At 71.2% G+C, this 45,454-nt stretch carries 39 protein-coding genes and 2 pseudogenes (1 of these 41 running past the window's edge); 25 read left to right on the forward strand and 16 right to left on the reverse strand.

Translation table 11 applies throughout. The features are described 5' to 3' along the window. Positions 1–194: the 3' portion of an alkene reductase gene (locus tag ACIQMX_RS12585; protein ID WP_402477149.1), read on the forward strand. It extends 922 nt beyond the left edge of the window; only the last 194 of its 1,116 coding nucleotides appear in the window; the start codon falls outside the window, past its left edge; its stop codon occupies positions 192–194. Positions 195–429: 235 nt separating this feature from the next. Here ACIQMX_RS12585 and ACIQMX_RS12590 read toward each other — a convergent pair whose 3' ends face one another. Beyond that, positions 430–2,007 carry a penicillin-binding transpeptidase domain-containing protein gene (locus ACIQMX_RS12590; protein ID WP_402477151.1) on the reverse strand — a complete coding sequence of 526 codons (1,578 nt, stop codon included), beginning with the start codon at positions 2,005–2,007 and terminating at the stop codon, positions 430–432. A 278-nt stretch (positions 2,008–2,285) separates the two neighbouring features. On the opposite strand from ACIQMX_RS12590, the gene ACIQMX_RS12595 reads away from it, so the two are divergent. Then, complete coding sequence (locus ACIQMX_RS12595; protein WP_363069376.1) at positions 2,286–3,173, forward strand: LysR family transcriptional regulator; 888 nt, start codon at positions 2,286–2,288, stop codon at positions 3,171–3,173. Then, positions 3,170–4,084: a serine hydrolase gene (locus tag ACIQMX_RS12600; protein WP_402477154.1), complete on the forward strand. Its 915-nt coding sequence runs from the start codon at positions 3,170–3,172 to the stop codon at positions 4,082–4,084. Before ACIQMX_RS12595 ends, ACIQMX_RS12600 begins: the two co-directional genes overlap by 4 nt. 73 nt (positions 4,085–4,157) lie before the next feature. On the opposite strand, the gene ACIQMX_RS12605 is transcribed toward ACIQMX_RS12600, so the two are convergent. After that, the gene (locus tag ACIQMX_RS12605; protein WP_363069380.1) at positions 4,158–4,865 is read right to left on the reverse strand and encodes a DUF2470 domain-containing protein; all 708 of its coding nucleotides are present in this window, start codon (positions 4,863–4,865) and stop codon (positions 4,158–4,160) included. 309 nt (positions 4,866–5,174) lie between these two features. Here ACIQMX_RS12605 and ACIQMX_RS12610 point away from each other — a divergent pair, with 309 nt between their 5' ends. The 3 genes from ACIQMX_RS12610 (at position 5,175) to ACIQMX_RS12620 (ending at position 7,105) form a co-directional block, all read left to right on the forward strand. Further along, positions 5,175–5,696 carry a hypothetical protein gene (locus tag ACIQMX_RS12610; RefSeq protein WP_363069382.1) on the forward strand — a complete coding sequence of 174 codons (522 nt, stop codon included), beginning with the start codon at positions 5,175–5,177 and terminating at the stop codon, positions 5,694–5,696. A gap of 87 nt (positions 5,697–5,783) precedes the next feature. Then, complete coding sequence (locus tag ACIQMX_RS12615) at positions 5,784–6,614, forward strand: class F sortase (protein WP_402477158.1); 831 nt, start codon at positions 5,784–5,786, stop codon at positions 6,612–6,614. Positions 6,615–6,694: 80 nt separating this feature from the next. Beyond that, complete coding sequence (locus tag ACIQMX_RS12620) at positions 6,695–7,105, forward strand: SRPBCC family protein (protein WP_402477161.1); 411 nt, start codon at positions 6,695–6,697, stop codon at positions 7,103–7,105. 58 nt (positions 7,106–7,163) lie between these two features. Here the strand turns inward: ACIQMX_RS12620 and ACIQMX_RS12625 are convergent, their stop codons facing one another. Then, the gene (locus ACIQMX_RS12625) at positions 7,164–7,406 is read right to left on the reverse strand and encodes a hypothetical protein (protein WP_402477163.1); all 243 of its coding nucleotides are present in this window, start codon (positions 7,404–7,406) and stop codon (positions 7,164–7,166) included. A gap of 194 nt (positions 7,407–7,600) precedes the next feature. On the opposite strand from ACIQMX_RS12625, the gene ACIQMX_RS12630 reads away from it, so the two are divergent. After that, positions 7,601–8,323 carry a DUF4232 domain-containing protein gene (locus ACIQMX_RS12630; protein ID WP_402477166.1) on the forward strand — a complete coding sequence of 241 codons (723 nt, stop codon included), beginning with the start codon at positions 7,601–7,603 and terminating at the stop codon, positions 8,321–8,323. A gap of 18 nt (positions 8,324–8,341) precedes the next feature. Here ACIQMX_RS12630 and ACIQMX_RS12635 read toward each other — a convergent pair whose 3' ends face one another. Then, positions 8,342–9,559, reverse strand: a complete 1,218-nt coding sequence (locus ACIQMX_RS12635; RefSeq protein ID WP_363069392.1) for a helix-turn-helix domain-containing protein — start codon at positions 9,557–9,559, stop codon at positions 8,342–8,344. Positions 9,560–9,698: 139 nt separating this feature from the next. On the opposite strand from ACIQMX_RS12635, the gene ACIQMX_RS12640 reads away from it, so the two are divergent. From ACIQMX_RS12640 to ACIQMX_RS12655, 4 genes are all read left to right on the forward strand, one after another. Beyond that, on the forward strand, positions 9,699–11,225 hold the full coding sequence (locus tag ACIQMX_RS12640) for a long-chain fatty acid--CoA ligase (RefSeq protein ID WP_402477168.1): 1,527 nt from the start codon (positions 9,699–9,701) through the stop codon (positions 11,223–11,225). 168 nt (positions 11,226–11,393) lie between these two features. Further along, on the forward strand, positions 11,394–12,266 hold the full coding sequence (locus ACIQMX_RS12645) for an alpha/beta hydrolase family protein (RefSeq protein WP_402477171.1): 873 nt from the start codon (positions 11,394–11,396) through the stop codon (positions 12,264–12,266). A gap of 115 nt (positions 12,267–12,381) precedes the next feature. After that, positions 12,382–13,788 (forward strand): carboxylesterase/lipase family protein, encoded by a 1,407-nt coding sequence (locus ACIQMX_RS12650; RefSeq protein WP_402477174.1) that lies wholly within the window; start codon positions 12,382–12,384, stop codon positions 13,786–13,788. 813 nt (positions 13,789–14,601) lie between these two features. Then, on the forward strand, positions 14,602–16,161 hold the full coding sequence (locus ACIQMX_RS12655; protein ID WP_363069400.1) for a pectate lyase: 1,560 nt from the start codon (positions 14,602–14,604) through the stop codon (positions 16,159–16,161). 111 nt (positions 16,162–16,272) lie between these two features. Here the strand turns inward: ACIQMX_RS12655 and helR are convergent, their stop codons facing one another. The 5 genes from helR to ligD all read right to left on the reverse strand — a co-directional run bounded on the left by helR (position 16,273) and on the right by ligD (position 21,731). Continuing rightward, complete coding sequence (gene helR / locus ACIQMX_RS12660) at positions 16,273–18,414, reverse strand: RNA polymerase recycling motor ATPase HelR (protein WP_402477502.1); 2,142 nt, start codon at positions 18,412–18,414, stop codon at positions 16,273–16,275. Positions 18,415–18,646: 232 nt separating this feature from the next. After that, positions 18,647–19,096, reverse strand: coding sequence for a helix-turn-helix domain-containing protein (locus tag ACIQMX_RS12665; RefSeq protein WP_402477178.1), 450 nt, complete (start codon positions 19,094–19,096; stop codon positions 18,647–18,649). 94 nt (positions 19,097–19,190) lie between these two features. Next, positions 19,191–19,601: a VOC family protein gene (locus ACIQMX_RS12670; protein WP_363069404.1), complete on the reverse strand. Its 411-nt coding sequence runs from the start codon at positions 19,599–19,601 to the stop codon at positions 19,191–19,193. A 282-nt stretch (positions 19,602–19,883) separates the two neighbouring features. Continuing rightward, a complete protein-coding gene (locus ACIQMX_RS12675; RefSeq protein ID WP_363069406.1) occupies positions 19,884–20,687 on the reverse strand; it encodes a methyltransferase domain-containing protein in 804 nt (267 codons plus the stop codon). 75 nt (positions 20,688–20,762) lie between these two features. Then, on the reverse strand, positions 20,763–21,731 hold the full coding sequence (gene ligD / locus ACIQMX_RS12680; protein WP_402477182.1) for a non-homologous end-joining DNA ligase: 969 nt from the start codon (positions 21,729–21,731) through the stop codon (positions 20,763–20,765). 448 nt (positions 21,732–22,179) lie between these two features. On the opposite strand from ligD, the gene ACIQMX_RS12685 reads away from it, so the two are divergent. Continuing rightward, positions 22,180–25,578, forward strand: a complete 3,399-nt coding sequence (locus ACIQMX_RS12685; RefSeq protein ID WP_402477185.1) for a CARDB domain-containing protein — start codon at positions 22,180–22,182, stop codon at positions 25,576–25,578. A 183-nt stretch (positions 25,579–25,761) separates the two neighbouring features. Then, entirely contained in the window at positions 25,762–27,798 is a 2,037-nt protein-coding gene (locus tag ACIQMX_RS12690; protein ID WP_402477188.1) for a prolyl oligopeptidase family protein, read from the forward strand. Between the two features lie 44 nt (positions 27,799–27,842). On the opposite strand, the gene ACIQMX_RS12695 is transcribed toward ACIQMX_RS12690, so the two are convergent. After that, positions 27,843–28,301, reverse strand: a complete 459-nt coding sequence (locus ACIQMX_RS12695; protein ID WP_402477190.1) for a nuclear transport factor 2 family protein — start codon at positions 28,299–28,301, stop codon at positions 27,843–27,845. Between the two features lie 125 nt (positions 28,302–28,426). Continuing rightward, the gene (locus ACIQMX_RS12700) at positions 28,427–29,107 is read right to left on the reverse strand and encodes a winged helix-turn-helix domain-containing protein (protein ID WP_363069416.1); all 681 of its coding nucleotides are present in this window, start codon (positions 29,105–29,107) and stop codon (positions 28,427–28,429) included. A gap of 65 nt (positions 29,108–29,172) precedes the next feature. Between ACIQMX_RS12700 and ACIQMX_RS12705 the strand changes: the two genes are divergently transcribed. The 5 genes from ACIQMX_RS12705 to ACIQMX_RS12725 all read left to right on the forward strand — a co-directional run bounded on the left by ACIQMX_RS12705 (position 29,173) and on the right by ACIQMX_RS12725 (position 34,941). Next, entirely contained in the window at positions 29,173–31,017 is a 1,845-nt protein-coding gene (locus ACIQMX_RS12705; RefSeq protein WP_402477192.1) for an isocitrate lyase/phosphoenolpyruvate mutase family protein, read from the forward strand. Positions 31,018–31,129: 112 nt separating this feature from the next. Beyond that, a complete protein-coding gene (locus tag ACIQMX_RS12710) occupies positions 31,130–32,383 on the forward strand; it encodes an amidohydrolase (RefSeq protein ID WP_363069420.1) in 1,254 nt (417 codons plus the stop codon). Between the two features lie 81 nt (positions 32,384–32,464). Next, positions 32,465–33,016 (forward strand): YciI family protein, encoded by a 552-nt coding sequence (locus ACIQMX_RS12715; RefSeq protein WP_363069422.1) that lies wholly within the window; start codon positions 32,465–32,467, stop codon positions 33,014–33,016. Positions 33,017–33,169: 153 nt separating this feature from the next. Beyond that, positions 33,170–34,342: a serine hydrolase domain-containing protein gene (locus ACIQMX_RS12720; RefSeq protein WP_402477196.1), complete on the forward strand. Its 1,173-nt coding sequence runs from the start codon at positions 33,170–33,172 to the stop codon at positions 34,340–34,342. Between the two features lie 149 nt (positions 34,343–34,491). Then, a complete protein-coding gene (locus ACIQMX_RS12725; RefSeq protein WP_402477199.1) occupies positions 34,492–34,941 on the forward strand; it encodes a spore-associated protein in 450 nt (149 codons plus the stop codon). Positions 34,942–35,094: 153 nt separating this feature from the next. Here ACIQMX_RS12725 and ACIQMX_RS12730 read toward each other — a convergent pair whose 3' ends face one another. Together ACIQMX_RS12730 and ACIQMX_RS12735 are read right to left on the reverse strand one after the other, a co-directional pair. Then, a complete protein-coding gene (locus tag ACIQMX_RS12730) occupies positions 35,095–35,985 on the reverse strand; it encodes an LLM class F420-dependent oxidoreductase (protein WP_402477201.1) in 891 nt (296 codons plus the stop codon). A 65-nt stretch (positions 35,986–36,050) separates the two neighbouring features. Further along, a complete protein-coding gene (locus tag ACIQMX_RS12735; protein WP_402477505.1) occupies positions 36,051–36,911 on the reverse strand; it encodes a GH25 family lysozyme in 861 nt (286 codons plus the stop codon). Between the two features lie 279 nt (positions 36,912–37,190). Here ACIQMX_RS12735 and ACIQMX_RS12740 point away from each other — a divergent pair, with 279 nt between their 5' ends. Continuing rightward, positions 37,191–37,679 (forward strand): GNAT family N-acetyltransferase, encoded by a 489-nt coding sequence (locus ACIQMX_RS12740; RefSeq protein ID WP_363069562.1) that lies wholly within the window; start codon positions 37,191–37,193, stop codon positions 37,677–37,679. A gap of 76 nt (positions 37,680–37,755) precedes the next feature. On the opposite strand, the gene ACIQMX_RS12745 is transcribed toward ACIQMX_RS12740, so the two are convergent. Together ACIQMX_RS12745 and ACIQMX_RS12750 are read right to left on the reverse strand one after the other, a co-directional pair. Continuing rightward, entirely contained in the window at positions 37,756–38,481 is a 726-nt protein-coding gene (locus ACIQMX_RS12745) for a class I SAM-dependent methyltransferase (protein ID WP_363069430.1), read from the reverse strand. 118 nt (positions 38,482–38,599) lie between these two features. Further along, on the reverse strand, positions 38,600–39,685 hold the full coding sequence (locus ACIQMX_RS12750; protein ID WP_402477204.1) for a hypothetical protein: 1,086 nt from the start codon (positions 39,683–39,685) through the stop codon (positions 38,600–38,602). A gap of 303 nt (positions 39,686–39,988) precedes the next feature. On the opposite strand from ACIQMX_RS12750, the gene ACIQMX_RS12755 reads away from it, so the two are divergent. The 5 genes and pseudogenes from ACIQMX_RS12755 (at position 39,989) to tpg (ending at position 44,579) form a co-directional block, all read left to right on the forward strand. After that, complete coding sequence (locus tag ACIQMX_RS12755) at positions 39,989–40,192, forward strand: cold-shock protein (RefSeq protein WP_136326921.1); 204 nt, start codon at positions 39,989–39,991, stop codon at positions 40,190–40,192. Between the two features lie 130 nt (positions 40,193–40,322). Beyond that, entirely contained in the window at positions 40,323–41,282 is a 960-nt protein-coding gene (locus ACIQMX_RS12760) for an SDR family NAD(P)-dependent oxidoreductase (protein WP_363069435.1), read from the forward strand. Positions 41,283–41,318: 36 nt separating this feature from the next. Then, positions 41,319–41,705, forward strand: a pseudogene (locus tag ACIQMX_RS12765) (Type 1 glutamine amidotransferase-like domain-containing protein); the annotation flags it as partial. Between the two features lie 124 nt (positions 41,706–41,829). After that, a pseudogene (tap, locus tag ACIQMX_RS12770) lies at positions 41,830–44,021 on the forward strand (telomere-associated protein Tap). A gap of 3 nt (positions 44,022–44,024) precedes the next feature. Then, complete coding sequence (gene tpg / locus ACIQMX_RS12775; RefSeq protein ID WP_363069439.1) at positions 44,025–44,579, forward strand: telomere-protecting terminal protein Tpg; 555 nt, start codon at positions 44,025–44,027, stop codon at positions 44,577–44,579. A gap of 50 nt (positions 44,580–44,629) precedes the next feature. Here tpg and ACIQMX_RS12780 read toward each other — a convergent pair whose 3' ends face one another. After that, positions 44,630–44,821: a hypothetical protein gene (locus ACIQMX_RS12780; RefSeq protein ID WP_363069441.1), complete on the reverse strand. Its 192-nt coding sequence runs from the start codon at positions 44,819–44,821 to the stop codon at positions 44,630–44,632. Between the two features lie 329 nt (positions 44,822–45,150). Between ACIQMX_RS12780 and ACIQMX_RS12785 the strand changes: the two genes are divergently transcribed. Beyond that, a complete protein-coding gene (locus ACIQMX_RS12785) occupies positions 45,151–45,306 on the forward strand; it encodes a hypothetical protein (RefSeq protein WP_363069443.1) in 156 nt (51 codons plus the stop codon). The last annotated feature ends 148 nt before the right edge of the window (positions 45,307–45,454 follow it).

Genomic DNA, 45,454 nt, shown 5'->3' on the forward strand with positions numbered 1-45,454 from the left:
GGATGGCGCGAGGGGAACGGCTCCTGGCCGAAGGCGCCGAACTCATCGCACTGGGCCGCGGATTCCTCGCCAACCCCGACCTCGTGGAGCGACTGCGCAGGGGCGAGCCGCTCAACGAGATCCGACCGGAGTTCCTGATGCACGTCCACGAGGAGGAGGGGTACAACGACTATCCCGTGCTCGCGCGGCTGTGAACGGTACGGGCCGCAGCCAACCGGCGACGGCTCCGAACGGCACGGCTCGCAGCCAACCGGCAGCAGCATCGAACCGTTCGGGACGCAGCCGGCCGGCCGGCCGTGCCGTGGCGGGCCGAGGCGCCGGTTGGCACGGAGCACGGTATGTCAGCCTCCGCCGTTCCGACGGCCCCATGACCCCACGACGGCCTTGGCCGAGGGCGCGGCCGGGCCTGCACGCGGGCACGTGACCCGCTCAGCGGGCCAGGTTGCGAAGGAACCGCGCGGCGACCGGTCCCGCGTCGGTGCCGCCGGACCCGCCGTCCTCCAGGAGGACCGCCCACGCGAGGTCGGAGTCGCCCTGGTAGCCGATCATCCAGGCGTGGGTGCGGGGCGGCTTCCCGGTTCCGAACTCGGCCGTTCCGGTCTTCGCGTGCGGGCGGCCGGGCAGTTCTCGCAGCACTTGGGCGGATCCCGATGTCACCGTGGCACGCATCAGCTCGCGGAGCTGACCGGCGACCTCGGCATCGAGCGCCGCCGGAGCCGTGAACCTCTTCTTCACCGCATCCGGCACCAGAACCGGCTGGCTGAACGCGCCGCTCTTGACGGTGGCCGCGATGGAGGCCATGACCAGCGGCGATGTCTGCACCCGTGCTTGGCCGATGGTGGCCGCGGCCTTGTCGTTGTCACTCGTCGTGACCGGCACACTTCCGTCGTACGTGGTCGTTCCGACGTCCCAGCTGCCCCCGATCCCGAACGCCTGGGCCGCATCCCGCAGATCGGTGTCGGAGAGCCGGCTGCGGGCGTTGACGAAGTACGTGTTGCAGGACTGCGCGAACACATCGGTGAACGTCGAGCCGGCCGGGAGCGAGAACTGCCCCTGGTTCTCGAAGCGCTGGCCGTTGACGTGCGCGAACTTCGGGCAGGCCGCGCCGTCTGCGGGCCCGGTGCCGCGCTTGAGCAGGGCCGCCGCGGTGACCACCTTGAACGTGGAGCCGGGCGGGTAGCGCCCTTCGAGCGCACGGTTGAGGCCGCCGGGCCGGTTGACAGCGGCCAGAATATGGCCGTTGCGCGGATCGATGGCCACGACGGCAGCGTGGTGTTCCGTCTCGGCCACGGCGTCGGCTGCCGCGGTCTGGATCCGAGAGTCGATGGTGGTCCGTACCGGACGGCCCTGGGCGGACGCGGCTGCGCCGAGGTCCTTGAGAGCGAGTCCGCTCTGCCGGTCCGCCACCACAAGGGACTTGCCCGCCTTCCTGCCTCCCGAGAGCACCTTGTCGTACCGGGCCTCAAGTCCTGAGGCGCCCTTGCCGCTGACCGGGTCGACGGTTCCCACGAGCGATGTGGCCCGCAGCGGCCGGCCCCGGTTGTCGAGCACCTTCGCCCGGGTGTCGTCCGCCTTGAGAGCGAGTGTCTGCCCCGGCTTCAGCTCCGGGTGGATCATCGGCGAGGTGAAGACGACCTTCCATGTCCCGGAGATCCGGTTCACCTCCGCCCGGGAGCGCCAGGTGACCTTTCCCGCGCCGGGTACTTCCATGGCCACGGAGAACGGGAAACGGACCTTGCCGTCCTCCTGCTTCCGGCCGCTTTCGTCGACGATGGTGGTTCGGGAGGGCTTGAGGTTGGTCAGTACCGAGGTGAGGAGCGACGCGGCGTTGTCGGGGGTGTCGGTGTGGCCCGCGGCCCCCTCCGCGTCCTGCCTCTCCCATGCCGCGAGGAAGGCGGCCAAGGGTCTGTGGGCGGCCGCGACCTGAGGATCGTCGTCCTCCTGCGCGGTGCTGCCCCAGAGACTGTGGGCGCCGTACCCGCCTCCGGCGAGCAGCGCAAGGGCCATGAGGATGCCGAGCCGACGCCGTCCGCGGCGCCGCGGCTCGTATCCCGTATGTGTGTTCCGGCTGCCGGCACGCGTCAAGGTGCTCTCCGTTCCGTTTCCGTCCGATCACCCGCCGGGGACGGCAGCCGGCATCCACGAGGGCGGCACAGGAAAGGGCGGCCCGCCCACCGCCCTGCCGGAGCCCTCGCGGGCAACCCCCGCCGGGAGTCAAACCCGCCACCTGAGCGCATGTCGAATACGCTCTCGGCATCAGGGTGATTCGCAAGCCGTATCACCGCATGTCAGGGGGGACAGTGCTGACCGAACGGCATCTGGAAATCTTCGTCGCGCTGGCGGAGGAGGAACACTTCGGCACGGCCGCTCAGCGTGTGGGCATCACCCAGCCGCCCCTGTCGCAGGGTCTGCGCCGGCTGGAGGCGCTGCTCGGAGTCCGCCTCTTCGACCGTGAGCGCGGGGTGTTCCTCACCGAGGAGGGGGCGGAGCTGCTGCCACACGCCCGCCGGGCCCTGGCCGCCCTCGCCGAGCTGCGGGAGACCGGTGCCCGCGAGCACGCGGACGGCCGGCGCCTGCGGCTCGGGCTGGCCCCCGAAGTACCGGCGCCCCTCGCAGCCGATGTGGCCTCCGCGCCCGTCCGGGCCGGCGAACGGACCCGGATCGGCATGGTGACGGCGCCGACGGCCGCTCTGCTCAGCGATGTCGAGACCGGGCGGCTCGACCTGGCGGTGATCCGGCACCCCTCCGTACTGCACGGCCTGGCCGCAGGCCGTGTGATCCTGCTCCCGACCTGGGTCCTCGCACCCGCGGGCCGCGAACAGACAGGCGACGCCGTGCCGTCGGACCTTCCCTTCGCTGTGCGCCCGCGCGTCGAGGCGCCCGCGGCCCATGACCTGTTCATCGACACGCTGGCCAGCCGCGGGCGCCGGGTGGACACCGTGGCGGTCGCCGACGATCGTGCCGGGCTCGCCCTGGTCGCATCCGGCCAGGCGGTGCTGGTCACGGCGGACGACGCGCTGACAGCGTCCGGAGTCGTGCGCCGTGCGGCGACGGATCCGCCCCTGCCCCTGAGGCTGCGCGTGGCCTGGAACCCGCGGCGGCCGGGTGCGGACGAGACGGCCGGGACGGCGCGACTGCTCGAGGACGCCCTGGCCCGGAAGGCGGCGCGGTGACGGGCCTGCGGCGAGGCGGCGCGGTGGAGCGCACCATCCGCGGCATGTTCGACGACGCGGGAGTCCGCGGCTGGCTGCATGTGGCGGAACTGCACCGCCCATCGGCCAGGGTCGCGATCGACCCCGACGCACAGCTGCCCATGGGCTCGGTCTACAAGGTGCCGCTCATGGTGGCCTTCTGCCGGCTCGTGGACGCGGGTCTCCTCGACCCCCGCCGCCGGCTCACCCTGGACCCGGTGGACCGCGTCCCCGGCCCGACCGGCGTGTCCCTCCTTCGCGACCCCGTGACCATGTCACTGCGCGACCTGGCCGCGCAGATGATGAGCATCTCCGACAACAGCGCCGCCGCAGCCGTTCTCCGGGAGGTCGGCGCCGACACGGTCGACGCCATGTGCCGGGAGCTGGGCATGTCCGGCACGCACATCCACGGAGGCGTCGTCAGCACGTTCAGCCGGCTCGTCGCCGAAACGGGCGCCCGGTCGCTCGACGCCGCCCTGGCACGCGTGAGCGACAACGACGCCATCGTGCCGGCGGGCGTGTACGACCCGGCGTTCAAGGCCTCCAGCACGGCGTCGGACATGGCGCGCCTCCTGCGGGCGATCTGGACCGGACAGGCCGCCTCCGAGGACAGCTGCGCCTTCATGCGCGAGGTCATGCGCAGCCAGCCGTGGACGCACAGGCTCGCCTCCGGCTTCCCCTACGACGACGTCACCGTCTACGGCAAGACCGGCACCTTCGGGGCGTTGCGTCATGAGGCGGGTGTCGTCGAGCTCGCGGACGGCAGCGCCTATACGGCGGTGGTGTTCACGCAGGCGGCCCGGGCCGACAACAGGCTGCCCCGCGCCGACGCCGTGATCGGCGCGGCGGCGCGGGCCGCTGTGGAGGAGCTGCGGGGAACGCAGGGAACCTGAGAGGTACCGCCCGTGCCGGCGCCGCGGAGCCATGGCCCTCGCCGGACTTCCGCGAACACGGCTCCGTACGACGTCAGGCGAACAGCCGGCTGGGGTGGGAAGCCCGGCGTGCGGCTGTCAGCAGGGCGTGGATCCGTGGTGCCGCCTGGCTCATCTCGGTCACGGGCGTCGCGAACGGCAGCCGTACGTCGCGCCGCTTGCGGGCGTACTCGAGTCGCAGGGTGATGCCGTACCGGTCCAGCGCCACAGGAAGGGCGCGCAGCATGCTCCTGTCCGGCGCGGGTCGCGCGAGGCGCAGCAGGAGCGGCACGAGTTCTGCGTGACTGTCCATCAGATGAGTCAGCATGTCCGCCTCGTGCGGGGCGACCGGATCGGGGGTGGCGCTCTGGAGGGCGGACAGCGGTACGAAGGTGCGGCCCCCGCCGTCGTCGAGAACCGCCTGGCCGAACTCCATGCAGACGCTGCTTGTGGCGGTCGCGTCATACGGCGCGGTCAGCAGCCCGGTCATCGTGACGCGGGCGCGCAGCCGGTCGCGTACGGGTGTGGGAGCGACATCCGTGAACTCCAGCCGGACCGGGACGGGCGCGGCCGGATGGGCCGGACCGGTTCCGGACGGTTCGTGGAGGTGGACATGGCCCATCGCGGCCGTGCCGTCGAGGCGAAGGACCTCGACGGGGTCGAGGCCGTCACTCACCACCGTCATCGAATGGGCTCCGGTGAGGATCGACAGCATGCGCTCGGCGGGAGTCGGCTGCGTGACGCGTGCGCTGAAAGGGCGCATCCAGGGTCTCCTGAGGGGAGGGTGCGAGAACCAACGTACTTAGGTATGCCTAACCTAACCTATTCGCCGGAGTGGAGGGAGAGGGGAGGGGGATATGGCTGGAATGTGACGGTGGTGAAGCCGGGATCGCGCGCCGCTGTGCTGACGTTCCGTGAGGGGCGTGAGGGTGCTGCTCCATTCAGAGCCCGCCCGGCCGAAGTCGAGTGGCGAGCGGTTCGGGCGGCACCTAGCGTCACCCTGGCCGAGAGGCATTGCTCGCTTATGAGGACAAAAGGTCCACAGCTGCTTCTCGAGAATCCGGAGAACCTCATGCGCGTGATACGTGTCGCTTCTGTCGCACTGCTCGGTGCCGCCGCTCTCGGAGTCGCTGCTCCGGCGGCCCTCGCCGACGACGGGAACCACGACATCACGTCGTTCGGCTTCACCGTCTCGCCGTCGACGGTGGCCCCCGGTGGCACCGTGACCCTCAACGCGACCGGGTGCGAGGTCCCGTCCGTGACCGTCAGCTCGGGAGTGTTCGACACCGTCACCCTTGAGGAGGGTCACTCGGCCACCGCGCGCGTCGACGACGACGCCAAGCCCGGGGCCGAGTACGACGTGACCTTCGACTGCAAGGGGGAGAAGGGCACCACGCCGCTGACGATTCGCGAGGGATCGGGCCACGACGACCACACGGGAGCCGTGATGCCCGGCAACGGTGTCCGGGCCGGAGCCGGTGGGAGCCTCTCCGGAATGAGCCCGGGCGAGATCGGTGCGGGAGCCGCCTTCGTCGCGGGCGCGCTCGGACTCGGTGCCTACAAGATGCGCCGCCGTTCCGGCGGCAGCGCCTGACGGGAGAGCGCTGAAGGAGGGGCATCGATGGACCGGGCCCTGTCGAGGGCTCGGTCCGGGGACCACAGGACCGAAAGCGGAGAAGACGTGCACAGAGCCGTGTGGCACGAGTGGATCGAACCCGCCGAACCCCCAGAACCGGCGCGCCAGGGCCTGTTCGGCCGGCGCAAGGCTGTCGACGGCCGGGATGAGCGGGGCGAGCGGAGCGGCCAGGGCGAGCGGGACCGCCGGGGCGAGCGGAGCGGCCGGGGCGAGCGGGGCGGAAGTAAGAAGGGCGGCGGCCTTCGAGTACCCGGCTGGGGCACCCTCGCCGTCGCCCTGCTGCTCGGCCTGGCCCTCATGCGGCACGGCCTCGGCGACGACGGCCCTCCGCAGCCCGCGTCGGCGGCCGGCGAGCGGTCCGGCGGCTCCGGTGCCGTTGCCTGGCCGCAAGGGCCGCCTCCCGAGCCTCTCACCCGCGCCCTGCCCGAGCGGATCACGATCCCCTTCCTCGACGTCGACGCTCCCGTCGGAAAGGTGGGCCTGGGCGCGGACGACTGGATCGGCGCACCGCCCCTGGCGGACAACAACCTGGCGGCCTGGTACGACGGTTCCGTCACTCCCGGCGAGTCAGGCACCTCCGTGCTCGTGGGCCATGTGGACAACAAGGCGGGCCCTGCCGTCTTCTACGGGCTCGGCGCCCTGACAAAGGGACGCCGCATCGAGATCGCCCGCACCGACGGCACCACGGCGGTCTTCTCCGTCTACGCCGTCGAGGTCGTCAGCAAGTCGGCATTCCCCGCCGACCGCGTCTACGCGAACACCTCCGATCCGGAACTGCGCGTGCTCACCTGCGGTGGCGGCTTCTCGCGGAAGGCGGGCTACGAAGGCAACGTCGTGGCCTACGCGCGTCTCACGTCCGTCCTCAAGGAGGGGTAGCCGGGATCGCGGCCCGGCCGCGGCCGGCCGCGTCCGTTTCCTTCAAGAAAATGAGGAAGGCGACCCGTATTCTCGCCGCCATGCAGAGCACCGGAAACGAATCGCGCCACATCAGTATCCATATCGCCAGCCCGGCCGAGACCGTGTACGCCTTCGCCTCCGATCCGGCCAACCTCCCCGCGTGGGCCCGGGGGCTGGGCGGCTCCATCGAGAAGATCGACGGCCAGTGGGTCGCGGAATCCTCACCCATGGGACGAGTCGTCGTCGCCTTCACGCCCCCCAATGACCTGGGCGTACTCGATCACGACGTCACGCTGCCCTCCGGCGACACCGTCTACAATCCGGTCCGCGTCATCGCGGACGGCACCGGCAGCGAGGTCGTGTTCACCCTGCGACGGCGGCCGGGAATGAGCGATGACGACCTCCGGCGCGACGCCGACATGGTCGCCGCCGACCTGGTACGGCTCAAGGACCTGACGGAGTCCCCGTAAGCCTCGTGACAGCCGGCCCGGCGCCGTCCGGCGCGGACGGGGCCGGGCCGGCGGACTGTCAGGCTCCTGTGCCCGGCCACGGCTCAGGCGCGAGCGCCACCAGGTCGTACTGCGGGCACGGCGTCGTGAAGCACTGCTTGGGCGCGGGGACGCAGACGTAGCCGAAGGGCGGCGAGACGGAGGCGCACGGACCGGCCTGCGCCAGGGAGGAGCTTCGCGAGGCGTGCGCCTGGGCGGCCGGGACGAGGGGCAGAGCAGTCAACGCGACCGCCGAAACGGCGCGCAGCAGGTTATTCATCACGAAGGACAGGCATAGCCTCCGCGGTGCCGGGACGACAGTCTCCCGCCGCCCAAGTCACCCGCCCGGGTGGACGATTTCCCCGCTGAGCGGCCCCGCCGTCGGCCGGTGGAGCCGCCGGATCCCGCCGCTTCCCTCACCGCACAGGTCCGCCGCGGACCAGGTTCAAACGGTTCGGAATCGAGCAGGTGAGTGATATGAGTCCACTCGAGCGCACCACCCCAGCACCGTTCGAGCCACCGGCCCGGACACGGGGCAGGGGGACGGGCCGGAGGAACCGCCCGCTCCGCCGCCGTCTCCTCGTCCCGGTCGCGATCGCTTCGGTCACCCTCGCGGCAGCAGCCTGCAGCGGTACCCCGGACTCGGCAGGGCCGCCCGGAGCGGCGCGTTCCGGCCCGGCCGGTTCCGTGCCCGTCGCTGAAAGCCCCTCCGCAGAGGGCTCCACCTCCCCGGCCGCGGGCACCCCCGACGCATCCGCAGGCCAGGACCACGCCGACAGCACCACTGCCGCCGCTCCGGACACCCGGCGCTGCACGGCCGCCGGGCTGACCATGCGCCTCGGCCGTGCCGACGCCGGAGCGGGCCAGGTCTACTACCTGCTCACCTTCGTGAACAAGTCCTCCACCGCATGCGCGCTGCGAGGCTTCCCGGGTGTCTCACTGATCAAGCGGGACGGCAGCGCGATCGGTGTGCCCGCCGAGCGCGAGGGCGCCATGCGGGGACAGACGGTGATCGGCCCCGGCAGTACGGCGGCGGTCACCCTGCACACCCTGAACCAGGGCATCAACGGTTCGGGCTGCTGGAGCCGGCCCGACTACCTGCGGGTCTATCCGCCGGGTTCCAAGGACGCCATGACGCTGCGGACATCCCTCCTCCACGTCTGCGGCGACCGCTTCACGACCACAGCGGTGGCCGGCTGACGAGGTGTGAGCGGAGCCTCAGGTCGTGCGGAGCTCAAGAGCCCGCACGGAGGCGTAGAACGCGGCGACGTCGGCCGGCCGGAACAGGGAACGGCCGGTGAGGCGGGAGATCCGGTCCAGCCGGTTGCGGACGGTGTTGCGGTGGCAGTAAAGGGTTTCCGCGATCTCCGTTGTGGAACCGGTGTCGGAATCCAGCCACGCGGTGAGCGTCTCCATGAGGTCCTTGCGGTCCGGCGCGGCCAGGACCGGGTCGAGCAGGGCGACACCCACCCGCAGCGCCAGATCGTGCCCGGCGGCGACCAGCGCCGCTGCCGGATCGTGATCGAGGGTGACCGCCCGGTGCGTGCCGGCCGGCAGTGACGCCTGGGCCAGAGCGGCCAGGCGGAGCGCCTCTGCGCTCTCACGCAACCGCCCGTACACAGGGCTGAGCCCCGCACGCCCCGCGACGGCGGCGCCGACGACCCCCAGCACGAGCGCCGGTCCCGGCACACGGTTGGACCCGGTGGCGACGGCCGGGTCCGGCAGCGCGACGATGCCCGCCAGACCGTCGGGGCGAGGGCGCCAGGCGGAGCGCAGTCCGTTTCGCAGCAGAGCCTGTTCCATCGCGGTGACGTCGTTGTGCTCGGCGACGACGCAGATGTACGGCCCCTGCTCGGGCAGGCCCAGCGAGGCGGCGGTGCCGCCCAGCATCGCCCAGTCGGCCGTCTTGCCGTTCAGGAGCGCGTCGAGCAGCAGCAGCCGCTGGAGCTCGTCGGCCCGCGCCAGGCCGACCAGCGTCTCCCGGTAGACGTCGTTGACCGTCTGCGAGGCGGCGTCCAGCAGGGACCAGATCGACATGGAGGCCTGAGCGATGTCGTCCATCGTCGTGCCGGGCTGTTCCTTCGCACGTTCGATGAGGACATGCGCCAACAAGCGGAAGCCGATGCGGAAGGCGTGCAGGACCGCATCGAGCGGAACGCCCTGCGTGGCCCGACGGCGTACACACTGCCGGGTGGAATCCGTGCGCATCGGGCGGCGGTCGGCCATGCACGTCAGCTGCTCGTACAGATTGCGCTCGTTGAAGTCCCTTACGTCGGCCTGGATCTCCCCGCTCAACAGGGCGTAGGGAGGGATCTCGGCGGTGATCGTGCGGAACAGGTCGTCAGCGAGGCGGTCCACCCGCTCCAGCAGCTGCGCGGCACATACCGACAACAGCGGAGGAACGGTCAGACCGCCATCGGCGTGCTGCTCTGGCATGCCGGCCAGCATACGGTTCACCGGCCGGTCCGCAATTGTGCGGTCGCACAAGGCGCGGGCCGTACCCGAGGTCGTCCGCCCACCGCTTACCGCGCCCGTTGTGCCTGAGCATTTCCTCACGAGCCGCTGAGGAGAACTGATGCTGAACCTGTCGTCCCTGCTGGAGCACAGTGCCCGGGAGCATCCCGGCCGCATCGCGCTGGTCCTCGGTGACACGCGCCTGACCTACGCCGAGCTGCTCGCACGATCCCGGGACATCGCCGAGGCCCTGCGGTGCCGGGGAATCGGCAAGGGTGACCGGGTGGCGCTGTCCTGCCCGAACGTGCCGGACTTCCCGGCCGCCTACTTCGCCATACTCCACGTCGGAGCGGTCGTGGTGCCGCTCAATGTGCTGCTGCGGCCGCAGGAGGTCGCGTACCACCTCACCGACTCCGGAGCCAAGGCCCTCCTCTGCTTCGAGGACACTCCCCAGCTGCCCCTGGCCGAGACGGGGAAGGCGGGATTCGACCGGGCGCCCGACTGCGAACACTTCCTCCTGCTGCACCGGATCGCCCTTACCGGTCCCGCGGGCGCCGTGCCTGCCGACGCGGTGGCCACGGACGCGGAGGACACCGCCGTGATCCTCTACACCAGCGGTACGACGGGACGGCCCAAGGGCGCCGAACTCACTCACCGCAACATGGCGATGAACGCCATGGTCGCCGACCGTCTGTTCACGGCGGCCGACGACGAGGTCATGCTCGCCGCCCTCCCGCTCTTCCACGCCTTCGGCCAGAGCGCGGTGATGAACATGGGCCTGCTCAGGGGCGCCACCCTCGTCCTCCAGCCCCGCTTCGACGCCGAAGAGGCCCTCCGGCTCATGCACCGCGAGGGGGTCACCTTCTTCGCGGGGGTTCCGACGATGTACTGGGCCCTGCTCGGCGCGCTCGGCACCCTGGACGCGGCGGTACCTCCGCGGCTGCGTACCGCCGTCTCCGGCGGAGCCGCGCTGCCCGTCGAGGTGCTCCAGCAGTTCGGGAAGGCCTTCGGCGTGGGAGTGCAGGAAGGCTACGGGCTGTCCGAGACGTCGCCCGTGGCCTGCTTCAACCCGCCCGGACTGACGCCGAGGCCCGGGTCGATCGGCCGGCCGGTGTGGGGCGTGCAGATGAAACTCATCGACGACGCGTGGCAGGACGTTCCGGGGGACGGCCGGGGTGAGATCGCGATCCGCGGCCACAACATCATGAAGGGCTACTACCAACGGCCCGACGACACGGCCGCGGTGATGAACGACGGCTGGTTCCGCACCGGAGACATCGCGCGGCGCGACGCGGACGGCTACTACTACATCGTGGACCGGGTCAAGGACCTGATCATCCGCGGCGGATTCAACGTCTACCCGCGCGAGATCGAAGAGGTACTGATCACGCATCCGGCCGTGAGCATGGCCGCCGTGGTGGGCGTACGACACCCCACCCACGGCGAGGACGTCAAGGCGTTCGTCATCCCGGTGCCCGGCACGGAGCTGAGCGAGGCGGAACTGATCGCCTGGTGCCGTGAGCGCATGGCCGCCTACAAGTACCCGCGCAGCGTGGAGTTCCGCGACAGCCTGCCCCTGACGTCCACCGGCAAGATCCTCAAGCGTCGGCTGACGGCCGGGACCGCCGGGGAAGCAGGACCCGCCTGATCAGCCCGCCGCCCGTCTTCACCACCGGCGGCGGAGCGCGCACACGCCGCCACCGGTGACAGCCGACCCTGAACAGAAACGGAGGCCGGTCTCGTTCCAGGAACACGCCATCGAGCACCGATGTGAACCGAACGATCCCTCAGTTCGCCCCGACGTCAGGAGACACCCATGTCGTGGAGAAGGAAACTGCTCGTCCCGTTGGCCGCACTCACCCTCGTCCTGTCCGCATCGGCCGCTGCGGGCGCAGCGCCGGCCCCCCAGCACACCGGTCCCGCAACGACGTCGGCAACGACCGACTTCGGCGCCCCCGGGCCCTACGCCACCGCGGTGGAAGTCGGGGTGATCACCACCCTCTACTACCCGCGTGACATCGCGACCAGCGACCGTCGCCACCCCGTGATCGTGTGGGGCAACGGCACCAACGGCATACCCCTCGTCTACCGGGAGCTGCTGATCCACTGGGCCGGTCAGGGCTTCATCGTCGCAGCGGCCAACACGCCGCAGTCCAACCTCGGCATCTCCATGCGCGCCGGGATCGACATGCTGACCCACAGGAACGCCGACCCGGGCAGCATCTTCCACGACCGCGTCGACCTGGAACACATCGGCGCGTCGGGGCACTCGCAAGGAGGCGCTGCCGCCATAGTCGTGGGCGCGGACCCCCGCATCGACACCATCCTGCCGATCCAGCCCGGTCCACTCGCCAACATCAACGCCGTGCACGTCCCCGCACTCCTCCTGGCCGGTGAGAAGGACAGCATCGTCTTCCCCTTCCTGGTCAAGGCCTTCTACGACGCCGCCGATCACATCCCCGCCCTGTACGGCGAGCTGCGCGGGGCCGACCACTTCACGGTCGTGGGCGACCCCGGACCGTTCGCCGCGCCGACCACCGCATGGTTCCGTGCCCAGCTCATGGGCGACGAGACGGCCCGCGCCCAGTTCTTCGGTCCCGGGTGCGGAATCTGCACCGATACCACCACCTGGTCCGATGTCCGCCGCAACAGCCTGGCTCTGAGCGTTCCCGCGGCCGCCACCCCGTAGCGGGCTGCCGCCTCCCGCCGGCATCGTCAAGCTCGCGGTGCCGGTTCTCCCGTATCCGCCTCCTCCGTGCGCTCCGGCGACGGAGGAGGCGGACGCACCTTGTGAAAGGACCCACATGGACGCCATCGCGACCACCTGCCGAGGCCGGGTCCGTGGCCGCGTCCGGGACGGAATCGCCACCTTCCTCGGAATTCCCTACGCCGCCGCACCGTTCGGCCCCCATCGCTTTCGAGCCCCTGCGCCCGTCGAGCCGTGGCAGGGGCTGCGCGACGCGCTCGACTACGGGCCGACCGCGCCGCAGCGCCCCTACCGTCCGCCCCTCGACCGGTTGATTCCCGATGTGGACATCCCGGGGGAGGACTGCCTCAACCTCAACGTCTGGACTCCGGACCCCGATGGGGGACCGCTGCCCGTGATGGTGTGGATCCACGGAGGATCCCTGCGGAACGGCTCGGGTGCCGTACCCCTGTACGACGGCCGGGCCTTCGCACGCGATGGCATCGTCCTCGTCACGGTCAACTACCGCCTCGGAGTCGAGGGGTTCGGGGTGTTCCCCGACGCACCGGACAACCGGGGCCTGCTGGACCAGATCGCGGCCCTGGGCTGGGTGAAGGAGAACATCGCGGCCTTCGGCGGCGACCCGGAGAACGTCACGGTGTGCGGCGAGTCCGCCGGGGCCGTCAGTATCGCCGCCCTGATGACCAGCCCCCGTGCGGCCGGACTGTTCCACCGGGCGGTCCTGCAGAGCGGCCCGCCGCAGACGGTGGCGCGCAGCCGGGGCGCGAAGACGGTGCGTGCGATGGCGAAGGCACTGCGGGTGCCCGCCACGGCGGAGGCGTTCGCGGCGGTGGACCGTGAGCTGCTGCTGGACGTACAGACCGAAGTCGTCGGCAAGGCCGATCCGATCAGTGGCGGCCCCGGCTTCCACCTCGTAGTCGACGGCGACGTGGTTCCGGCGGAACCGTCGCCGCCCACAGTCGATCTGCTGATGGGCTGCAACCGGGAGGAGTACCGGCTGTGGTTCGTGCCGAGCGGCATGGTGGACCGCGTGGGCGCCCTCTCGCTCCGGCTGGCGCTGTTGAAGTTCCGGGTCCCGGCACGCGTCGCCGGACTGTACAAGGCGTCCAGACCGGGCGCGAAGCCCGGCGTGATCCTCGGCGAGATGGCCACGGACCTGCTGGTGCGGGGACCGCTCAACCGGCTCGCCGACGCGCGGCCGGCCCGGACGTTCCTGTACGAGTTCGCATGGGCCTCGCCCGTACTCGACCTGGGCGCCTGCCATGCCCTGGAGATCGGCTTCGTCTTCGACAACCTCCGCCACGGTGAGGCGCTCACCGGCCCGGACGCGCCCCAGCCGCTGGCAGACGCCATGCACCGGGCCTGGGTCGCGTTCGCTGCCTCGGGTGACCCGGGATGGTCCGCCTGGGACGCGAGCCGGCCGGTGATGGTCTTCGGCCATCCCGACACGGGTGTGGTCCTCGCACCACGCCAGGAGGAACTGCAGGCCTGGCTCCAGCGGTAGGGCCTGCCCCGGCCCCGGCCCCGGACCCACGGGGCCGGGGCCCTTGCATCAGGGTCCGGGGCCGGGCGGGCGCGGTTCCGGGATCAGGTCCGGACGGGTCCGGTGCTGTGGACCAAGGTCCGCACGGGCCCCGGCGGCCGGCGGGGCGCAGACGACGGGCCCGCCGGCCTGGCAGGCGCGGGGCCACCATGATCGGGCTCCCGAAAGAACGCGCTTGCTCTCGTGGGTCCCTGCTCTCCGGAGACGCTTCGGGTGGCACCGGAGCTCGCCGGCCGTGCCGCTCATTCACCTCTAAATCCAGCAAACTCGGGGCAGTTGGCGGAACAGTTGAAGCGCTTCACCGGGTGAGGGCGTCCAGAGCCTTGCCAGCCCCGCGCACGCGGTCCTATTCTCACCACGAGAAAGCGCTTTCCACTCTGTCAGTCCCGTTCCGGTGGCAGTGGAGTCACGGCAGGGACGTTGCCGTGACCTCGCGAACGAGCCGCCAGTGATCCGGTAGGGGGCTGTACCCACGGTGCCGGCATGTCATGGGGTCACGAACCACGCCATGGTGACGACGCATCGAGCCGTCCTCCGCGGTTTCGGGGGCGGCGGCCTCCTGCGGCGGCGGTGACCCCGTGGCCGGACCGGCGTACGCGCAAGCTTCGGGCCGCAAGAGCGCGGCCCTGCCCCATCGCACCGAAGAAGAGCACGCGCCACCGCGCCGATCAGGGCCTGTCCGGTGAGAACGGCAGTCGACGGACGGACTGCCATGAATGACATGGGCATGCCACTGACTGCGTGGCCTTCGAAGACGAACAGGGAGATACCAGCATGAAGCGACGAGTCGCACTGCGCCTGTATGCGGCGCTGACCACGGCCACCCTCGCCGCGGCGACCGGTGTCGTCGTGTCGATGCCGTCGGCATCGGCCGCGGCCACCGGCGCCACCGGCTACGCGACGCAGAACGGCGGGACCACCGGCGGAGCGGGCGGGCAAACGGTCCGGGCCACCACGGGCACCGCGATCCACCAGGCCCTGTGCAGCCGCGCCAGCAGCAGCACCCCCATCACCATCCAGGTCGAGGGGACGATCAACCATGCCAACACCACCAAGGTGTCCGGCGACAGCTGCAACACCGCGGCCGGTGTGATCGAGCTCAAGCAGATCAGCAACGTCACGATCGTCGGAGTCGGCAGCGGGGCCGTTTTCGATCAACTGGGCATCCACATACGCCAGTCCAGCAACATCATCATCCAGAACGTGACCGTCCGGAACGTCAAGAAGTCGGGCTCGCCCACATCCAACGGCGGTGACGCCATCGGCATGGAGAGCGACGTCCGCAACGTCTGGGTCGACCACACCAGCCTGGAGGCGTCGGGAGGGGAGTCGGAAGGGTTCGACGGCCTCTTCGACATGAAGGACAACACGCAGTATGTGACGCTGTCCTACAGCACCCTGCGCAACTCCGGCCGCGGCGGTCTCATCGGGTCGAGCGAGACCGAACTCTCCAACGGCTTCGTCACGTTCCACCACAACCTGTACGAGAACCTCGACTCCCGCACCCCCCTGCTGCGGGGCGGCATCGCCCACATCTACAACAACTACTACGTGAAGCTGAACGAGTCCGGGATCAACTCCCGCGCCGGAGCCCGGGCGAAGGTGGACAACAACTACTTCAAGGACTCCAAGGACGTCCTGGGTACCTTCTACACCGATGCGCCCGGATACTGGCAGGTCAGCGGCAACACGTTCGACAACGTGACATGGTCCGCCCCCGGCAGCGAGAACAACCCGGCCGGTCCCGACCCGAAGTCCAACACCACCGTCAGCATCCCCTACGCCTACAGCCTCGACGCGGCTTCCTGCGTGCCCGGCATCGTGGCCCAGACCGCGGGCGCCAACAAGGGGCTGAAGGTGTCGGACGGCAACTGCTCGACGCAGACGCCGACCCCGGACCCGACCGACCCGACGCCCGACCCGACCGACCCCACCCCGGACCCGACCGACCCGACGCCGGACCCGACCGGGACCAACCTCAGCATCGGCGCGGGCGCCGACGGGTCCAGCAAGGCCGACGGGACGAGCTACGGCAACGTGCGGGACGGTGACCTGAGCACGTACTGGTCGCCCGCCGGGGCGACCGGCTCGATCTCGGTCAAGTGGGGATCGGCGACCTCCGTTTCCTCGGTCAACATCCGGGAGGCCTCCGGTTCCGCCGGCAGCATCGGGAGCTGGAAGGTGCTGAACGGCGACACCGGCGCGGTGCTGGCCACCGGAAGCGGCGCGGGTGCCCACTCGATCCCGAAGACCTCGCTGCGCAAGATCACCTTCCAGATCACCGGCTCCACCGGCACCCCGAAGGTCGCAGAGTTCGAGACCTACGCCGGATAGCGGCGCGCGCACCGTCCGTCCGGTCCCGGCACCGGTGGATCCGGACGGACGGTGCGAAGCGGCAGCAAGCCCGTCGGCATGACCGCCCGCGCGGCGGCCATGCCGACGCCGTCACGGGCTGGTGAGGACGACGAGCCGCTGGGTCGCGCGGGTCATCGCGACATAGCGGTCGACCGCTCCTTCGATGCCCGTGCCGAACTGCTCCGGGTCGATGAGGACGACCAGGTCGAACTCGAGGCCCTTCGACAGTTCCGGGGTCAGCGAACGGACCCGGGGCTTCGCCCGGAACCCGGGATCGCCGATGACGCAGGCGGTCCCTTCGGCATGTGCGACGAGCCAGGTGTCGAGGACCGCGTCGAGCTCGGCGGCGGACCCGTGGACCACGGGAATGCCGCTGCCGCGGACGGAGACCGGCACGTTGGCGTCGGGGAGCGCGGCCCGGATGACCGGTTCGGCCTCCGCCATGACCTCTTCCGGCGTCCGGTAGTTGATGCTCAGGGAAGTCCGGCCGATCCGGTCGAACCCGACGCGCTCCAGCCGTTCCTGCCAGGACTCCGTGAATCCGTGCCTGGCCTGGGCGCGGTCCCCGACGATCGTGAAGCTCCGGGACGGGCAGCGGAGCAGCAGCATCTGCCATTCCGCGTCGGTCAGCTCCTGGGCCTCGTCCACGACGACGTGCGCGAACGGCCCGGCCAGCAGGTCCGGTTCGCCGCCGGCCCGTGCGGATCCGTCGACCAGGGTGTCCTTCAGGTCCTGGCCGTGCAGCATCGTGACCGCGCCCTCGCCGTCGGCATCGGCCTCGAGCAGGGGGTCGATGACATGAGCCATCTGCTCACGTTCGGCCGCGATCTCCGCGGCGTGCCGGCGTCTGCGCAGCGATGTCTCCGGGTCGCCGAGCCGCCGGCGTGCCGCGTCGAGGAGAGGCAGGTCGGACACCGTCCAGGCCTGGGCGTCCGCGCGCTGGAGCCGGGACACGTCGTCGCGGCTCAGCCAGGGAGCACAGGTGCGCAGATAGGCGGGCACCGACCACAGGTCCCCGATCAGGTCGGCCGCCTCGACCAGCGGCCACGCACGGTTCAGGACCGCGAGCAACTCCCGGTTCTGCCTGAGGGACTTACGGAGCAGCTCCTCCGGAACGCCGTCCTCGTCCCGCTCCACCAGGATCGTGACCAGCTCCTCCAGCACCTGGTCGCGCGCCTCGTTGTGCGGGGTGCCGGATGCCGCCTCGAACGCCACCGCCCAGTCGTCCGCCTTCAGCCGGATGTCGGACCACTGGGTCGTGACCGTCATGCCCTTGGCGGGCGGTTCCTCGTAGAACCTGACAGCGGCCTCGACGGCCTTCACCAGATCCGCGGACGACTTGAGACGGGCCACGTCCGGGTCGGCCTCGGTCCCCGCCGCGGCTCCCTCGGCCACGAGGTCGCGCAGGGTACAGGTCTGTACGCCTTCCTCGCCCAGGCTCGGCAGGACGTCGGCCACGTAGCCCAGGTACGGCTCGTGGGGACCGACGAACAGCACGCCGCCGCGACGGTGGCCGAGGCGGGGATCGGAGTAGAGGAGATACGCGGAACGGTGCAGGGCGACGACGGTCTTGCCGGTACCCGGGCCGCCGTCGACGACGAGTGCGCCGCGGGAACCCGCGCGGATGACGGCGTCCTGGTCGGCCTGGATGGTGCCGAGCACATCGCGCATCCGTGCCGACCGGCTGCCGCCGAGCGTGGCGATGAAGGCGGACTGGTCGTCGAGCGCCGCGTGTCCGGCGCCCCCGTCCGCTGTGAACACCTCGTCCCAGTAGTCACTGACCCGGCCGCGGGTCCACCGGTACCTGCGGCGGCTCGCCAGGCCCATCGGGTTGGCGTGCGTGGCTCCGAAGAAGGGCTCGGCCGCGGGGGAGCGCCAGTCGAGCAGCAGCCTACGGCCCGTGCTGTCCGTGAGGCCGAGCCGCCCGATGTACACGGGATCGGAGTCGTCCGCGCCGGCCATGTGCCCGAGACACAGATCCAGGCCGAACCGGCGCAGCGTACGCAGCCGGGCGGTCAGCCGGTGGATCTCGATGTCACGGTCCATCGCCTGACGGCCCATCCCGCCGGGCGACCTGCGCTCGGCATCGAGGCGCGCGGACAGTTCGGCGACCGACTGTTCCAGGCACTGGGCGATGGCAGCGAAGTGCTTCTCGTCGGCGGCGATCAGCTGGGGGTCGGCCTTGAGGACGAGCCGGTCGGGCAGGTCGAACGCGCTGGTGGGTCCCACCACCGGGTCGCCGTCGTGGTGCGACCCGTGAACCGGCACAAACTTATGCACTGAGTGAATCTCCCGTTTCCGCAGCTTCCGGCGCCGACGGCTTCCGGCGTCGACGAGCGATTCTGCGGTACCACCGGGGCCTTGCCGCAAGCCCCCCACTGCGCTATAAGTTAAAAGTGGCAAGAGGTGGGTCGTCCCTTTTGCTCTGCCCCCGGCAACATCCCGGGACGTGTCGCAATCCTCCTCAGGCCCGCGTGGTGGCGGCTCGCGCTGTCTCCGTAGCCTGTTTCGGCACCCACGGCGTCATCATGTCCGCCGTGGTGCGGGCGGCGGACTGCCGGTAGGCGTCGGGCGGCATCCCGGCCAGCTCGGTGAAGCGCGTACGGAAGACGAGTGCCGACGTGCAGCCGACCGTGCGGCGGATATCGGCGACATGGAGGTCGCCGTGCAGCAGCAGGACGACGGCACGCTCGATACGACGGGCCATCAGATACGCGTACGGGGACGCGCCGTAGGCCAGCCGGAACTGGCGGCTGAGCTGTCCGGCCGGCATGCCGGCGCCGCGGGCGAGCGCCTCGACGTCCAGGGGCTGCGCGTACTCCCGGTCGATCCGGTCGCGTACGCGACGCAGCCGTGCGAGGTCGTTCAGGCGCTGTGCAGCCATGCGGGCGCGGCCCCACGCGGGGTGACACATACCAGCTCCGTTTCGTCGGCTTCCGTGCGTGCCTGGAGTGCGGCGGTGCCCGGCGTGAAGCCGGGCCGCCCCGGTGGGCCTGCGGCCCGACGGTTCAGCGAAGCTCCTGGATGCGGACCAGGTTGCCTGCCGGGTCACGGAAGGCGCAGTCGCGGATGCCGTACGGCTGCTCGGTCGGCTCCTGGACCACCTCGGTGTCGCCCGCCCGTACCTTCTCGAACACTCCGTCGAGGTCCGGGGTGGCCAGCAGGATCCATCCGTAGGTGCCCTTGGCCATCATCTCGGTGATGGTGCGGCGCTCGTTCTCGGTGATGCCGGGGTCGACGGCCGGCGGCGCCAGCAGGATGGATGTGCTGGGCTGCCCGGCGGGCCCGACCGTGATCCAGCGCATCCTGCCCTGTCCGACGTCACTGCGGATCTCGAAGCCGAGAACGTCGCGGTAGAAGGCCACGGACGCGTCCGGGTCCTCGTGCGGAAGGAAGCTCGTGTGAATGCTGATGTCCATGCCGATCATGCTAGATCCGCCCCGGCGGCCCGCGCTTCTCGATTCCTGATCGATTCCGCCGGATCGTCCCTGCGCGCTCCGGCCGCCCGGGCTTTCCCGTACGTTCCGCCCGGATGCTTCCCGGGAGGCGTGAACGGGTGGGGGTGTGCCGCCCGTCCGCCACCGGCGGTGACACCCTGGGCGAGTTTCAGGCGTCGTCGCGCAGACACACGAGGGCGGCGGGGCCGGCGTCAACGGCGCGACGGACGTGCGGATCGCTCATCTCGCGACATCCGTGCGAGGTCACGGACGCCGCCCCCACGCGGAGATCATCGGGGCGGTGGCGAGGTCGAGGCGTCCGGTGGCGACGTTGGCCAGGTGACGGTCGATCTCGTCGTCGGTGGCGAGCCCCTCCGACACCAGCAGCCCGCGGATCTGCCGCACGGTCGCGGCCTCCAGGACGGAACACGCGGGCGAGGTGATCGGGAAGTACGCGTCGGCCTGCACGTCCTCCAGACCGGCTTCGCGCAGCAGCCTGGGCAGGGTCCGCCCGTACGCGAGGTCCGCGCCCCGGGCCGCCATCAACGCACGGAACCCGGATCGCAGCCGGTTGGCGAGCCGCTGCTGCGGACCGGACTCGTCGGGGCACAACAGCGGCTGCAACCCCGGATCGGCGTCCTCCAGGAGCAGCGCTCCACCCGGCCGGAGCGCCCGGACCATGCGGCGCAGCGCCTCGGCCCGGTCGGTGACGTGCACCAGGACCAGTCTGGCGTGGACCAGATCGAAACCGCCGGGCGGCGGCGGGTCGGCCGCCACGTCATGACGCAGCACCTCGACCACACCGTCCGTGACGCCTTCGGTCCACGAGACGTCGATGTCGGTGGCGACCACCGCTCCGGTCGGGCCGACCCGCTCGGCCAGCCCCAGGGGCACGGAGAGAGAGCCGGCGCCGACCTCCCAGCAACGCATCCCGGCGGAGATGCCGAGCCGGTCGACATGCCGGAACGTCACCGGGTCGAAGAGCTCGCTCAGAGCCCCGAAGCGGATGCCCGCCTCCGACTGCCGGTTGTCCAGAAGGTAGCCGCGCTCCGCGTCGTGTTCAGCCATGGCGCGATCCTGTCAGAGACCGCCGACGGGGCACGGGCCGCGCTCCTCGTGCCGGGAGACGCTCCGCCCGCCCCGTCAGCCGAGGCGGGTCAGATCCGGCCGCAGCCGTTGCCAGACCGGATGGCGCAGCCGGCCGGCCCTGGTCCACTCCGACGCGGTGACCTCCGCGACCAGCCGGGGTTCCACCCAGTGCGCACCGGCCACGTCGACCCGATCGGTGAACGGGGACGACGCTCGTGCGATGACCGCGAAGTACGCCGCGAGTTCGCCCTGTTCGCGCTCGGACATTCCCGACCCCACCGATCCCGCGTACCGCAGACCGGCGGGCCCGGCGACGCCGACGAGCACGGCGCCCGGAACACCCGTGGCCGCGCCCCGTCGCTGGGTCCAGCCCCCGATGACCACGTCCAGGGTCTCCACCCGCTTGGTCTTGCGCCAGTGAGCCGATCGGGTGCCGGGCAGATAGGGGGACGAGAGCCTCTTCGCGACCACTCCTTCCAGGCCCTCGCGGACCACGGCGTCCCACACCTGTGACCCGCGCCCGTGCACGTTCGGCGGCGCCGACCAGTGTGCCCCGGCCAGCCCCAGGGCGGACAGGATCTCGCGACGCTCCCCGTACGTCGCGCTCAGCAGACCGAGGCCGTCGAGGTACATGACGTCGAAGATCATCAGATGGGCAGGACAGCCCAGCGCGAGGCGGCCGACGCGCCGTGGGTCGACCACGCCCATCCGGCTCTGGAGGAGTCCGAAGTCGGAGTGTCCGGAAGCGTCGAGGGCCACGATTTCGCCGTCCAGCACCACACCGCGCCCCCGCAGCGCCCTGCCCAGTGCCTGCAGTTCCGGATAGCTCACCGTGATGTCGTTGCCCGCCCGCGACGCCAGCCGCACCGATCCGTCGCCCGTCGTGGTCGCGACGCAGCGGATACCGTCCCACTTGGTCTCGAACGCCCAGCCCGAGTCGGGCACGGGAAGCGGACCCGGCACGGCCAGCATCGGGGCGGTCGGGGGAGGCGACCAGAGGGTGCCGGAAGGAATCGGATCCATGGCCTCGATGATCGAACCTCCCGCAGGACTGTGCAGAACGGAACAAACCGGGCGGAAGTTCGTGGAGCGACGGTTGCGGTGTTCGTACGGCAGGTCTTGCGGGCGATGCGGCGCCACCGCGAATCGGTGCGTGGCGCTGAGCAGCGCAAACGGCGGCGCGCACGGGATGCCGGTGTGAGGACCGTTGACAAATACGTGACCTGCTAGAAACCTGTCACCGCAGCGCCGCAAAAAATGAATCAGATCGCTCAAAAAGCGAAGTGATAAGCGCGAGTTTCCGGCGGGCGGCCTGCTTTCCCTCCTGCCGGCGTCCCCGATCGCCCCCATCGGTGTACCGGCAGCCCGCAATCCGGTCCGGTCCGGCCGCACGGCGCCGCGCGCGCCGTACGGCCGGGCGAGGCCTTCGCGCGCGCTCCCGGTCCCATGGCCCCACGGAACAGAGGACAGCATGAGATGGAAGCAACTCGGACGGCGGCTGGCCGTCGGCGCGGTGACCGCCGCGCTGATGACCGTCGGGCTTCTGCCGGCCGCCGCCTCGGCAGCCGTACAGGTCCCCGACCTCGCCCTCGGCAAGCCGGTGACGGCCAGTGCCGCGCACGGCGCCTACCCGGCGTCCAACGTCGCCGACGGCAGCCAGCAGACGTACTGGGAGAGCACCGGCTCACTCCCGCAATGGGTCCGGATCGACCTCGGCAGCCGGTTCGACGTCGACCAGGTGACGCTGAGGCTTCCGGCCACCTGGGAGGCCCGGACCCAGACCATCGGGATCCAGGGCAGCACGGACGGGAGCACCTTCAGTACCCTGTCCGCCTCCACCGCCCGGGAGTTCAGTCCGGCGGCGGGCAACACCGTGACCGTCGGGTTCGCCGCGCGGGAGGCCCGGTACATCCGTGTGCAGGTGACCGCCAACAGCGGCTGGAACGCCGCGCAGCTCTCCCAGGTCGAGGTCCGCGGTGAGGACACCGGGAGCGACCCCGGCCCGTCGCCCGCCACCGGCTCCAACCTGGCGCTGAACAAGCCGATCGAGGCGTCGTCGTCCGTCCAGAACTACGTGGCGTCGAACGCCAACGACGACAGGACCGGCACGTACTGGGAATCCGGCGGCTACCCGGCCACGCTGACGGTGAAGCTCGGCGCCGACGCCGACATCGAGGCCGTCGCCGTCAAGCTCTCCCCGGACCAGGCCTGGGCGACGCGTACGCAGGGCGTCGAGGTGCTCGGCCGCGCCCAGTCCGCCACCGGCTTCACCCAGCTGAAGCCCCGGGCCGACTACGTCTTCGACCCCTCGGGGAACGAGAACACGGTCACGATCCCGGTCACCGGACGGTACGCGGACGTGCAGCTGAAGTTCTCCTCCAACTCGGGTGCCCCCGGCGCCCAGGTCGCCGAGATCCAGGTCGTCGGCACCGCCGCCCCCAACCCGGACCTGACCGTGTCCGCGCTGACCTGGTCGCCCGCAGCGCCGTCCGAGAAGGACGACGTCACGGTGGACGCCACCGTGCGCAACACGGGTACTGCGGCGGCCGCGGCGACGACCGTCGACGTCAGCCTGGAGGGCGTGGCCGCCGGCAGCGCTCCGGTGGGCGCCCTCGCCGCCGGCGCCTCGGCCACCGTGCACATCGACATCGGCAGACGGGCCATGGGCGCCTACAGCGTCACGGCAGTCGTCGACCCGACCGACACGATCGTCGAGAAGGACAACAGCAACAACAGCCGCACCGCCGCCACGAAGCTCGAGATCGGGCAGAGCCCGGGCCCCGACCTGGAGGTGCTCGGCATCACGTCGACCCCCTCGAACCCCGCGGTGGGCGCTTCGGTCACCTTCTCCGTCTCCGTGCACAACCGCGGTACCACAGACGTCGGTTCGTCCACCGTCACCCGTCTCCTCGCGGAGAACACCACCCTGAACGGCGCCACGGGCGCGATCCCCGCCGGGGGCACGGTCACGGTGGCCATCAGCGGCTCCTGGACCGCGAAGAGCGGCGGCGCCAATCTGACCGCCACGGCCGACGCCACCGGTGTCGTCACGGAGACCAACGAGAACAACAACGTCTTCTCGCGCGCCATCGTGGTCGGCCGCGGAGCAGCGGTCCCGTACACCGAGTACGAGGCGGAGGCCGGCGACTACCGGGGCACGCTGCTGACATCCGACCGGGAACGCACCTTCGGGCACACCAACTTCGCCACCGAGTCCTCCGGCCGCCAGTCCGTCCGGCTGGACTCCACCGGCCAGTTCGTCGAGGTCACCTCGACCGTGCCGTCGAACTCCCTCGTGGTGCGCAACTCCATACCCGACGCTCCCGGCGGCGGCGGGACGGAGGCCACGATCAGCCTCTACGTCAACGGCACCTTCGCCCGGAAGCTGACGCTCTCCTCCAAGCACAGCTGGCTGTACGGCGACACGGACAGTCCGGAGGGCCTGACCAACACGCCGCAGGCGGACGCCCGCAGACTGTTCGACGAGTCCCATGCGCTGCTCGGTCAGTCCTATCCCGCCGGAACGAAGTTCCGTCTCCAGCGTGACGCGGGCGACTCCGCCTCCTTCTACGTCATCGACCTCGTCGACCTGGAACAGGTCGCTCCGGCAGCCGCCCAGCCGGCCGGATGCACCTCGATCACCGCCTACGGGGCCGTCCCGAACGACGGGATCGACGACACGGACGCCATCCAGCGGGCGGTGACGGCCGACCAGAACGGTGACATCGGCTGCGTATGGATACCGCCGGGGCAGTGGCGGCAGGAGCAGAAGATCCTGACCGACGACCCACTGAACCGGGGGCAGTACAACCAGGTCGGCATCAGCGACGTCACGATCCGCGGCGCGGGCATGTGGCATTCCCAGCTGTACACCCTGACCGCACCTCAGGACGCGGGAGGCATCAATCACCCGCACGAAGGGAACTTCGGCTTCGACATCGACGACAACACCAAGATCTCGGACCTGGCGATCTTCGGCTCCGGCACCATCCGGGGCGGAGACGGCAACGCCGAGGGAGGCGTCGGCCTGAACGGGCGCTTCGGCCAGGACACGGAGATCACCAACGTGTGGCTGGAGCACGCCAACGTGGGCGTGTGGGTCGGCCGGGACTACAGCAACATCCCGGAACTGTGGGGACCCGGTGAGAATCTCCGGTTCACCGGCATGCGGATCCGCAACACCTACGCGGACGGCATCAACTTCGCCAACGGGACCCGTGAGTCGACCGTGTTCAACTCCTCCTTCAGGAACACCGGAGACGACTCGCTGGCCGTGTGGTCGAGCAAGTACGTGAAGGACCCGTCGGTGGACATCGGCCACGACAACCACTTCCGCAACAACACGATCCAGCTGCCCTGGAGGGCCAACGGCATCGCGGTCTACGGCGGTTACGGCAACACGATCGAGAACAACATCATCTCCGACACGATGAACTACCCCGGCATCATGCTGGCCACGGACCACGATCCGCTGCCCTTCTCCGGGGAGACGCTGATCGCCAACAACGCGCTGCACCGCACGGGCGGAGCGTTCTGGGGCGAGGCCCAGGAGTTCGGCGCCATCACCCTGTTCGCGGCCTCCCAGAACATCCCGGGCGTCACCATCCGTGACACCGACATCTACGACTCGACCTACGACGGAATCCAGTTCAAGTCCGGGGGCGGCTCCGTGCCGGGAGCGCAGATCAGCAACGTCCGCATCGAGAACTCCGTCAACGGGTCCGGAATCCTGGCCCATGGCGGTGCGCGCGGCAGCGCGACGCTGACCGGTGTGACCATCACGGGTTCCGCCGACGGCGACGTGGTGATCGAGCCCGGATCCCAGTTCGTCATCAACGGCAGCGCGGGGAAGGAGACGGCCCGCAGGTAGCCCCGGCCACGAGCCCCGGAACCGTTCCGCGTCTGCGTCAGCGGACCCGGAACACGGTCCGGGCATCCGGCCCGGCCCCGCCGGCACGCCATCCGGGCGTGCCGGCGGGGGAGCGGAGCCGGCTCGCGCCGGCCATGGCCGGCGGATGCGGACACGCCGCGCCCCGCGAGCCCGCACAATTCGATGGTGAACAATGACGACCCGTACCTGTGGCTGGAAGACATCGAGGGCGAGGCCGCGCTCGCCTGGGTGGCGGAGCGGAACGCCGAGACGGAGGCCGCCCTGGCGTCCGGCACGGGGTTCGCCTCGCTGAAGGAGCGCCTGCTGGAGGTGTTGGACGCACCGGACCGGATCCCGTACGTCTCGCGCCACGGCGAGTTCCTCTACAACTTCTGGCGTGACGCCGGGCATGCGCGGGGTGTGTGGCGGCGCACGACACTGGAGCGGTACCGCACGGACGCCCCCGAATGGGAGACGCTCCTCGACGTCGACGCGATCGCCGCCGCCGAGGGAACGAAGTGGATATGGGCCGGGGCGCGGGTACGCCACCCCGACTGCGGCAGGGCCCTGGTCAGTCTCTCGCGCGACGGCCAGGACGCCGTGGTGGTCCGCGAGTTCGACCTCGGCACCCGGACCTTCGTCGAGGACGGGTTCCAGGTGGCGGAGGCGAAGACCCGGATCGGATGGATCGACGCCGACACCGTGTTCGTCGGCACGGACTTCGGGCCGGGCTCCCTCACCGGATCCGGCTATCCGAGGACGGTCCGCCGCTGGCGCCGCGGTACGCCGCTGGAGGAGGCCGAGCCGGTCTTCGAGGGCGAGCCGCGCGACGTGGCGGCCGGTGGCTGGCACGACTCCACACCCGGCTTCGAACGGGACTTCGTCGTCCGGTCGATGGACTTCCACCACAGCGAGATGTTTCTCCTCGGCCGCGAGGCCTCGCTCATCAGGATCGATGTTCCGGACGACGCCGACGCGTACGCCCATCGCGAGCATCTGATCGTCAGCCTGAAGTCGCAGTGGCTCGGACACCGCGCGGGTTCCCTGCTGGCCTTCGGCTTCGACTCCTTCCTGGCGGGCGACCGGACCCCGGAGGTGCTGTTCACACCGGACGCCCGGACCGCCCTGGCCGGGCACACGTGGACCCGTCACCATCTGATCCTGGAGACGATGCACGACGTCAGCACCCGCATTGAGGTACTCACCCCGACCCCCGGCGCCGGATGGGCGCGCGAGCCGCTCGCGGACGTTCCGGCGCTGTCCGCCGTCACGGTCGTCGACACGGATCCGGACGTCTCCGACGAGTTCTTCCTCGACGTGTCGGGGTTCCTCCAGCCTTCCACGCTGTACCACGGGAAGGTCGGGGGAGAGACGGAGATCCTCAAGCAGGCGCCGGCCCGCTTCGACACGGCCGGTCTCGGTGTGGAGCAGTGCTTCGCCCTCTCGCAGGACGGCACGCAGGTGCCGTACTTCGTGATCGGCCCACGCGACGCCTCCCCGGGCCCCGGCCCCGCCCTCCTCTACGGCTACGGCGGCTTCGAGGTCTCGCTCACCCCGTTCTACGGCGCGGTGACGGGCCGGGCCTGGCTGGAGCGCGGGGGCACCTACGTGATCGCGAACATCCGGGGCGGCGGCGAGTACGGCCCCGGCTGGCACCGGGCCGCGCTCGGCGCGGACCGGGTGCGGGCCTTCGAGGACTTCGCGGCCGTCGCCGCCGATCTTGTCGCACGCGGGGTCACCACCCCGGCCATGCTGGGCGCGGCGGGCGGCAGCAACGGCGGACTGCTCATGGGCGCGATGGTCACCCGGTACCCGGACCTGTTCGGCGCGATCGTCGCGCAGGTCCCTCTGCTGGACATGCTCCGCTTCCACGAACTCCTCGCCGGTGCCTCCTGGATCGCGGAGTACGGTGACCCGGACGACCGGGCCGATCGCGTGCACCTGCGCGAGTTGTCCCCGTACCACCGGCTCTCGGCGGACCGGGTCTATCCGCCCCTGCTCCTGACGACCTCCACCCGTGACGACCGGGTCCACCCCGGCCATGCCCGCAAGGCCGCGGCACGGCTGCGCGAACTCGGCCACCGGGTCCTGCTCCACGAGAACACCGGCGGCGGCCACGCGGGCGCGGGCGACAACGAGCAGTCCGCCCACAACAACGCCCTCGTGCGCACCTTCTTGTGGCGTCACCTCGCACCGCCGGCCCCCACCACGCCCGGCTGACCCGCCGGTCCCCGTATCCCGGACGGAGCGGGGCCGGGGACGCGCTACGGAGTACAGGCTCCGGCGATGGACAGGCTGTTCTCGTAGAGGTGGTGCCGGGTGACACGGCCGTCCTCGACGGTGAGGCGGAGGGCGAACGGGCCTGCGAAGGACTTCCCCGTCGCCCGTACGGTTCCCGACAGGTGTCCCATCAGGACGGCATCGGTGCCGTCGACCAGGAAGGCGTCGACGGACGCCCGCGCGTCCTCCGGCACCGTGTGCGCGGCCAACTCCGCGGACTGGGCGGCGCATTCGGCGGCCGTGGACCGTGGGCGGATCCACGGGACCACGGGATTGTCCGCGAGCAGCCAGTCGACCTCGTCGGCGAACAGCGCGGCGATCCGCTCGGTGTCCCCGGCCAGCCGGGCCGCGAGGAACGCCTCCACGACGGCCCGGGTGGCCTCGTCGGCGGAACCTGCGTCACCGGCCCGGCTCGGCTTGCTGGTGGCGGGCTTGACGGCCATGGCGGGCTCCTCGCGGTCAGTGGGCTGCCGACGGTGTCCCCGTCGCTGTCCCCGATCCTGCCGCGAGGGAGCGGCGCGGTCGATTACCCCGGAGGTAATCCGCGCGCAGTCGCCCGCTGCGCCGCTCAGCCGACCTCCGCGCCCAGCAGTTCCCGGAACGCATCGGCCCCCGCCGGTGTCACCCGCACAGCCCGCCCGGAACCGATCCGCCGCACCCAGTGCCGCTCCAGCGACGTGGCGCACAGGGCCGCGCCCACCGCTCCGGCCAGATGCGACCGGCGCTCCGTCCAGTCCAGGCAGCTCCGCACCATGGGCCTGCGCCCACCCGCGGGGTGCCGGTAGCCGAGGGCCGCGGCCAGCCAGTCCCGGCCCGCCGGGGTGACGGAGAGCCCCGCGTCCTTTGAGACCAGGCCCCGGGAGATCATGGCATCGGCCAGGGCCACACCCAGTTCACCGGCCAGATGGTCGTAGCAGGTCCGGGCCCGCGCCTCGGCACCCGCCCGTACGGACTGGCGCAGGTTCCGCGGGCGGGGGGAAGCGGCGGGAGCGTACGAGGCGACCGCCTCGATCAGGGCTGCCGCCTCCGGGCCCGCCAGCCGCACATAGCGGTGCCGGCCCTGCCGCTCCTCGGCCAGCAAACCACCCTCGATGAGGCGCGACAGCTGCTCGCTCGCCGTGGACGCGCTGACCCCGGCGCTCCGCGCGAGCTCGCCCGCGGTCCAGGCCCGGCCGTCCAGCAGGTCCTGGCAGAAGGTGGCCCGGGTACGGTCGGCGAGCAGGGACGCGGTCTCGGAGATTGAGGACATGCGGCCATGATGCCGCCTCGACGGTTCGGGCCGCGCCGAACCGTCGAGGCCCTACGGTCGGCCCCATGACGCACACGACGCACGAGTTCGACCGCTTCGAGGACGTACGGTCGGCCCTCGCCGATCCGGCACTCGTCCCGCAACGCCCGCCCGCGCCGGACGGCCCGCCCGGGGCGAGCGTCGCCTGGCTGCGCGCCACCGTGGCCCGGTTCAGCCACGGCGAGCCGCACCGGCGGCGGCGTGCGCTGGTCGAGGCCGAGCTGGCTCGTCTCGCTCCGGAGTCGCTGCGACAGGCGGCAGCCGGTACGCCCGGCGAGGACATCCGGGCCACGGTGGTGCGTACGCTCGCCGAAGCCCTGGGCATGCAGCGGCCCGCAGCCGTGGCGGAGGCCGTGATCACGGTGGCCGGGGTCTACTTCGGCGGCGAGGACGCGGCCGCCGACGAGGCGGTGGCGAGGCTGGCGAGGTGGCCGGCCGCCCCTACGCAGGGCGGGCCGGGTTCCACGCAGGGCGGGCCGGGCTTCGCGCCTGCCGGGCCGGGCCTCGTACAGGGCGGGGCGGGCCTCGTACAGCGAGGGGCGGGCTCCACGCAGCGCACACCTGGCGCCACGCCGACCGGGCCCGTGCCCACGCCGACCGGACCCGTGACTGCGCTGACCGGGCCCGTGCCGACCGGACCCGTGCCCACCGGAGCCCTGCCGACCCGGCCCATCCCGACCGGAACCGTGCCCACCGGAGCCATGCCCGTGCCCGCGACGGAACCGGCGCCTGCCTGGGACGGCGCCGCGCTGGAGTCCGCGGCAGGGCGCATCGGTCTGCTGGTCCAGGCGTGCGAGGCGACGGCCGCGCTCGTGGAGACCGCAGCCCGCAACGACCGGCTCCCGCTGTCCCGGGTTCTGCGGGACCTGCCGCCCGTACCGAGCATGTGGCGCGTCGCCGCCAGAGGCACCCGCGTCGCCGGCCGGGAGATCGCCGAGGGCGATGTGGTGCTGCTCGACCTGGCGGCCGCCAACCGCGCGCACCCGGTGCCCCTCACCTTCGGCGCCCCGCCCCGCATCTGCCCGGGCAGGGCCCACGCCCTCGCGCTGGCCGACGGACTGCTCCGGCGCCCGCTCACCCCGTTCGCCCGCCTGCACCACCGAGCGCACCCACTGCTGCTGCCCAACGCCTGGGACTACGCCTCCGCCGCCGCGCTGGCGGACCAGGGCTTCGCCGCCATCGGCACCACCAGCCTGGGCGTCGCCGCCGCGGCCGGTCTGCCGGACGGGGCGGGCGCGACGGCCGAGGCGACCCTGGCCCTGGCCCGTCGCCTCGGAACGGGCCGATTCCTGTTCACCGTCGATGCCGAAGGCGGGTTCAGCGACGACGTGGCGGAAGTGGCCGTGCTGGCACGCGCCCTGTACGAGGCGGGCGCGGCCGGCATCAACCTCGAGGACGGCCGCCCCGACGGCACGCTCGCGCCGATGGAGTTGCACGCGGCGAAGATCGACGCCGTCAAACGCGCGGCGCCCGCGCTGTTCGTCAACGCACGTACCGACACCCACTGGACATCCCGTCACCAGGACGAGACCGCGACGCGCCTCGCCCTCTACGAACAGGCCGGTGCCGACGGGGTGTTCGTCCCCGGCCTGTCGGATCCGGCCGCGATCGCCGAGCTGACCGCGGCCCTCGTCGTACCGCTGAACATCCTGTACTCCCCGGGCGGGCCCACGCCTGCCGAGCTGGGCTCGCTGGGCGTGCGCAGGGTCAGCCTCGGCTCGCTGCTCTACCGCCGGGCACTGGCGGCGGCCGTCGCCGCGGCGACCGGCATCCGGGACGGCCGGCCGGCGGATCCGGCTGCCCCGTCCTACGCCGAGGTCCAGGCACTGGCGCACGCCCGCCGGGCGCGCGACACGCCTGTGGCCCCGTGAGCGACCTCCGGCGCTTTCGCGGGCGGGGCTGATGCGCGGCGGCCGCTCTCGCGATGCGATGTGATCGGCCGGAAGGTACGGTGCCCGGACCGGCGCGGAGGAGGAATGGGACATGGCCAGTACGGTGACCGAGGGCCTGCCGCACATGCGCGAGGACCTCGCCGGCTTCTACCGGGACCTGCACAGCCACCCGGAGCTGTCGCTCCAGGAGACCCGGACCGCCGCGTTGCTGGCGCGGCGCCTGCGCGAGGGGGGTTTCGACGAGGTCGTCGAGAAGGTCGGCGTCACCGGCGTGGTGGGCGTCCTGCGCAACGGCGACGGCCCCGTCGTGATGCTGCGCGCGGACTTCGACGCGCTCCCGGTGGAGGAGAACACGGGACTGCCGTACGCCAGCACGGTCCGCGCCGTCGACGGCGACGGCCATGAAGTGCCCGTGATGCACGCCTGCGGGCACGACATGCACGCCGTCTGCCTGACCGGCGCCGCCACCCTCCTCGCCCGGGCCCGCGAGCAGTGGACCGGCACACTGCTGGTGGTGTTCCAGCCGGCCGAGGAACTGGCGGTCGGCGCACGCGGCATGGTCGACGACGGCCTGTTCGAACGCTTTCCCAAGCCGGACATCGTCCTGGGCCAGCACGTCGGACCCCTTCCCGCCGGATTCATCGGCTACGGCAACGGGCCGGTGATGGCGGCCGCCGACTCGGTGAACATCACCCTCCACGGCCGGGGCGGCCACGGATCCAGGCCGGAAGCGTCCATCGATCCGGTGCTCATGGCGGCCAACGTGGTCACCCGGCTCCAGGGCATCGTCGCCCGCGAGGTACCGCCGGCGGAGACGGCCGTGGTGACGGTGGGGCGCCTGAAGGCCGGCACGAAGGACAACATCATCCCGGAGACCGCCGAACTGGGCGTCAACATCCGCGCGTTCACCCCGGCCGTGCGCGATCTGGTCCGCAGCGCGGTGGAGCGCATCGTGACGGGGGAGTCGCGGACGAGCGGCGCACAGAAACCGCCGGACTTCACCTGGTTCGCCTCCGCCCCCGCGCTCGTCAGCGAACCGGAGGCCACGAAGACGACCGTGGCGGCGTTCTCCGAGCACTTCGGCGCGCAGCGGCTGCTGCCGATGCCGCAGGTGAACGCGAGCGAGGACGTGGGTGTGTTCGGCGAGGCGCTCGGCGTGCCCACGGTCTTCTGGTTCTGGGGCGGTCTGGAGGCGGAGTCGACGATTGCGGCGTTCACCGAGGGACGGATGGACGAGCTGCCGGGCAACCACGCGTCGACCTTCGCACCGGTCATCGAACCGACACTGAGTACCGGCGTGGAGGCGCTGGTCGTCGCGGCGCTGACCTGGCTCGGCAGGGTGTGACAGCGGCGCACCACCAGCGGGCCGGGCGCTCGGCGCGGAAACCGGCTCGACCCGTCTGCCTCCGGTCGGAGATCCTTGGGTATGGAGTTCCTCTGCTACCACCGTGACCGGCCCGGCTCTCTCCCGCTGCGTGAGGAGCTGGTGGAAGACCACTGGACCTACATGGACCAGTATGCGAAGGAGATGATCGCCAGAGGCCCGACCTTCGCCGACGAGGACGACGAAGTGCCCACCGGAAGCGTGCACATCGTCGACCTGCCCGGCCCCGCCGCTGCCCGCACGTTCGCCTTCGACGAGCCGAACTACCAGGCGGGCGCCTACCGCGACGTACTGCTGCGGAGATGGCGCAACCTGCTGGGCCGCACCATGTGGGACTTCCCCGGTGGGCACAGCGGAGGCAACCGGTACCTGGTGATCGGCCTCGGCTCGGGTGAGGCCGCCGACCTCGCGCTGCCGTCCGGCCAGGACGAGCTGATCGCCTACGGGCCGCTGCTCTCCGACGACGGTGCGCGCTGGCTGGGCACGGCGGCCCTGCTGCGGGCACCGGATCCGGACACGGCACGCGCCATCCTCACGCCGGACCGGTACGCCGGGATCGAAGTGCATGCCTGGGAGTTCGGCGGGCGGCGCTGACAGTCCGGGGAAGCGGGCGTCAAGCGCCACGTCACCGCCCGCGAGGGGCGGCGGTTCCACGCGTCTCGGCTGGATGGAGCAGGCGACGCGCAGCGTGTGGAGCAGCGGGCGAAGCTGGACTCCCCACCGGGCCCACGTCTCAGGAGTACTTCCGTGCTGCTTCCAGGCTCCCCGCAGATCCGCCTGCCCCTCGCCGCCCTGCTGGCCGTCGCCTGCACGGCAGGGCCGATGCTTTCCCCCGCCCACGCCGCGGGCGTCCCCGCCGACCACGACCGTGCGCTGCACAGGCAGCTGCGGGAACTCACCGACGCGCCCGGTGGGCCGCCCGGAGTGATCGCCGTCCTCGAACGGGATCACCGTACCGAGGTCTTCCGGGCGGGCGTCGCCGAAACCGGCACCGCCCGTCCGATCGCGACGACCGATCACATGCGTATCGCCAGCACGGCAAAGGCGTACAGCGGCGCGGTCTCCCTCCAGCTCGTCGACCGGGGCAGGCTGCGGCTGAACGACACCATCGGCCAGGTGCTGCCCCGGCTGCCGCGCGCCTGGCACCGGGTCACCTTGCGGCAGTTGCTGAACCACACCAGCGGGCTGCCGGACTACAGCACGGACCCGGAGTTCCTGTCCCTGCTGACCGCGGACCCCCGACGGCGTTTCGACTCCCGCCGGCTGCTGGACTTCGTCGCCGCCGAGCCGCTGGCGTTCCGCCCCGGTACCCGGTACGCGTACTCCAACTCCGACAACATCGCCGTCGCCCTGATGACGGAGGCGGTCACAGGACGACGCTACGAGGATCTGCTCTCCCAGCTCGTGTACCGCCCGCTCCGGATGAGCGGCACCAGCCTCCCGCAGGGCTACCGGATGCCAGAACCGTACATGCACGGCTACGACGTCACCCCGCCGCACCCGTCCGAGGACGTCAGCGAGGCGCTCAGCGCATCGGGTGTGTGGGCGTCCGGCGGGATCATCTCGACTCCGAAGGACATGACGTCGTTCGTCCGCGGATACGCCGGCGGGACGCTGCTCTCCGACCGGACCCGGCGTCAGCAGCTGAACTGGGTGGACGGAGCCTCCGAACCCGCGGGCCCGGGCGTGAACAAGGCAGGTCTGGCCCTCTTCCGGTACGCGACCCGCTGCGGTGTGGTGTACGGCCACACGGGCAACTTTCCCGGCTATACGCAACTGGTCGCCGCCACACCGGACGGCAAGCGGTCACTGACCTTCTCGCTCACCACCCAGGTGAACAGGACGAACAAGCCGGAACTGCTGCAGCGGCTGCGCACCGTGGAGGAGAACTTCGTCTGCGCGCTCCTGCGCAAGCGGTGACCGGGCGGGACGCGAGGTGCCAGGACCCGGCGAATCCGTCCCGTGAACCCCGGCCGTGGAATCCGCGGGGGTCCCGGCACAACCATCCCCGCCGCCCGCGGGTCCTACCAAGTGGGAGCAAAACGCTCCTGGAGACACAAGGGGGATATATGAGAAGCCTGCGTAATGTCGCGGTCGTCGGGGCGGTGGGCGCGCTGGTGGCGGGTGCCACGGTCATGGGCGCCACGGCTGCCTCTGCCGTACCCAACGTCACACCGCAGCGCGTCTGCGGCAGTGCCTACAAGACCGTGAACTCGGCGCCCGTCGGCTCCCTGGGCACCGTCTACCTGACGTACAACCCCGGCAACGGGAAGAACTGCGTCGCGACCATCCGTACCAACCCCGGTACGGCCAAGGACATGTCCACGTACATCTACGTGCCCGACACCGACGAGTGGGCCGGGGACTCCGGCAACTACACGTCGTACGCGGGGCCGGCCTACGTCTACGGCAAGGGCCACTGCGTGAGCTGGGGCGGCAACATCGCCAACGTGTACGTGTCCGTGGACAACTCCAACTGCGCCGCGCGCACGGAACACCGGGTCACGGAAGTCCGCTGACCCGTCGTACAAGGGGGAGGCTCCGGTCCCGGAGGGGGAGGCCGGCTTCCGCCTTCCCGCCGGGCCGCCCCGGCCGCCGTCTCGCACCGTCCCGTCGACGAGGTGCGAGGCGGCGGTGACGACCGGGGGACCGCATCCTCCGGGAACCGCCGCCTACAGCTCGTCCCCGAAGGCCTCGGCCAGGGCGCGCCATTCGGCTCGCGGCAGTCCGGCGCCGCCCTGGCCGGCGGTGAGTACCTGGAGAGCCACGTGATCGGCACCGGCGTCGAGGTACTGCCTCGCCCGCTTCCTCACCTGCTCGGCGTCGCCCAGGGCGAACAGGGCGTCAAGGAGACGAATGCTCCCACCGCCCTCGAAGTCGCCCTCCGTGAACCCCAGACGCAGCAGGTTGTCCGTGTAGTTCGGCAGCTGCAGGTACATCGCCAGCATGGTCCGCGCTGTGGTGCGGGCCCGGTCGAGGTCGGTGTCGAGCACGACGGAGAGTTCCGGGGCGAGCAGAGCGTCCGGGCCCAGTGCTTCGCGGGCTTCGGCCGTGTGCTCGACGGTGACGAGATACGGGTGGGCACCCAGCGCCCGATCCGTCGCGAGCCTCAGCATCTTCGGGCCGAGTGCTGCCAGCACGCGCTGTCCCGAGTCCACCGGCGGGGCGGCGGAGTCCAGCGCGTCGAGGTAGGCGACCATCGCGCTGTACGGCTTCGTGTACTGCGGCACCATCGGACCGTGGCTGACGCCCAGACCGAGGACCAGGCGTCCGCGGGCACCGGCGTCGAGCTTCGCGACGCGGGCCGCCACCTCAGCCGCCGGGTGGTCCCAGATACTGAGGATTCCCGTGGCGACGGTGATCGTACGGGTGGCCTCGACGACGGCGGCGGCATCGTCGGGCGAGGGGCTGCCCCCGATCCAGAGCGTTCCGTACCCGAGGTCTTCGAGCTCGGTCACCGCTTCCGTGATGGCCGCCTTTCCCGCGTCGTCCGCCCGCGACCGGTGCAGGGCGCCGCTCCAGATGCCGATCTTTCCGAATGCGCCACGTGTGTCAGAAGTCATGCTGTGGCCAACAGCGATCCGCGCCGGCTATTCCCACATGGTGGGTGGTTGCGCCCGTCCGGCCGTCACAGGGTGTTGTTGGCCAGGGCCAGAAGGCGGGCGCCGTCACCGCTGAACCGGTCGCGGTCCACCGCGCCGGACACCCCGCTCACCGAACCGGAATCGGTGTACTGCCAGAAGGTCCAGTACGGGAAGCCGCCCGGGATGGAAGGGCTGGACGCGCCGGTCCAGTGCGCGACGAACAGAGGACTCCTGGCGGACATGCCGCTCCAGCCGCCCGTACAGGTGTTCCACCAGCTCGGTCCGGTGTAGATGACGACGTCGCGTCCGGTCTTCGCCTTGTACGTCGTGGAGAACTCCAGAATCCACGACCGCATGGCCGAGACCGACTTGCCGGAGCAGCCGCCTTCGAGATCGAGCATGCCGGGCAGCGTCAGACCGTCCCGCGACCAGCCCCCGCCGTTGCCCGCGAAGTACGTCGCCTGCGCCGCGCCGCTGGACAGACCGGGACGGGCGAAGTGGTAGGCGCCCCGGATCACCTTGGCCCGGAAGGCGTGGAGGTAGTTGGCGCTGAACGTGGGGTCTTTGTACGTGGTCGACTCCGTGGCCTTGATGTAGGCGAACTTGATGCCGGCCGACTTCACCGACGGCCAGTCGACCGTTCCCTGGTAGTGGGACACGTCGATACCCGGCTGGGTGGCCTGAGTGGACGCGCTGCCCTCGGCGCCGAACCGGATCTGCCGCGTGTCCGCCGTGAAGCTCTGCGCGTCCGAAAGATACCCGGCGCCCATGTATCCGCCGCCGAGCGGGATGGTGGCGCCGGAGGGCAAGGGCTGCGGCATCGCAGCCGCCGTGCCGGCGGAAGCCGCCGGACCGAGGGCCATGACCAGGCTGAACGCGCCGGCCACCACCGGCTTGCGCCGCATGGTTGCGGGGCGGTGGATTCGAGACGACAACGCAGTCCTCCTGGGTGACGGTCGGGTTCAGGGGGCCGTGCGCCGTCTGTTCCCGTCCCGCCGGCGTCACGTCCTGATGCAAAGAGTCACGAACGAGACGAGGTTCGTCTCCCGGCGCGCCGCGTAGGGGCGCCCGACGTGGCATTCGGATGACCCGGCGTGCGGGAGCGATGCGGGGGCACGTTCCGATAAACCGCATTGCATCCCGGGGCGGTCCCCGTGGATGCTGACGGGCCGGAGGCGATGAAGATGATCAGCGTGGTGTTGGAACTGTCGGTACGCGACCTGGTGCACGCGGACCTCGAGTCCTGCGGCTGGTCGGGCTCCGCGCACCATCTGGCCGGCGTCGCGATGCAGCTGGAGCGTGCCCGGCTGGGCGAGGTCGACTATCTCGCGGTCTGTGGTCCCGCGGACGTTCCCGTCGCGAAGGCCGGCGTCGATTACCGGGTCAGGGAGGGCGTCGGCACCCTCTGGCAGCTGGCGGTCCACCCGGCCCTGCAGTCCTGCGGGATCGGCACCTTCCTCATCGAAGCCGCGGAACTCCGGATGAGGAACCGCGGTATTCGCCACGCCGAGCTCGGCGTGGAGGAGAGCAACCCCCGGGCCCGGGGACTGTACGAGCGGCTGGGCTACGTCGCGTACGACCGTTGTCCCGACGCATGGGACGAGCAGGCGCCGGACGGGTCGCTGCGTCGCCACGAGACGATGTGCACGCTGATGCGCAAGGAACTCCCGTAGGCCGGGCCGCCCGAGTGGCCCGGTCATGAACGTGTGGCCCGCGCCGGTCCGCCCGGCGAGCCTCGAACGCCGAGGATCAGGGACGGCGTGCCACGAAGACGAACTCCCTTCCCGGCCGGTCGGGCGCATCGCGGACGTCCTCCACCACGAACCCCCGCGCGATCAGATCCTGCTCGACCTCCTCCCGTTCCCGGAAGCGCAACGTCGAATCCGAGGTGAGGACCTGCCCGTCCGCCGCGAACCCGTAGGTCCAGCGGAACGTCACCAGCGGTCCGCTGACCTCGACCAGCTGGACCCAGCTCTCGACCGGGCCGACGGCCGGGATCTCCGTGACGCGGTACGAGTGCTCGCGGGTCCACTCCTCCCAGGCACGCCGGGCGGGGTCGCGGGTCTCGAAGACCAGGCGCCCGCCGGGCCGTAGCGCTGCGCAGGCTCCCCGCAGCGTCCCCTCCCACGCCTCCGGGTCCGCGATGGCCTGGGCGGCGTTCGCGGTCATCGTCGCGAGATCGGCCTGGAGCGGGGGGAGGTCTGTCGCGTCGCCGTGGATCCATCGGATCCGTGCGCCGCCCTGCTTGGCCCGGGCGACTTCGAGGGAGGCCAGGGCGGGGTCAACGCCGACGACGTCGATCCCGCGAGCGGCCAGGAGAAGTGCGAACACCCCTGTTCCGCAGCCGATGTCCAGGACACGGCGGGCCTCGAACTCCTCCGCGATCCCGAGGTAGACGGCGAGGTCGGAGCGGTCGGGATCGAGCACATCGTAGAGCGCGGCGAGTCGTGGATGGGCGAAGCAGTCGTCAGCCATGCGCGCGACCGTACGCAGGACAAGGCAGGGACGGCCACCGGGTTTCGCCCGGGCGACGCCCGCCCGCGGCACGCGCGGCGCGGCCCCGGGCAGGCGCAGGGCGGCCCGGCGCGCCGGATCAGGACAGCCCGTCGGCCCCGTTCCCGGGGGACGTGCGGGCGAACCAGGTCCGGGTCTCGTCCGCGCTCAGCACACGGCCGAGCTCGGCCGTGCCCGGGAGATGCGGGAAGAACCGGTCGGCGTTCCAACTGCGCCGGTACGCCGGCTCGTCGAGAACGAGCAGGCGGCGCCCGTCCACCATGGGGATGTCGTCGGGCAGCCCTTCGTTCCACAGGGTCCTGCCGTCCGGGGTGAGGAGTTCGAAGGCACCGGTCGCGACAGCCTGGGTACGCCCCGTGGCGGGCTCGGGATCCGTGGCCAGGCGCACGCTCTCCGCCGACGGCTCGATTCCGGTCACGTGGCCGCCGCCCACCAGGACGTGGGCGAGCAGCGTGTGCAGCTGGAAGTTGTCCCCGATGCCTCCGATGACGACTTCGAACCCCGTCCCGCTCGGCCGGTGCAGGACGATCACGGGCTCGTCGTCCAGAACCGCCAGCGCGTAGGACAGGCACTTCAGGTCGTGCCGCTCCATGGCCTCCAACGCACGGCAGGCGGGCAGGAGCGCGGAGGCGTGCCGACGGCGCACCTCGGCACTACGGCACAGCACGGCCAGGGCCGGAGGCTGCCACTGCTCGACCGAGCACCAGGCCAGCGCGAGCCGTGTGGCCTCGTACGCGTCGCAGCCCAGGCGGGCCGGCAACGCGTCGTCCATGATCTCCTCGTCCGGCTTCGGCAGTTCATCCGCGCCCGCGCCCGCCGCGGCCCAGCGGCGGGCGAACTCCAGGGCGTCGAGCAGGTCCTGGTGGACGCCGTCGAGGATCGGTGCGGCGCAGGCCACCGGATCGGCCCCGCGCTCGGTGCAGAAGCCGGCCGCCATGGCCAGCATCGGCCGCGGTCCGGTGGGTGGAAAGGCGGGAAGCAGCGCCGCCAGCCGGGGCCCCGCCACCCCGCACTCGGCGTCCGATGCCGCCTGCACGCCGTTGATCACGGCGGTGAAGGCACGCCCCGTGCGGTCACCGTCGCGAGCGGCCACCGCCTCCTCCAGCTCGGACACCATGGCGGCGAGAGGCGAAGCCTTCTGCTTCCTGTTGAAGATCACCGGCATACCTTAGGCCCGAGGTCTGCTCTGCGTCATCAGGTTCGGACCCACTGTGAAACGGGGGAGCCCGGGGCGCGGTGAAGGACGGCTGACCGGCCATTTCCGGACGCTGTCGCGGTGATCGCGCCCCCGGACCGGTGGCAACACTCCGTCAATCTCTGGTGGCAGCGGGCTTCGCCATGTAGCGTCTTTTCCAGATGCCGTGGTTCCTCAGCTGCCCGCGCTCCGCCGCGGGCGCTTTGCTGTGCGGGACCAGGGCATTCGCGGGTCCGTGTGGTGCGGATCCTGGAACGAACGAGAGGCACCGGCATGGCCAGCGGAACCGTCAAGTGGTTCAACGCCGAAAAGGGTTTCGGCTTCATTCAGCAGGACGGCGGCGGGCCGGACGTCTTCGCGCACTACTCCAACATCAACGCCACCGGCTTCCGTGAGCTTCAGGAGGGGCAGGCGGTGACCTTCGACATCACGCAGGGCCAGAAGGGCCCGCAGGCGGAGAACATCACGTCAGCCTGACCTCAGGGGTGACGCGGGCCGCCGGAGCATGCTCCGGCGGCCCGTCGGGCGTTCAGGAGCGGCTGCACACGGCCGCCCGCCATGGGCGGCCCTTGACTTGGAGTGCGATCCAGCACCTAGCGTCACCGCCATGACGACACCTCAGCACAGGATCGGGTCGGGTTTCGGCGCTCGCAGCACCACGGACGAGGTGCTGAGCGGGATCGACCTGTCCGGCAGCACGGCGATGGTCACCGGCGGTTACTCGGGACTCGGTCTGGAGACGACACGAGCGCTGGCGGCAGCCGGTGCCCACGTCGTCGTTCCAGCCCGCCGGCCGGAGGCCGCCCGCAAGGCGATCGAGAGCATCGACAACACCGAGACCGACGACCTCGACCTGTCCGACCTCGTCAGCGTCCGCGGCTTTGCCGAGCGCTTTCTGGCCTCGGGCCGCACGATCGACATCGTGATCAACAACGCCGGGATCATGGCCTGCCCCGAGACGCGGGTCGGCCCGGGGTGGGAGGCGCAGTTCGCCACCAACCACCTCGGCCACTACGCGCTGATCAATCATCTCTGGCCCGCGATCGTCCAGGGCGGCGGACGCGTGGTCGCCGTGTCCTCCGGTGCCCACGGCATGGGCGTGCGCTGGGACGACATGCTCTTCGAGCGCGGCTACGACCGGTGGCAGGCGTACGGACAGGCGAAGGCCGCCAACGTGCTGTTCGCCGTGCAACTCGACGCGCTCGGCCGCGACGCCGGAGTCAGGGCGTTCGCAGTGCACCCGGGCAATATCCTCACCCCCCTTCAGCGCCACCTCGCGAAGGCGGAGATGGTGGACGCGGGCTGGATCGACGAGGACGGCAACCCGGCCGATCCCACCTTCAAGACTCCGGCACAGGGAGCGGCGACACAGGTGTGGGCGGCGACGTCTCCCCGACTCGTGGGCAGGGGCGGCGTGTACTGCGAGGACTGCGACGTGGCCGAGCCGGCCCGGGCCGGCTCGGAAGGCGGTGTGCACGCACACGCGACCGACCCCGGGCAGGCCGAGCGCCTGTGGGCCCTCTCGGCCGGACTCACGGGCGTCGACGCCTTCGCGGCAGCGCGCTGACCGGACCGTCCCGCATGCCGTGGGCCACTGGCCCCGGTCGACCGGATCGTGCACAGGGCCTGGCAGGCCGGAGTCGTGCTGAGCGGGGTCAGCGCGGGATCCATCTGCTGGTTCGAAGGGGGCGCGACCGACTCGTTCGGGCCGGAACTGCGCCCCCTCACGAACGCTCTGGGATTTCTTCCCTACGGCAACGGGGTGCACTACGACGTGGACGAGGGCCGACGCCCGATGATCCACCGGCTCGTCGCGGACGGCACCTTGCCGGCCTCTCGCTGCACCGATGACGGAGCAGGCCTGGTCTACCGCGGAACCGAACTCGTCGAGGCGGTGGCAGAGGTCCCGGGCCAGGGCGCGTACGTCGTCCGACGGGAGGGTGGCAAGGCGGTGGAGGAGCGCATCGAGCCGCGCAGGCTGCCCGCTGTCGCCCGTCGAGGCGCATGGGCCCGGGATTCGCTGGAGTACGCCAGACGCTCGAACAATGTGCGGCGAAAGTTCGCTCGACAGGTGTTCTCGTGTAGCGTCACCGAGGTGATCGGGGAGGTTTCCGGTGTCTGAACTGTTCGACGCGGTCGACGCGCTCATCGCGGACCACTCGCCTCTGCCGCCGCCGCGGGAACGGGAGCGTCTGCGCAAGGCCCACGGCCTGACGCAGGAGCAGGTGGCCGCCGCACTGGGAGTGCGCCGGGCGACCGTGGTGAGCTGGGAGAACGGCAGGACGGAACCGCGCCCGCCGCAACGCGAGGCCTACGCCCGGCTGGTGAACAAGCTCGCCGAGCTGTACCCCGCGGCGCCTGCCCCGACAATGGAACCGGCCGGCGGTCAGGGTGCCCCGGAAGCACCGGCACCCGAAGCACCGGCTCCGGCCGCGCCCGCACCCGCTCCGGAAGCGCCGGCCGCGCCCGCACCCGCTCCGGAAGCGCCGGCCGCGCCCGCACCCGCTCCGGAAGCGCCGGCACGCGCGCCCGAAGTGCAGCCCCCTCCGGCCCCTGACCGGACCGCGGCGACGCGCGCGGTCCCGCGGCGTCAGGCGCCCATGAGGAGCGCCCCGTCACAGGCGGGGACCGATCCGCGTTTCGCGAACGGCCCCCTGGCCGTCATCGACGTCGACAACGGGCACGTCGCGGCGTACTGCGTCGGCGGCCTCGTCCTGGACGTTCCCGCCGAGTCCGCCCCCGCCCTCGTCGAGTGGGCGCTGGGCGAAGCGAAGCTGGGTGCTCCGCGGCTCAGCCGCAACGGCAAGGACGCCGACCCTCTGATCGTCCTGACGCCCGCCGCGTGCGAACGCTACGGTCTGCCCCTGCAACTCGGCGAGGAGGAAAGCGTGACAGGGCGGCTCGCCGAAGGTCACCGGGTGATCCAGCAGCTGTCCCGGGCGAACTGGCGGCTCACCCGCCGGGGCTTCGGCCCTTGGGCCCGTATCTACCGTCCCGCCCAGGGCGGCAACCGCGCCTGCGTCCAACTGTGCATCCCGTCCTGGAACGCACTCGACGCCCGCAGCTGGGGCAACGCCGGGCAGCTCCCGGCCCCCGAACTCGCCCGCCTCCTCGGCACCTACGCGACCCGTGTGATCACCCCCCGCGGCTCGACGGCGGTCACCGGCCTGGAGCTGATGACGGCACTGCACCCACCCACCCGGGCGAGCGAACCCGACCACGCAGGCAAGCGGCACAGCGAGCACAACCCCGGCTCCCTGGGCAACGACCCCGTGGACTGCGCCCCGTGCGAAGCGCCCGACGGGCACCCGCTCCTGGCCGGTCTGCCGCGCTTCCATCAGCGCACGCCGGATCAGATGCTCATGGAAGAGGCGTACGACTGGGCGCGTCCGCTCACCGATGACGAGTGCACCAGGCGGTACGTGGTCGGCATCGACGTCAACATGGCCTTCGCCGCCGCCGCCAACGGCACCACGGTGGGCCTGGGTGCACCCACCGGCCCGCCTTCGACCCGAAACTGCCCGGCTCCTGGCTCGTCGACCTCTCCCACATCGAGCTGGACGACCGCCTCCCCTCACCCTTCACCCCCCGGGGCGATCGCCCGGCCGGGCCCGCCTGGTACGCGACGCCGACCGTGGCCTACGCCGTCGAACTCGGCTACCGGGTCGCCCCGTCCGAGGCCTGGCTCCGCCACGACAACGGCCGCTACCTCGACGGCTGGTACAACCGTCTCCGCGACGCCTACATCGCCACGATGGCCGACCTCGGCGTCACGACCGGCCTCTCCCCGGCCGACTTCCTGACAGCGATGGACGGATACAGGGAGCGAGACCCGCAGATGGCGGCCGTTCTGACCGCGGTGAAGGCCACCGTCAAGGGCGGCCTGGGCAAGCTCCGCGAACGCCCCCGAGGCGAAGGCTGGAGGCCGGGCCTGCCCTGGCGGGCCCTGTCCCGGCCGACCTGGCGCCCCGACATCCGCGCCGCCGTCATCTCCAAGGCCCGCACCAACATGCACCGCAAGATGCTCAAACTCGCCGATGCCACTGGCCAGTACCCGATCGCCGTCCTCTCCGACTGTGCCGTCTACGCCAGTGACGGCCCCAGCCCTCTCGACTTCCTGCCCCATGAGGGCGGCAAGCCGCTGCCGGGCGGATTCCGGCTCGGCGTCAGCCCCGGCATGGTCAAGCACGAAGGCACCCAGACCACACTGTGGGCCGAAAGCCTCCACGAGGAACACGGCGCGGACGAGAACCTCGCCCGGTACATCAAGGACGGCCACGTCACCCGCACCGACAACGGGGAGTAACCGATGGGAAAGCTCGCCGAGGGTCTCGACAAAGCAGTCCACGAGGCGTTCACCCGCCCGGTCCCCAAGTCGGCCGGGGCACGTATGCGCTACCTCGTCAGACAGCTCAAATCCACCAGAGCCGCAGCCCAGCAGCTGGGGATCAGCCAGCGCACCGTCGAGCGGTACGTGAAGGACCAGATCAGAACACCGCGCAAGGACCTGGCCGCACGCCTGGAACGCCTGGTGACCGCTCGATGGCAGCCCCAAATCCGCGCGCAGGCCAAGCAGAGGGCCGCGACCACCCACGGAATCGTGATCGACACCCGCGCACGCTTCGGCTACACCGCGGCCCCCGGCTCCACCGACGACGCCCGGCTGCGCCATCTCACCGTGGCACTCCCGCCCGCCTACGCAGCCCGCCTCTTCGACGCACGCGACCAGGACGCCACCGACGAACAACTCCGGAACATCGCGGCCGAGGCACTGCAGGAGACCTACTTCAAGGACGGCGGCCGCCGGGCGTCCGGGCTCCTGGTGGAGTACACCGACGTCGAACACATCGAGTTCGGTCTGTAGGACGGCTGCCGCGTGTCACCACCGGATCCGCGTCCGACGCGAGCCTCGACTCACGTCCCCGTCGGCACCTCGATGCCGTGGACCAGCGCGTACACGATGTCCCTGGCCTGGCGCAGGTCGTAGCCCGTCGCGTCCAGGATCACCCTGAGCGCCCGGAAGGTGTCGCCGGACAGCATGAACATGCGCGCGTCGGCCTGTGCCCCGGCCGGAACCGGCAGAGCGCGGGCGCGTCGGGGATCCACGCTCCTCGGGATCTTCGGCAGCCCGCCGTCCGTCTTCCTGCCCCCGAACACTTCAGTCCCCAGCCCCTCATCCGCACGCCCCGTCCGTGGAGCACATCCTATGTGGACGGGCCCTCGGGCGGATTTCGGTGTCCCCGCCCAAGCCGACAGCCGCTGTCACTTCGGGAAGGCGTGAGTGAACGCGGAATTACGGGGCACGAGGATGGTCGCGACAGAAACCCTATGGCTGCCAATTCCAGGTCAGCCAGGTAATACCGGCCGAATGCGATGACGTCGCCGCGGAGCGACATCATCGTCATCGCCTACGAGACTTGATGATGGGAAGCGGCATGATTCTTCTCGGTGCGATACTGCTCATAATCGGCCTGCTGGTCGGCGTGTCCCTGCTGACGACCGTCGGCGGTGTGCTCGTCGTGGTGGGCGCCGTTCTGTGGATCCTTGGTGCCAGTGGCCGGAAGGTCGGCGGGCGCAGGCACTATTTCTGATGCTCTCAGGCCGGAAATGAAAGACCGAAGACAGTGACGTGGGGGGGGGGGGGGGGGGGCCGGGGCGGCCCGCCCCCCCCCCCCCCCCCCCCCCCCCCCCCCCCCCCCCCCCCACCCCCCCCAACCCCCCCCCCGCCCCCCCCCCCGG

The sequence above is a fragment of the Streptomyces sp. NPDC091416 genome, from assembly GCF_044756845.1.
Classification (GTDB): Bacteria; Actinomycetota; Actinomycetes; order Streptomycetales; family Streptomycetaceae; genus Streptomyces.

Coding starts and splice junctions, on each gene's coding strand:
- ACIQMX_RS12740 (WP_363069562.1), top strand. CDS start 37,191: ATGATCAGCGTGGTGTTGGAACTGTCGGTACGCGACCTGGTGCACGCG.
- ACIQMX_RS12730 (WP_402477201.1), bottom strand. CDS start 35,985: ATGACTTCTGACACACGTGGCGCATTCGGAAAGATCGGCATCTGGAGC.
- ACIQMX_RS12675 (WP_363069406.1), bottom strand. CDS start 20,687: ATGGCTGAACACGACGCGGAGCGCGGCTACCTTCTGGACAACCGGCAG.
- ACIQMX_RS12690 (WP_402477188.1), top strand. CDS start 25,762: ATGGTGAACAATGACGACCCGTACCTGTGGCTGGAAGACATCGAGGGC.
- ACIQMX_RS12685 (WP_402477185.1), top strand. CDS start 22,180: ATGAGATGGAAGCAACTCGGACGGCGGCTGGCCGTCGGCGCGGTGACC.
- ACIQMX_RS12750 (WP_402477204.1), bottom strand. CDS start 39,685: ATGCCGGTGATCTTCAACAGGAAGCAGAAGGCTTCGCCTCTCGCCGCC.
- ACIQMX_RS12705 (WP_402477192.1), top strand. CDS start 29,173: ATGACGCACACGACGCACGAGTTCGACCGCTTCGAGGACGTACGGTCG.
- ACIQMX_RS12735 (WP_402477505.1), bottom strand. CDS start 36,911: ATGCGGCGCAAGCCGGTGGTGGCCGGCGCGTTCAGCCTGGTCATGGCC.
- ligD (WP_402477182.1), bottom strand. CDS start 21,731: ATGGATCCGATTCCTTCCGGCACCCTCTGGTCGCCTCCCCCGACCGCC.
- ACIQMX_RS12665 (WP_402477178.1), bottom strand. CDS start 19,096: ATGTGTCACCCCGCGTGGGGCCGCGCCCGCATGGCTGCACAGCGCCTG.
- ACIQMX_RS12610 (WP_363069382.1), top strand. CDS start 5,175: ATGCGCGTGATACGTGTCGCTTCTGTCGCACTGCTCGGTGCCGCCGCT.
- ACIQMX_RS12645 (WP_402477171.1), top strand. CDS start 11,394: ATGTCGTGGAGAAGGAAACTGCTCGTCCCGTTGGCCGCACTCACCCTC.
- ACIQMX_RS12785 (WP_363069443.1), top strand. CDS start 45,151: ATGATTCTTCTCGGTGCGATACTGCTCATAATCGGCCTGCTGGTCGGC.
- ACIQMX_RS12715 (WP_363069422.1), top strand. CDS start 32,465: ATGGAGTTCCTCTGCTACCACCGTGACCGGCCCGGCTCTCTCCCGCTG.
- tpg (WP_363069439.1), top strand. CDS start 44,025: ATGGGAAAGCTCGCCGAGGGTCTCGACAAAGCAGTCCACGAGGCGTTC.
- ACIQMX_RS12630 (WP_402477166.1), top strand. CDS start 7,601: ATGAGTCCACTCGAGCGCACCACCCCAGCACCGTTCGAGCCACCGGCC.
- ACIQMX_RS12710 (WP_363069420.1), top strand. CDS start 31,130: ATGGCCAGTACGGTGACCGAGGGCCTGCCGCACATGCGCGAGGACCTC.
- ACIQMX_RS12655 (WP_363069400.1), top strand. CDS start 14,602: ATGAAGCGACGAGTCGCACTGCGCCTGTATGCGGCGCTGACCACGGCC.
- ACIQMX_RS12760 (WP_363069435.1), top strand. CDS start 40,323: ATGACGACACCTCAGCACAGGATCGGGTCGGGTTTCGGCGCTCGCAGC.
- ACIQMX_RS12725 (WP_402477199.1), top strand. CDS start 34,492: ATGAGAAGCCTGCGTAATGTCGCGGTCGTCGGGGCGGTGGGCGCGCTG.
- ACIQMX_RS12670 (WP_363069404.1), bottom strand. CDS start 19,601: ATGGACATCAGCATTCACACGAGCTTCCTTCCGCACGAGGACCCGGAC.
- ACIQMX_RS12700 (WP_363069416.1), bottom strand. CDS start 29,107: ATGTCCTCAATCTCCGAGACCGCGTCCCTGCTCGCCGACCGTACCCGG.
- ACIQMX_RS12650 (WP_402477174.1), top strand. CDS start 12,382: ATGGACGCCATCGCGACCACCTGCCGAGGCCGGGTCCGTGGCCGCGTC.
- ACIQMX_RS12605 (WP_363069380.1), bottom strand. CDS start 4,865: ATGCGCCCTTTCAGCGCACGCGTCACGCAGCCGACTCCCGCCGAGCGC.
- ACIQMX_RS12695 (WP_402477190.1), bottom strand. CDS start 28,301: ATGGCCGTCAAGCCCGCCACCAGCAAGCCGAGCCGGGCCGGTGACGCA.
- ACIQMX_RS12755 (WP_136326921.1), top strand. CDS start 39,989: ATGGCCAGCGGAACCGTCAAGTGGTTCAACGCCGAAAAGGGTTTCGGC.
- ACIQMX_RS12620 (WP_402477161.1), top strand. CDS start 6,695: ATGCAGAGCACCGGAAACGAATCGCGCCACATCAGTATCCATATCGCC.
- ACIQMX_RS12635 (WP_363069392.1), bottom strand. CDS start 9,559: ATGCCAGAGCAGCACGCCGATGGCGGTCTGACCGTTCCTCCGCTGTTG.
- ACIQMX_RS12640 (WP_402477168.1), top strand. CDS start 9,699: ATGCTGAACCTGTCGTCCCTGCTGGAGCACAGTGCCCGGGAGCATCCC.
- ACIQMX_RS12595 (WP_363069376.1), top strand. CDS start 2,286: ATGTCAGGGGGGACAGTGCTGACCGAACGGCATCTGGAAATCTTCGTC.
- ACIQMX_RS12590 (WP_402477151.1), bottom strand. CDS start 2,007: ATGGCCCTTGCGCTGCTCGCCGGAGGCGGGTACGGCGCCCACAGTCTC.
- ACIQMX_RS12745 (WP_363069430.1), bottom strand. CDS start 38,481: ATGGCTGACGACTGCTTCGCCCATCCACGACTCGCCGCGCTCTACGAT.